49 protein-coding genes are annotated in these 47,299 nt (G+C 67.7%); 31 read left to right on the top strand and 18 right to left on the bottom strand.

Going from position 1 to position 47,299, the window contains the following annotated elements:
• Positions 1-169: 169 nt before the first annotated feature.
• Together AC0IZJ_RS26835 and AC0IZJ_RS26830 are read left to right on the top strand one after the other, a co-directional pair.
• Positions 170-1,408 carry an SPFH domain-containing protein gene (locus AC0IZJ_RS26835; protein ID WP_471855061.1) on the top strand — a complete coding sequence of 413 codons (1,239 nt, stop codon included), beginning with the start codon at positions 170-172 and terminating at the stop codon, positions 1,406-1,408.
• Positions 1,409-1,414: 6 nt separating this feature from the next.
• The gene (locus AC0IZJ_RS26830) at positions 1,415-2,884 is read left to right on the top strand and encodes a hypothetical protein (protein WP_471855060.1); all 1,470 of its coding nucleotides are present in this window, start codon (positions 1,415-1,417) and stop codon (positions 2,882-2,884) included.
• Here the strand turns inward: AC0IZJ_RS26830 and AC0IZJ_RS26825 are convergent.
• Positions 2,881-4,599 (bottom strand): ATP-binding protein, encoded by a 1,719-nt coding sequence (locus AC0IZJ_RS26825; protein WP_471855058.1) that lies wholly within the window; start codon positions 4,597-4,599, stop codon positions 2,881-2,883. The two genes, AC0IZJ_RS26830 and AC0IZJ_RS26825, sit on opposite strands and share 4 nt — an antisense overlap.
• Positions 4,600-4,749: 150 nt before the next feature.
• On the opposite strand from AC0IZJ_RS26825, the gene AC0IZJ_RS26820 reads away from it, so the two are divergent.
• From AC0IZJ_RS26820 to AC0IZJ_RS26775, 10 genes are all read left to right on the top strand, one after another.
• A complete protein-coding gene (locus AC0IZJ_RS26820) occupies positions 4,750-5,097 on the top strand; it encodes a YciI family protein (protein WP_471855057.1) in 348 nt (115 codons plus the stop codon).
• 172 nt (positions 5,098-5,269) lie between these two features.
• The gene (locus AC0IZJ_RS26815) at positions 5,270-5,674 is read left to right on the top strand and encodes a YciI family protein (RefSeq protein WP_471855055.1); all 405 of its coding nucleotides are present in this window, start codon (positions 5,270-5,272) and stop codon (positions 5,672-5,674) included.
• A gap of 10 nt (positions 5,675-5,684) precedes the next feature.
• A complete protein-coding gene (locus tag AC0IZJ_RS26810; protein WP_471855053.1) occupies positions 5,685-6,224 on the top strand; it encodes an SRPBCC family protein in 540 nt (179 codons plus the stop codon).
• Positions 6,221-6,664 carry an SRPBCC family protein gene (locus AC0IZJ_RS26805; protein ID WP_471855051.1) on the top strand — a complete coding sequence of 148 codons (444 nt, stop codon included), beginning with the start codon at positions 6,221-6,223 and terminating at the stop codon, positions 6,662-6,664. Before AC0IZJ_RS26810 ends, AC0IZJ_RS26805 begins: the two co-directional genes overlap by 4 nt.
• Before the next feature lie 11 nt (positions 6,665-6,675).
• Positions 6,676-7,065 (top strand): VOC family protein, encoded by a 390-nt coding sequence (locus AC0IZJ_RS26800; protein WP_471855049.1) that lies wholly within the window; start codon positions 6,676-6,678, stop codon positions 7,063-7,065.
• Between the two features lie 8 nt (positions 7,066-7,073).
• A complete protein-coding gene (locus AC0IZJ_RS26795; RefSeq protein ID WP_471855047.1) occupies positions 7,074-7,478 on the top strand; it encodes a VOC family protein in 405 nt (134 codons plus the stop codon).
• A 13-nt stretch (positions 7,479-7,491) separates the two neighbouring features.
• Positions 7,492-7,983 carry a VOC family protein gene (locus AC0IZJ_RS26790; RefSeq protein ID WP_471855045.1) on the top strand — a complete coding sequence of 164 codons (492 nt, stop codon included), beginning with the start codon at positions 7,492-7,494 and terminating at the stop codon, positions 7,981-7,983.
• 4 nt (positions 7,984-7,987) lie between these two features.
• Positions 7,988-9,247 carry an RNA polymerase sigma factor gene (locus AC0IZJ_RS26785; protein ID WP_471855043.1) on the top strand — a complete coding sequence of 420 codons (1,260 nt, stop codon included), beginning with the start codon at positions 7,988-7,990 and terminating at the stop codon, positions 9,245-9,247.
• Between the two features lie 41 nt (positions 9,248-9,288).
• Complete coding sequence (locus AC0IZJ_RS26780; RefSeq protein WP_471855041.1) at positions 9,289-9,792, top strand: P-loop nucleotide/nucleoside kinase family protein; 504 nt, start codon at positions 9,289-9,291, stop codon at positions 9,790-9,792.
• 62 nt (positions 9,793-9,854) lie between these two features.
• Positions 9,855-10,010 (top strand): hypothetical protein, encoded by a 156-nt coding sequence (locus tag AC0IZJ_RS26775; RefSeq protein WP_471855039.1) that lies wholly within the window; start codon positions 9,855-9,857, stop codon positions 10,008-10,010.
• Here the strand turns inward: AC0IZJ_RS26775 and AC0IZJ_RS26770 are convergent.
• Together AC0IZJ_RS26770 and AC0IZJ_RS26765 are read right to left on the bottom strand one after the other, a co-directional pair.
• Complete coding sequence (locus tag AC0IZJ_RS26770; RefSeq protein ID WP_471855037.1) at positions 10,001-10,696, bottom strand: phosphatase PAP2 family protein; 696 nt, start codon at positions 10,694-10,696, stop codon at positions 10,001-10,003. The two genes, AC0IZJ_RS26775 and AC0IZJ_RS26770, sit on opposite strands and share 10 nt — an antisense overlap.
• Positions 10,693-11,337, bottom strand: a complete 645-nt coding sequence (locus AC0IZJ_RS26765; protein WP_471855035.1) for a hypothetical protein — start codon at positions 11,335-11,337, stop codon at positions 10,693-10,695. Before AC0IZJ_RS26765 ends, AC0IZJ_RS26770 begins: the two co-directional genes overlap by 4 nt.
• 104 nt (positions 11,338-11,441) lie before the next feature.
• Between AC0IZJ_RS26765 and AC0IZJ_RS26760 the strand changes: the two genes are divergently transcribed.
• Positions 11,442-12,173 carry a tetratricopeptide repeat protein gene (locus AC0IZJ_RS26760; RefSeq protein ID WP_471855033.1) on the top strand — a complete coding sequence of 244 codons (732 nt, stop codon included), beginning with the start codon at positions 11,442-11,444 and terminating at the stop codon, positions 12,171-12,173.
• 1 nt (position 12,174) lies between these two features.
• Here the strand turns inward: AC0IZJ_RS26760 and AC0IZJ_RS26755 are convergent, their stop codons facing one another.
• Both AC0IZJ_RS26755 and AC0IZJ_RS26750 read right to left on the bottom strand, forming a co-directional pair.
• Positions 12,175-12,510, bottom strand: a complete 336-nt coding sequence (locus AC0IZJ_RS26755; protein WP_471855031.1) for a hypothetical protein — start codon at positions 12,508-12,510, stop codon at positions 12,175-12,177.
• Positions 12,511-12,525: 15 nt separating this feature from the next.
• Positions 12,526-13,083, bottom strand: a complete 558-nt coding sequence (locus AC0IZJ_RS26750; RefSeq protein WP_471855029.1) for a DUF2242 domain-containing protein — start codon at positions 13,081-13,083, stop codon at positions 12,526-12,528.
• A 143-nt stretch (positions 13,084-13,226) separates the two neighbouring features.
• Here AC0IZJ_RS26750 and AC0IZJ_RS26745 point away from each other — a divergent pair, with 143 nt between their 5' ends.
• Positions 13,227-13,886 carry a hypothetical protein gene (locus tag AC0IZJ_RS26745; protein ID WP_471855027.1) on the top strand — a complete coding sequence of 220 codons (660 nt, stop codon included), beginning with the start codon at positions 13,227-13,229 and terminating at the stop codon, positions 13,884-13,886.
• A 20-nt stretch (positions 13,887-13,906) separates the two neighbouring features.
• On the opposite strand, the gene AC0IZJ_RS26740 is transcribed toward AC0IZJ_RS26745, so the two are convergent.
• Both AC0IZJ_RS26740 and AC0IZJ_RS26735 read right to left on the bottom strand, forming a co-directional pair.
• A complete protein-coding gene (locus AC0IZJ_RS26740) occupies positions 13,907-14,479 on the bottom strand; it encodes a GAF domain-containing protein (RefSeq protein ID WP_471855026.1) in 573 nt (190 codons plus the stop codon).
• Positions 14,480-14,615: 136 nt separating this feature from the next.
• A complete protein-coding gene (locus tag AC0IZJ_RS26735) occupies positions 14,616-15,998 on the bottom strand; it encodes a GGDEF domain-containing protein (protein ID WP_471855024.1) in 1,383 nt (460 codons plus the stop codon).
• 254 nt (positions 15,999-16,252) lie between these two features.
• On the opposite strand from AC0IZJ_RS26735, the gene AC0IZJ_RS26730 reads away from it, so the two are divergent.
• A complete protein-coding gene (locus tag AC0IZJ_RS26730) occupies positions 16,253-16,591 on the top strand; it encodes an ArsR/SmtB family transcription factor (protein WP_471855023.1) in 339 nt (112 codons plus the stop codon).
• Between the two features lie 26 nt (positions 16,592-16,617).
• Entirely contained in the window at positions 16,618-17,064 is a 447-nt protein-coding gene (locus tag AC0IZJ_RS26725; protein ID WP_471855021.1) for an SRPBCC family protein, read from the top strand.
• A gap of 68 nt (positions 17,065-17,132) precedes the next feature.
• Here the strand turns inward: AC0IZJ_RS26725 and AC0IZJ_RS26720 are convergent, their stop codons facing one another.
• Both AC0IZJ_RS26720 and AC0IZJ_RS26715 read right to left on the bottom strand, forming a co-directional pair.
• Positions 17,133-17,363: a hypothetical protein gene (locus AC0IZJ_RS26720; RefSeq protein WP_471855019.1), complete on the bottom strand. Its 231-nt coding sequence runs from the start codon at positions 17,361-17,363 to the stop codon at positions 17,133-17,135.
• Between the two features lie 512 nt (positions 17,364-17,875).
• A complete protein-coding gene (locus tag AC0IZJ_RS26715; protein WP_471855017.1) occupies positions 17,876-18,106 on the bottom strand; it encodes a hypothetical protein in 231 nt (76 codons plus the stop codon).
• 200 nt (positions 18,107-18,306) lie between these two features.
• Between AC0IZJ_RS26715 and AC0IZJ_RS26710 the strand changes: the two genes are divergently transcribed.
• Complete coding sequence (locus AC0IZJ_RS26710; protein WP_471855016.1) at positions 18,307-18,750, top strand: OsmC family protein; 444 nt, start codon at positions 18,307-18,309, stop codon at positions 18,748-18,750.
• Here AC0IZJ_RS26710 and AC0IZJ_RS26705 read toward each other — a convergent pair.
• The 5 genes from AC0IZJ_RS26705 to AC0IZJ_RS26685 are packed head-to-tail and all read right to left on the bottom strand — an operon-like array spanning position 18,747 to position 22,314.
• Positions 18,747-19,517, bottom strand: a complete 771-nt coding sequence (locus tag AC0IZJ_RS26705; RefSeq protein ID WP_471855014.1) for an ABC transporter ATP-binding protein — start codon at positions 19,515-19,517, stop codon at positions 18,747-18,749. The genes AC0IZJ_RS26710 and AC0IZJ_RS26705 overlap by 4 nt on opposite strands.
• Complete coding sequence (locus AC0IZJ_RS26700) at positions 19,507-20,277, bottom strand: ABC transporter permease (RefSeq protein ID WP_471855012.1); 771 nt, start codon at positions 20,275-20,277, stop codon at positions 19,507-19,509. Before AC0IZJ_RS26700 ends, AC0IZJ_RS26705 begins: the two co-directional genes overlap by 11 nt.
• Positions 20,274-20,717 (bottom strand): cupredoxin domain-containing protein, encoded by a 444-nt coding sequence (locus AC0IZJ_RS26695; protein ID WP_471855011.1) that lies wholly within the window; start codon positions 20,715-20,717, stop codon positions 20,274-20,276. Before AC0IZJ_RS26695 ends, AC0IZJ_RS26700 begins: the two co-directional genes overlap by 4 nt.
• A complete protein-coding gene (locus tag AC0IZJ_RS26690) occupies positions 20,714-21,277 on the bottom strand; it encodes an SCO family protein (protein WP_471855010.1) in 564 nt (187 codons plus the stop codon). Before AC0IZJ_RS26690 ends, AC0IZJ_RS26695 begins: the two co-directional genes overlap by 4 nt.
• The gene (locus AC0IZJ_RS26685) at positions 21,274-22,314 is read right to left on the bottom strand and encodes an ABC transporter substrate-binding protein (RefSeq protein ID WP_471855009.1); all 1,041 of its coding nucleotides are present in this window, start codon (positions 22,312-22,314) and stop codon (positions 21,274-21,276) included. The genes AC0IZJ_RS26690 and AC0IZJ_RS26685 overlap by 4 nt, the downstream gene beginning before the upstream one ends.
• A 161-nt stretch (positions 22,315-22,475) precedes the next feature.
• Between AC0IZJ_RS26685 and AC0IZJ_RS26680 the strand changes: the two genes are divergently transcribed.
• On the top strand, positions 22,476-22,757 hold the full coding sequence (locus tag AC0IZJ_RS26680; protein WP_471855007.1) for a hypothetical protein: 282 nt from the start codon (positions 22,476-22,478) through the stop codon (positions 22,755-22,757).
• A 45-nt stretch (positions 22,758-22,802) separates the two neighbouring features.
• The gene (locus AC0IZJ_RS26675; protein WP_471855005.1) at positions 22,803-22,931 is read left to right on the top strand and encodes a hypothetical protein; all 129 of its coding nucleotides are present in this window, start codon (positions 22,803-22,805) and stop codon (positions 22,929-22,931) included.
• Between the two features lie 61 nt (positions 22,932-22,992).
• Here AC0IZJ_RS26675 and AC0IZJ_RS26670 read toward each other — a convergent pair whose 3' ends face one another.
• The gene (locus tag AC0IZJ_RS26670) at positions 22,993-24,264 is read right to left on the bottom strand and encodes a Glu/Leu/Phe/Val family dehydrogenase (protein WP_471855003.1); all 1,272 of its coding nucleotides are present in this window, start codon (positions 24,262-24,264) and stop codon (positions 22,993-22,995) included.
• A 183-nt stretch (positions 24,265-24,447) separates the two neighbouring features.
• On the opposite strand from AC0IZJ_RS26670, the gene AC0IZJ_RS26665 reads away from it, so the two are divergent.
• Positions 24,448-26,439: a monovalent cation:proton antiporter family protein gene (locus AC0IZJ_RS26665; protein WP_471855001.1), complete on the top strand. Its 1,992-nt coding sequence runs from the start codon at positions 24,448-24,450 to the stop codon at positions 26,437-26,439.
• Here AC0IZJ_RS26665 and AC0IZJ_RS26660 read toward each other — a convergent pair.
• Positions 26,428-27,945, bottom strand: coding sequence for a diguanylate cyclase domain-containing protein (locus AC0IZJ_RS26660; RefSeq protein ID WP_471854999.1), 1,518 nt, complete (start codon positions 27,943-27,945; stop codon positions 26,428-26,430). The genes AC0IZJ_RS26665 and AC0IZJ_RS26660 overlap by 12 nt on opposite strands.
• A 161-nt stretch (positions 27,946-28,106) precedes the next feature.
• On the opposite strand from AC0IZJ_RS26660, the gene AC0IZJ_RS26655 reads away from it, so the two are divergent.
• Positions 28,107-29,369, top strand: a complete 1,263-nt coding sequence (locus AC0IZJ_RS26655) for an acyl-CoA dehydrogenase family protein (protein ID WP_471854997.1) — start codon at positions 28,107-28,109, stop codon at positions 29,367-29,369.
• Here the strand turns inward: AC0IZJ_RS26655 and AC0IZJ_RS26650 are convergent.
• Both AC0IZJ_RS26650 and AC0IZJ_RS26645 read right to left on the bottom strand, forming a co-directional pair.
• The gene (locus AC0IZJ_RS26650) at positions 29,366-31,147 is read right to left on the bottom strand and encodes a RecQ family ATP-dependent DNA helicase (protein ID WP_471854995.1); all 1,782 of its coding nucleotides are present in this window, start codon (positions 31,145-31,147) and stop codon (positions 29,366-29,368) included. The two genes, AC0IZJ_RS26655 and AC0IZJ_RS26650, sit on opposite strands and share 4 nt — an antisense overlap.
• On the bottom strand, positions 31,144-31,935 hold the full coding sequence (locus AC0IZJ_RS26645) for an alpha/beta hydrolase (RefSeq protein WP_471854994.1): 792 nt from the start codon (positions 31,933-31,935) through the stop codon (positions 31,144-31,146). Before AC0IZJ_RS26645 ends, AC0IZJ_RS26650 begins: the two co-directional genes overlap by 4 nt.
• Before the next feature lie 169 nt (positions 31,936-32,104).
• Between AC0IZJ_RS26645 and AC0IZJ_RS26640 the strand changes: the two genes are divergently transcribed.
• The 10 genes from AC0IZJ_RS26640 to AC0IZJ_RS26595 all read left to right on the top strand — a co-directional run bounded on the left by AC0IZJ_RS26640 (position 32,105) and on the right by AC0IZJ_RS26595 (position 47,250).
• The gene (locus AC0IZJ_RS26640; RefSeq protein ID WP_471854993.1) at positions 32,105-32,500 is read left to right on the top strand and encodes a DUF2177 family protein; all 396 of its coding nucleotides are present in this window, start codon (positions 32,105-32,107) and stop codon (positions 32,498-32,500) included.
• 17 nt (positions 32,501-32,517) lie between these two features.
• Positions 32,518-32,751, top strand: coding sequence for a DUF2805 domain-containing protein (locus AC0IZJ_RS26635; RefSeq protein WP_394478504.1), 234 nt, complete (start codon positions 32,518-32,520; stop codon positions 32,749-32,751).
• Positions 32,752-33,087: 336 nt separating this feature from the next.
• Positions 33,088-35,958, top strand: coding sequence for a TonB-dependent receptor (locus tag AC0IZJ_RS26630; protein ID WP_471854991.1), 2,871 nt, complete (start codon positions 33,088-33,090; stop codon positions 35,956-35,958).
• A 339-nt stretch (positions 35,959-36,297) separates the two neighbouring features.
• Complete coding sequence (locus tag AC0IZJ_RS26625; protein WP_471854989.1) at positions 36,298-37,251, top strand: glycoside hydrolase family 43 protein; 954 nt, start codon at positions 36,298-36,300, stop codon at positions 37,249-37,251.
• A 172-nt stretch (positions 37,252-37,423) separates the two neighbouring features.
• Positions 37,424-39,178: an IlvD/Edd family dehydratase gene (locus tag AC0IZJ_RS26620; protein ID WP_471854987.1), complete on the top strand. Its 1,755-nt coding sequence runs from the start codon at positions 37,424-37,426 to the stop codon at positions 39,176-39,178.
• An 11-nt stretch (positions 39,179-39,189) separates the two neighbouring features.
• A complete protein-coding gene (locus tag AC0IZJ_RS26615; RefSeq protein WP_471854986.1) occupies positions 39,190-40,776 on the top strand; it encodes an aldehyde dehydrogenase (NADP(+)) in 1,587 nt (528 codons plus the stop codon).
• Between the two features lie 38 nt (positions 40,777-40,814).
• Positions 40,815-42,356: an alpha-N-arabinofuranosidase gene (locus AC0IZJ_RS26610; protein WP_471854985.1), complete on the top strand. Its 1,542-nt coding sequence runs from the start codon at positions 40,815-40,817 to the stop codon at positions 42,354-42,356.
• Positions 42,357-42,541: 185 nt separating this feature from the next.
• Positions 42,542-43,891: a glycoside hydrolase family 43 protein gene (locus AC0IZJ_RS26605; RefSeq protein ID WP_471854983.1), complete on the top strand. Its 1,350-nt coding sequence runs from the start codon at positions 42,542-42,544 to the stop codon at positions 43,889-43,891.
• 2 nt (positions 43,892-43,893) lie between these two features.
• Positions 43,894-46,263: a beta-L-arabinofuranosidase domain-containing protein gene (locus AC0IZJ_RS26600; protein ID WP_471854981.1), complete on the top strand. Its 2,370-nt coding sequence runs from the start codon at positions 43,894-43,896 to the stop codon at positions 46,261-46,263.
• Between the two features lie 33 nt (positions 46,264-46,296).
• Entirely contained in the window at positions 46,297-47,250 is a 954-nt protein-coding gene (locus tag AC0IZJ_RS26595; RefSeq protein WP_471854979.1) for an ABC transporter substrate-binding protein, read from the top strand.
• The last annotated feature ends 49 nt before the right edge of the window (positions 47,251-47,299 follow it).

Below are 47,299 nucleotides of genomic sequence, written 5' to 3'. Positions count from 1 at the left end.
CCCCCGGCTGGGCCTAGCCAAAAGGACCACCGCAGCGAGCCCCCGCGGAAGATTCCTTCCGCCAACACGGAAGACACCCACCCCATCTCCCTCTCGTCCCTTCCCGCAGCAATCGCAACCATGGCCTCCATGCATCAAGCCGATGCAAGACCGCTCCAAGGAGCCCACCATGCTGCAACGCCTCGAGACCCTCGCTGCTTCCCTGCGCAACGCCTTCCGCCGCGCTGCCGACGACGTTGACGTCCACGCCGCCCGCTCGCTGCGCCGCGCCCTCCCCCCGCTGCTCATGCTGACGGCCGTCACCGCCGCCGGCTATGCCCTCGTCACCCACCCGCCGCTGCAAGCCGTCCCCCACGGCCAGGCCGCCCTGCGGACCAACCAGTTCAGCGGCGGCAGCAGCGAGTTCCGCGAGGGCAGCTTCCTGACCCTCCCCGCCCTGCACGAGGTGCGCTTCTTCCCGCTGCGCGACCAGAGCTATCGCCCCGCAGCCATCGCCAAGGCGACCGGCCCGGCGCCGCTGCAGTCGGTCGAGGGCCTGTCGCTGGGCCTGGACATGACCGTGCGCTGGACGGTGGACACCACCCGCCTGGCCGAGCTGTCGCGCAAGCTGCCGGACGACATCGAGGCCGATGTCATCGCGCCGGCCGTGCAGGCCGTCGTCTACAAGCAGATCGCCCGCCACACCGTGCGTGAAATCTTTTCCAGCCAGCGTGCCGAGATCGCCACCGCGCTGGAGGCCGAGCTGCGTGCCCGGCTGGCGGCCGACGGCATCCTGCTCAAGGGCGTGCAGATCGGCTCGGTGGACCTGCCGCCCGACTACCGCCAGGGCATGGACCGCCTGCTGGCCGACAGCCTGGCCAGCGAGCGCATGCGCTACACGCTGGAGATCGCGGACAAGAAGGTCAAGCAGACCGAGTTCGAGGCCGCCGCCGACAAGGTGCGCCGCGAGACCGCCGCCGAAGCTGCCGGGCGCGAGCAGATCATCGCGGCCCGCGCGCAGGAGGAGGCCATGAAGCATGTGCTGCCCTTCAAGCAGAAGCAGATCGAGCAACGCGCGCTGGAAGCCCAGGCCGACAGCGCCGCGCGCGTGCAGCAGGCTGAAGGTGCCGCCAAGGCTCGCCGCATCGAGATCGATGCCGAAGCCGCCGCGCGCCAGAAGCTGGCCGACGCCGAGGCCTACCGCATCACGCAGACGGGCAAGGCCAATGCCGGCCAGATGGCGACCGAGGGCGAGCTGCTGACCCGCCACCCGCTGCTGGTGCAGAAGGCCATGGCCGACAAGCTCTCGGACAAGGTGCAGGTCATCATCGCCCCGCCCGGCTCGGGCGGCTTCATCGGCAGCGCGCTGCTGGCCGGCGTGGCAGCGCCCAAGGCCGCGCCTGCCGCCACCAACCCGGAGCAGGAGTAAGCCGCCATGCGCCGTTTTGCGCTGATCGTTGTCGCGGCAGCAGTTGCCGCCGTGGTCATCACCAAGGCCGAGGCCGCCGACCTCCCTCCATTCCCGCGCGCCGGTCTGGTCTCGCAAGACTCGCCGCTGCGCGGTGCGCCGCGAGACAGTGGCTCGCTGCAGGCCCAGATGGGTCGTGGCGAGGCGCTGGAAATCCGGGCCGAGCGCGGTGACCACTGGCAGGTGTGGGACTACCGCCGCGAGCGCGGTGGCTGGCTGCGCAAGAGCCAGGTCTTGCTGGTGCCGCGTGGTGACGGCGCCAGCGCCGAACTGCTGGCCCAGCTCCGGTTGACGCGCCAGCAGTTCGGCACCGAAGGCCTCGGCCTGGGTCTGGCCGCCGCCTACGTGCAGGCCGCCACGCCGGCCGAGTTTGCCGGCCCCGGCGGCGCCGAGGCGCTGGACGCCATGGCCACGTTTGCCGAGCGCATCGCCGACCGCGCCTCGCTGCGCGATGCCAAGCTCGGCGAAGGCCAGCTCGCCGCGCAGATGGACGTGGCCGCGCGTTACGGCCTCAAGTTCGAGCAGATCGATGCCGAGGAGGGCCGCGTGCAGGTCTGCTACGACGGTGATGCCTTCCGCCGCCTGTTGGCCACGGCCGCCACGCCCGAGCAGCGCGTGCGCGCCGCGCTGGCACTGACACGCCCGGACTGCCTGAACCCGCGCGCCACCGTGCGTGAGCAGGAGGCGCGCGACCAATGGCGCCAGCAGGTGCTGGCCCAGGTGGACGGGGCCACGCTGGCACCGCACTGGAAGAACCGCCTGCTGATGCGCCGCGCATCTGTCGCCGCCAGCCTGGCCTTTGCGCAGATCCGCCGCGGCGAGACTGCACAGCCGCAGGCGCTGGCCGAGTTCGCCGGCATCGCCCCGACCGAGCTGACGGAGGATGACCAAGCCGCCTACAACGACGCCGCCATGCGCGTGAACGCGGCGCGCTGGCTGGGCACCAGCGGCGTGGCGCGCGACTTCGGCGCCATGCAGCTTTCGTTGCAGCCCGGCGCCGATGGCGAGCGCTGTGTGGAACTGAAAGAGGGCAACAAGCTGGCCGCACGCCGCTGCAGTTACGGCCAGGTGGCGCTGGCCTCGGCCTCGCTGAACCGCGAGGGCCGCGCGCTGGCCCTGGCCGTGCAGCCGCTGGATGGCTGGCGCGAGCTGTGGCTGTTCATCAAGGACAAGCAAGGCTGGCGCATCGACGTCATGCCCCCTGCGCCTGCTCAGCCTGGCCTGGGCGTGGCCGAGTTCGCCGGCTGGGTGCCGGGCGGCACGCAGATGCTGGTAGCGCGCGAGTTCCGCGCCGAAGGCAAGTACCGCCGCAGCTTCGAGGTCGTCACGCTGGCCGGCCTGGCCGTGGAGCGGCAGTCGGCTGAGCCGACGCTGCTGGGCGCCTTCCAGCGATGGTCCGACCCCGCGTGGCGCGGCGGCTCGCCGATCCGGCGCTAGGCTGCCAAGGCCAGTGCGGCGTCGCTCTGCAGCGGCAGCTCCAGCCGGACGGTCGTGCCTTCGCCCGGCTGGCTGTCCAGCTGCAGGCTGCCGCCCAGCATGCCGCTGACGAGGCTGTGCGCCACGAACAGGCCCAGGCCGCTGCCGCCCTGGCCGAAGGTGGTCGTGAAGAAGGGCTCGAAGGCGCGGGCCACGTCGGCCGCCGGCATGCCCACGCCGTTGTCGCGCACCTCCAGCGTCAGCCGCCCGGCATCCGTGCCGGCGCTGCGGCGCGCGCCGATGCGGATCACGCCCCCGCGGCCATCGTGGAAGGCGTGCACGCAGGCGTTCTCCAGCAGTTGCTCCAGCACCTGCTGCAGCACCTCGGGGTAGCCGTCGAGCAGGAAGCCGTCGGGCAGCTCGCAGACCAATTGCACATGCTCGACGTCGAGGTGGGTCCGCACGCGCGCCCAGGCCAGCTGCACGGCCTCGCGCAGGTCGAAACGCGCACGCGCGGCGCGGCCGCTGCCTTCGGTGAGCTGCCTGAAGCGGCTGACCAGGCGCAGCGCGCGGGCCACGTTCTGCTCGACGAGCTCGCTGCCCGTGCGCGTCTGCGCGATCCAGTCCGCGAGCTCCTGACGCTTCAGCGGCGGGCCTTCGGCCATGCGCTCGGCCAGGATCTCGCTGCCGGCGTGCAGCGCCGTGGCGCTGAGCAGGGCTGTGCCGAGCGGCGTGTTCATCTCGTGGGCGATGCCGGCCAGCAGTTGGCCCAGCGCCGCGAGCTTGCGGCTGTTGACGAGCTCGTCCTGCGCGGCCAGCAGCTCGCGCGTGCGGGCTTGCACCTGTTCTTCCAGCCATCGCGCGGCGCGGCGGCGTTCCTCGGTGCGGCGGTCCTGGTCGATGGCGATGCCGGCGAGATGGCTGGCGGTGTTCAGCGCGCTGAGTTCGTCAGCGGTGGGCCGGCGCACCTCGCGGTAATACATCGCGAAACTGCCGATGACGCCTTGATCAGGCCCATGAATGGGCGCCGACCAGCAAGCCTTGAAGCCATGGGGCAGCGCCAGGTCGCGGTACTGCGCCCATAGCGGGTGGGTGGCGATGTTGTCGACGATGACGAGGCGGTCGTCGAACATGGCGGTGCCGCAGGAGCCGGCCGTCGGGCCGATGGGCGCGCCCTCCAGCGCCTGCATGTACGCCGCCGGCATGCGCGGCCCGGCGCCCACGCGCACATGGTGGCCGTCCAGGTCCAGCAGCAGCACGGTGCAGTACAAGCCGTCGAACTGCGACTCGATCAGGGCCGTCAGTCGGCTCAGCACCGGTGTCAGCGCCTGGCCCGTGGCCACCATCTCGAGCAGTTCGTTCTTGGCCTGGTTGAGCACCTCGGCGAACTGCATGCGGCTCACATCCACCATGCAGACGGCGATCTGCGGCTCGCCGTCGCGTTCGGTCAGCGTCAGGTGCAGTTCGTGGGGGCGGGTTTCGCCGTTGCGGGTCTGGAAGCTCCAGGGCAGGCTCAGCGCGCCGACCTGCTGCACCTGCGCGAGCACGCCGTCCAGCGTCTCGGCCGAGGGCCGGCCATCGGGCTGGCGCGGCGGGCACAGCAGCGACAGCGGCACGCCGTTCAAGGCCAGCGGGTCGTAGCCCAGCACCTTGGCCCGGCCGGCAGCCGTGCCGACGATGGGCAGTTCGGGCGTCGCCTTCACGAGCAGTATCGCGACATGGGTCATGTCGTCCATCTCCGCCTCCGCTGAGTTGCGACCTTATGTTTGCACTGGCCGCTAAGGCCCCAACTGTGCGCCGTATCGGGGCTGTGAGGCAACTGTCACATCCAGGATGCGAGCAAGGCCAGAATCGCGGCCATTGCCTACAACCACTGCGGACAAGCCATGCCCCAGATGCTGCTCATCCTTGAACCCCTCGGCCAGCGCGCCGAACGTGGCCGCCCCGCCGGCGAGGTCGTCTACCAGCGCATGCTGGACTTTGCCGCCACGCTGGAGGCCGAGGGCCTGCTGCTGGGGGTCAACTCCCTGGGCTCGGCGGCCAAGCGCGTGGCCAGGCGCGACGGCGGCGCCCAGGTCTGGGACGGCCCCTTCGCCGAGGCCAAGGAGATGGTGGGCGGCTACTTTCTGCTCGGCACCGAGGACGAGGCCGTCGCCCTGGCCTGGGCCGAGCGCTGCCCGGCGGCGGAATGGGCCACCGTGGAGGTGCGGGGTATCGGCCCCTGCTACATGTGAGCCCTCGTCCGGTCTCGCCGCGCTGAACGCGGGCGTGCCCGGCGCTCGGCCCTAACCCCCCAACATCGAAATTTGGGTAGTTTCCCGAGGTCTGTCGAAACCGGCTTGAATGGATCGTCGTGGGGATGAAGGCAGCGAAACGAGCCGCCTGCCAACCCAGGAGAGACCCGCCATGCGATTCATGATCCAAGTCCGCGCCACCGCCGTCAGCGAGCGCGGCGAGCCGCCCGGCCCCGAGTACCTCAAGCTGTTCGAGGAGATGGGCAGCTTCCACCAGCAGATGGCCGCAGCCGGCGTGCTGCTGGACGGCGCTGGCCTGCGCCCCAGCCGCGATGGCTGGCGGCAGCGCTACAGCGCCGATGGCCGGCGCGAGGTCATCGACGGCCCCTTTGCCGAGGCCAAGGAACTCATCGCCGGCTACACGCTGATCCAGGTGCGCGACGAGGAGGAGGCGCGGGCCTGGGCCAGCCGCTTCCCGATGCCCTTCGTCGGCATGAGCTGTGAGATCGAGGTGCGGCGCCTGTACGAGGACGCCGACTTCGCCCCCGGCGGCGACATGGCCATCCGCAGCGAGTGAGGTGAGCGACATGAACAACCTGTCCATCATCCTGATCTGCCTGGGTGTCGCCCTTGTCGCCTTGCTGGCCTATGCGTCGACGCGGCCCGACGAGTTCCGCGTCGAGCGCCGCCTGCGCATCGCCGCACCGGCTGACAAGGTCTGGCCCCTCGTCAGCGAGCTGCGCAGCTTCAACCGCTGGAACCCCTATGAGCGCAAGGACCCGCTGATCAAGACCCGCTACGACGGCGCGCCCAGCGGCATTGGCTCGCGCTACGCCTGGGAGAGCGACAAGGTCGGCACGGGCAGCATGGAGATCACCAGCCAGCAGCCCGGCCGCGCGGTGCGCATGAACCTCGACTTCGTGAAGCCCTTCGAGGCGCACAACCAGGCCGAGTTCGCGCTTCAGCCCACGGCCGATGGCGCCACCGAGGTGCGCTGGAGCATGGCCGGGCCCGCCAATTTCATCAGCAAGCTGATGGGCGTGTTCATCGACATGGACAAGATGGTGGGCAGCGATTTCGAGGACGGCCTGCAGAACCTGCGCCAGCTGGCGGAGGCACGGTCATGAAGGATCTGCGCTTCAACATCGACATCGCCGCGCCGGTGGCCCGGGTGTGGGACTGCATGCTCGACGCCATCGCCTACCGCGAGTGGACCCGCGCCTTCTGCGAAGGCTCGTACTACGAAGGCACATGGGCCCAGGGCAGCCGCATGCGCTTCCTCGACCCCGACGGCAACGGCATGGACGCCATCGTCGAGGAGAACCGGCTGCACGAGCGCCTGGCGCTGAAGCTGGTGGGCGAACTTGCCGAGGGCCGCCCCAGGCCGGGCAGCAGCATCGCCAGCAACCCGGCGCGCGAGATCTACGAATTCAGCGCCACGGCCAGCGGCGGCACCCACCTCGTCATCCACCTGAGCGGCTGGGACGACGGCTTTGCCGACATGATGGGCGGCCTCTGGCCCAACGCCCTGCAGCGCCTGAAGACGCTCGCTGAATCCACCCACTGAAAGGAATCGTCATGCAGATCAAAGTCACGAGCGTCATGGTCGACAACCAGGAAAAGGCGCTGGCCTTCTACACGGAGAAGCTGGGCTTCACCAAGATGGCCGACATCCAGATGGGCCCCACCTACCGCTGGCTCACGGTCGTGTCGCCCGAAGGCATTGACGGCGTCGAGCTGTCGCTGGACCCGATGAACATGGAGGCGTCCAGGGTCTACCAGAAGGCCTTGTACGACGCCGGCATGCCCATCAATGCCTTCGTCACCACCGACGTCGACGCCGAGGCGCAGAAGCTGCGCGACCGTGGCGTTACCGTGCGCGGTGAGCCGGTCGACATGGGCCCCATCAAGGCCGTCATGTTCGAGGACGGCTGCGGCAACCTCATCCACCTCGTTCAACCTTTGTGAGCAAGACCATGCACAAGCAGATCTACGTCAACCTCCCCGTCAAGGACCTGGCCGCCAGCAAGGCTTTCTTCGAGGCCGTCGGCTACACCTTCAATCCGCAATTCACCAACGACAAGGGCGCCGGCATGGAGCTGGGCGAAAACCTCTACGCCATGCTGCTGAGCGAGGACTTCGCCCGCACCTTCACCCCCAAGGCCTTCCCGGACGCCAAGACCGCGACCACCGGCTGGGTGTGCCTGAGCTGCGAGAGCCGCGAGGAAGTCGACGCCCTCGTGGCCAAGGCCAGGGCTGCCGGCGGCAACATTCCGAGCGAAGCGCAGGATCATGGCTTCATGTATGGCCATGGTTTCGAGGACCTGGACGGGCATCACTGGGAGCTGGTCCACATGACTGGCATGCCACCGCAAGCCTGAGCAGGAGATCACCATGCACATCCAGCAAAAGCTCACGCCCTTCGTCTGGTACCAGAGCGGTGCCGAAGACGCGGTGGCGCACTACCTGAAGGTGTTCGGCGCCGACAAGGGCCGTGTCATCCACACGCAGCGCTGGGGCGAGAACGCGCCCGGCGAGGCCGGCACGGTGATGGTGGTGCAGTTCGAACTGCTCGGCCAGCAGATGACGGCCTTCAACGGTGGGCCGCACCTCAAGCTCACCGAGGCCTTCTCGTTGATGGTCGCCTGTGAAGACCAGGCCGAGATCGACCACCTCTGGGAGCAGCTGCAGGCCGGCGGCGGCAAGCCCAAGGCCTGCGGCTGGGTGGAGGACGCCTGGGGCCTGTCCTGGCAGATCATCCCGGCGGCCTGGTTCGACATGATCCGCGACCCCGATGGCGCGCGCGTGCAGCGGGTGTTCGAGGCGATCTGGCAAATGGAAAAGATCGACCTCGCCGCGCTTCAGAAGGCCTACGAAGGTCGCTGACGCCGTGAGCCATGCCGACATTGCTGCCGGCGTCTGGCGCATTGAGCGCAGCCGCCTCGTGGGCGCGGCGGCCAAGCTGCTGCGCGACCTCGACGAAGCCGAGGACTGCGCCCAGGACGCCCTCATCGCCGCCATCGAGCACTGGCCGCGTGACGGCCAGCCCGCCAACCCCGCTGCCTGGCTGATGACCGCCACCCGCAACAAGGCCCTGGACCGCCTGCGCCGCCGCGCGATGCTGGAGCGCGAGCATGAGCACCTGGCCGCTGACGACGAAGCCGCCGGCACCCACGTCGTGCCCGACTTCACCGACCACCTCGACGCCGCGCGCGACCAGGCCGAGATCGGCGACGAGCTGCTGCGCCTGATCTTCATCGCCTGCCACCCGGTGCTGCCGCGCGAGGCCCAGGTGGCGCTGACGCTGCGCCTGCTGGGCGGGCTGGAGACGGCCGAGATCGCCCGCGCCTTTCTGCAGCCCGAGGCGACCGTGGCCCAGCGCATCGTGCGTGCCAAGAAGGCGCTCAACGGCCAGGCCTACGAGCTGCCCGGGCCGGCGGAACGCGAGCAGCGCCTGGGCGCCGTGCTCGCCGTCGTCTACCTGATCTTCAACGAGGGCCACAGCGCCGGCAGCGGCGCCAGCCTGCTGCGCCCGGCCCTGTGCGACGAAGCGCTGCGCCTGGTGCGCCAGCTGCAGCATCTGTTGCCGGCCGATTCGGAAGTGCACGGCCTCGCCGCCCTGCTCGAGATCCAGGCCTCGCGCCTGCCCGCGCGGCTGGACGCGCAAGGCCGCCCCGTGCTGCTGCCCGACCAGGACCGCCGCCGCTGGGACACGCTGCTGATCCGCCGCGGCCTGGTGGCGCTGGAGCGCGCGCTGTCGTTCGGCGATGCGGGCCCCTACACGCTGCAAGCGGCCATCGCCGCCTGCCATGCCCGCGCCGCGCGCGCCGAGGACACCGACTGGGCCGCCATCGTGGCCGGCTACGACCGCCTGCTGGCGCTGAACCCCTCGCCCGTCATCGCGTTGAACCGCGCGGTGGCTGTCAGCTTCGCCCAGGGTCCCGCCGTGGCGCTGCCGCTGCTGGACGCGCTGGCCGCCGAGCCGCAGCTCAAGCGCTACCCCTGGCTGGCCGGCGCGCAGGCCGACATGCTGGAGCGCCTGGGCCATGTCGGCGCGGCCCGCGACGCCTATCTGCGCGCGGCGGAGCTGACGGACAACGAGGTGCAGCGGGCCCTGCTGCTGGAGCGGGCCAAGCGGTTGGCGAGTTGAGTGAGAGCCGCCTTGAAGCGGGCGCCGCCAGAATGGCGGCCATGGACGCCCCTTGCACGACAACGCCACGCCTGTATCTCGTTTGCGGCCTCCCCGGCGCCGGCAAGACGACGCGCGCCAAGGCCATCGCCAGCCGCAACACCCGGGCGATTCGGCTGTGCACCGACGAGTGGCTCGAGGCCCTGGGCATCAGTCTCGTCGACTACCCGCCACGGTTTCGTTTCGAGCCCTACTTGCTGCAGCACGCGGCGCAGCTGCTTCAAGCCGGCGTGTCGGTCATCGTCGAGTTCGCGACCTGGTCGCGCAAGGAGCGCGACACCATCCGAGACGTGGCGAGACGCCAGGGAGCGGCCGCGGAACTCCATTTCGTCGACGCCGAACCCGCTGTGCTGGAACGCCGGATCCGCGAGCGCGGCGGACCGCACGCCGAAATCCTCGTTCATGAAATCCTGTTGAAGATCGGCCACCGTTTCGAACGCCCCACCCGCGAGGAGGCGGCAACGTACGACCGGTACGCGGGCCCGGAGAACCCGCTGCGCGAGTGAACGGTTGCGGTAACGATGTGGGACCAGAATTCATCGTCGCTTCGCCCAGACAAGGAGTTGCCATGCCCACCATTGCTCACTCGGAGATGCTGGCGGACGCGCTCGGTGCGACCGAAGGCTTCGTGATCGTGCTTTGCGACCTGAAGTCGCTGCTGGAACAGGGAGTCTCTGGCGGGATGGTGCGGGACAAGGCCCGGCTGATTGCCGCTCAGCCCTGAGCTGCGCCTGCCCGCGCGACCCGCGCGACCCGCGCGTCCCGCAGGTGCGACGCGATCCAGAACCACAGCGCCGCCCAGCCCGCGCCGAAAGCCCAGCCGGCGAGCACGTCGCTGGCCCAGTGCACGCCCAGCATCACGCGGGTCACGCCGATCAGCAGGGTCATGAAAACCGCGATGCCGATCAGGAAGGCCCGCACGCGCAGCCCCTCCTGCCGCTGCGCCAGCAGCACGCCCACGGTCAGGTAGAACACGGCGGACATGCTCGCGTGCCCGCTCGGGAAGCTCAGGCCCTCCTGCACCAGGGCGGCGAAGGCGGGGTCAGGTCGTGCACGGCCGAAGCTCATCTTCAGCCCCGTGACTGCCAGCGCCGCTGAGACCATGGCCAAGCTCACAGCGACGGCCCGCGCCGGCCGGCCCGCTGTGCACAGATAACCGGCGGTGAGCAGCGTGAACAGCGTCATCACCGGCGTGCTGCCCAGGCTGCTCAGCTCGCGCATGACGGCCTCCACCAGCGGATGAGTGGCGCGCCACTGCTGAGCGAGGTGCAGCGCAGCGGTGTCCCAGCGGGCGGTGTCCAACTCGCGCATCTCGCCGGCCAGCGCTGCAAAGCCGCTCAGCGCGAACATCGCGAAGGCGAAGGTCAGCCAGCGGCGCAGCCGTGGCGAGGGCTCGCGCAGCATCTTCATTGGCGGCGCAGCAGTGCTTTGGCGGCCTCGATGCGCAGCGCCAGGTCGACGGACTCGTCGTTCAACACCTCCTGCAGGAAGCGCCGCGGGTCGATGCCGGCGGCCTCGTCGGCGGCCGTTGCAACGGCTTGGGCAGGCGCCAACGCCTGCATCGCCGCGTCGAACGCGGCCGGCTTGATGCTCTTCAGCTTGGCCAGCAGGTCCGCCTGGCCTTCCACGCCGGGCGGGATGTCAAGCCAGGGCGTGTCGGCAAACACCGGCGCCAGGTCGGGCGCGACGAAGGCGGACCAGTTGCCCGTTGCAGTGTCCTGTTCGGGCACCTGCGGCGCCTGGGGCACGGGCAGCAGGCGCAGCCGCGCCGGCGCGATGCCGGCCAGGTAGCGCGCCTGCAACCGCACCAGGAAGCCCGCCGCCTGGGCCGCGCTGACGGGCTGCTGCAGCGAGAACCACAGCTGCAGGCCGTCCGTGCCCGACACGGCGATGCCGGGCGCGGGCAGCTGCAGATCGGCCTGCACACCGCGCCAGACGGCGCCCAGCGCGTCCCAGTCGGCCGGCCGGGCCAGCTCCAGAAGCAGCGCACGCAGGTCGCCATGCGCGGACGGTTGGTACAGGCGGTGCAGCTCGGCTTGAAGGCGGTTCATGGCTGCAAGCCTGCCACAAGCCGGGGCCGACCGGTCCATCACTGCGGGAACGGTCGATCAGATGGGTGGTTATGCTGGGCCCCTCCCCAACTTCCGGACCGCCCATGGCCGCTCGGTACTTCACGCGAAACCTTGTTCTTGCAGCCGCTCTCTGCGTCAGCGGCGCCCTGGCGCAGGCGGCGGATGGAACGCCTCAGGGCCTGTTCAAACGCCTGACCGCGCTTGCGCCCGCTGGCAACGCCGAGGTGGCCTACCACCTCGGCATGTTCCTGAACAACGGCATCGGCACGGCGCGAGACAACAAGGCCGCGTTCAAGTACTTCCTGCAGGCCGCCGAGGCCGGCAACGAGCTGGCGGCCTTCAAGGTGGGCTGTTACTACGCGGGTCAATTCAGCGGTGTGGTGCCGGTCGACCAGGACCTGGCCCTGAAATACAAGCTGCGCGCCGCAGAGGCGGGCTACGACCTGGCGCAGCAGGGCGTCGGCGCGCACTACGGCAAGGGCGGCGACCTCGGCCAGGCGCTGGTCTGGTTTGATCGGGCGTCCCGGCAGGGCGAAGTGTCGTCAACCGCTCTGCTCGCGTGGCACTACGCGGCGGACGCGTCGCCCGACAAGGTCAAGGGCCTGGCCCTGATGCAACTGCTCAAGGAGCGCGCGCCCCAGTCCAGCGCGGAGCTGGAGGAACGCATCAAGGCCGTGGAAGCGGCGTTGACGCCTGAGCAGCGCGCTGCTGCCGCGACCATCAAGTCGACCTGGGGCAACGAGCCGACGCCGCTGACCCGGCAGGCGCGCGACAGCAAACAGCTGCCCGAGCTGCTGGCGTCGCTGGAGAAGTAGGCTAGGCCTGCCACACGCCATAGCCCTGCTCGCGCAGAGCGATGGCGAGTTCCACCTCCATGTCGCGCGCCGCTTCGTAGGGCATGGGGTTGTAGAACTCATACAGCTCGGGCATCAGCCGCACGCCGTACTTCAACACGAAGCGATTGGCCTGCACGCCGGCCATGTGGCGGTCAAAGCGCAGGTCGGGGTCCAGCCCCGTCATGCCCACATAGAGGCAGGGCTTGACGATGTCGTGCTGCGGGTTCGCCTGGCGGAAGGCCGGCTCGTTCCACACCTGCTCCGCCAACAGCACGACGTAGACGTGGTGGTGATCACGGCGCTGCCGGCGCGGCATGGGCCAGGCGGCGCTTCAGCGCTCGGTGGAAGTGTTCTCGCGCAGCATGCGTTGCATCAGCGTGAAGAAGCGGTCATAGAACTCCCCGGCGGGAATCGTCTCTGAGGCCACCTTGACCAGGGAGTCTTCCGAGGAAGACAGCGGCACGGAGATCGAGCCGAGGGCGCTGACGCCGAGGCTCGCGGCCTGGTTGCTCTTCTTCAGCGCATAGCGGTCCTGCTGGGCGCTGACATAGGCGGTGGCGACCTGTTGCTTGGGGCCGTCGCCGACGCAGACGACGTTGAAGGCGATCTCCACATGCATCTCGCCGCCGGGCTGGAAGTGCTTGCTGCCGCGCACGACGCCGGTCTCGGCGCGACTGATGACATAGCCCTGGCTGAGCAGCGCGCGCCGGGCGGCCTCGCAGGTGGCGTCGACATTGGCGTCGAACAGGCGCGAGAAGGTCTCCTCGGCGGCAAAGCTCTCGCGCTGGTAGACCTTGCTCCCCTTTTCGGAGGCGGCCATGCCGCCGCAGCCGGCCAGCAGCGCGCCGAGCAGCATCGGCAGGATCAGGAAGATTCGAGAACGTGGCATGGGGGGATTATTCCGTCGTCGGTGGTGCCGGGCGGTTTGTGCCCCTTGGGGACGTTGCAGCCGCCAACGCGGCGCGTGCTGCGGCCGATGACAGGGCAACCCCGCAGCGGCGTGATGGCAATCGGCGTTCCAGAATGGCGGCCATGAGTTCCCGCCGCCACGTCCTGCTTGCCTTGGCCACCGGCCTGCCGGTCGCAGCCCGTGCCGAGACCGCCATGGGCGGCCATGGCATGGCAGTGTTCGGTGCCCGCACGGGTTTGTATGCCTCGCACCTGCCGATGTTCCACACGCCGCATGACAGCCAGATCCTGCTGCGCTTTCACCTTGCCGACACGACAGCGGACAAGGCGTTGCGCGAGACGCTGGCACGTGAGCCCAAGCTGTGGACCTTCGACCCGGAACCCTTTGATCTGCTGCGGCTGTCACCAGGCCATGCCCAGCCGCTGCGCGAGTTCAAGGCGCGCTTCTTCGAGGGGCATTTCGAGCGCGGCGGCAGGCCGCAGGCCGGCGAGCAGCGCGTCGTCATCGACGAGGTGCTGCTGTTCCGGCGCCTCGAGCCCGCGCAGAGAGAGGCCGCGACGGGGCGCTACCGGCTGATCGGCCGGGGTGACGAATGGTTCGCCTTCAAGACCATTGACCGCCGACCGGACTTTGATCACATCGTCCGTCTGGACGGGCCTGGGGTGCGGGGCGAGGTCGATGTCCCTCTGCAGGGACTGACCCGGCCCGACGCCGCCGTCCAGCGTGCCTTCAAGGCCCGTGGCGTGACCGGGATCTACTTCGAGACCGACGACCTGCGCTGAGACCTCGCCGGTCTCCAGCGCTATGGATGCCGCCTTGGAGGCGTGTCCGACGCTCTCATCGCTTCGAGCAGCGCCGCCGCCTTTTCGCGCGCCTGTTCTGCCCGTGCGCGATCAAGGCGCAGCTTCAGAAGATCGCATACCAGGCCAGCGAGGCGTTCCAGTGTCAGCAGTTCGGGCTCGGACAGGCGCCCGCAAATCTGGTCGAGGACGCACAACGCCCCGAGCACATGACCGCCGAGCTTGAGCGGGTAGCCGGCATAGAAACGAACGGCCGCGCGGCCGGTGACCAACGCGTTCTGTTGAAACCTTGGATCGGTCCCTGCGTCACAGACTTCGACGAAGCGGTCGTCGATGAGCGTGTGGATGCAGAACGACTCCGACAAGGGGTGGAACGGTTGGTCCCACCCGTATCGCGACGCGACCCACTGGCCATCCGGACCCAGAAAGGTGATCAAGGCGGTCGGTCGGCCCATCGTCGTCGCCGCCAGCGCCGTGACGCGGTCGAACGAAAGGTCGACATGGGGCCGCAGCAGATCCAAGGCTCGCAGGAGTTCGAGCCGGCCAGGATCGTGGAGCGTTGAGTTGGCCAACATCTTGGGCGCCTTGCAGCAGGTGGTGGGCTTTGTAGCAAACCGCGTTCCATCGCCTCGGCCACCAAGGTCAGCGTCAGAGGCTCTAGGAAGTTTAGGTGTGCAGTTCCAGGCAAAACGTGAAGGCTGCCGTACAGGCTCAGGCTGCTGCCACTGCCTCACAAGTCCTGTTGCGCCCCTGCGCCTTTGCCTGGTAGAGCGCGCGGTCCGCCGCAGCAATCAGGTCGGGCCCCTGATCTGCCCGGGTGGCCATCATTGCGGCCGCGCCGATGCTGACCGTGATGTGGCCACACGTAGAGTCTGCATGGGCGACGGCCAGCCTCACCACGCTCTCGCGGATGTGTTCGGCCATCAGCAAGGCGCCCTCGAGCGCCGTCATCGGCAAGATCACCGCGAACTCTTCACCACCGTAGCGGGCCGCGAGGTCGGTCGGCCGGCGTATCGATGACTCCATGGCTTCTGCCACCAGGCGCAGGCAATCGTCCCCCGCCATGTGACCGTAGCGGTCGTTGTAGCGCTTGAAGAAATCGACGTCGATCAGCAGCAGGGAGACGGGATGAGCAGCCCGCCCGGCTCGGGCGCATTCATTCGCCAGCGCCTGGTCGAAGCGACGGCGGTTGGCCAGGCCGGTGAGACCATCCACATTGGCGTGCTGGTCCAGCACGAGGTTCATGTCTGCCGTACGCCGGTAGAGCGCTGCCAATTCGACAAACAGAGAAACCAGCACGATCAGGGTCGTGAACAGGCTGCCGAGCTTGGCGACGTACCACCCCACCGAAAAGCGGGCGGTGCCGTGATAGGTCAGCCAGACGTCGAAGCACGCGGCCACCATGCCGACACACAGCCAGATCTGCTCGTTGCTCGGACGCTTGAGGCGCGCCAGCACCACGACGCACGTCGCGTCGACGAACAGGCTCAACGCCGGCGAGAGGATGCCCAGCCCACCGAACAGGCCCTGTGGCCCCATGAAGATGGTGGGCAGCCACGACAGGCCCGCCGTGCTCAACCAGGCAAGCGCGCCTACAGCCAGGCAGCACAGCAGCACTTCGATGCCGAGCAGGCGCGAAACGTCCTGGGCAGACAGCGGCGACGCCTCCTGTTGTGCGGCGCGTTCGCGCTTTCTGGCGGCGAGCGCATAGCGCAGCACCAGCGCGCCAAAGCCGACGTGCCAGAACGACCACAACCAGACGGCGCTGACCTTGGTGCCGATCAACGAGCCGCCAGGCAGGACGGCGTCTGGGAACGCGGCGATGAGGGGCACGAACAGGACGGCGACAAACCAGTAGGCGGTGCCCAGCGCGACCGAACTGCTGCTTCGCTCGCTGACCCCGCGGCTGAACATCAAGCCGGCCAGCAGCAGGTTGGTGATGATCATCGCGAAGCCGAAGGCCAGCATGTAGCTCGGCACTGCGGGCAGCGGGTTCTGAGCCAGTGGCGTCAGGACCACCCCCGCGACCACCAGACCCGCCGTGACCAGGGCGGCCACGCGTCGATGCGGGCGGGCGGATTCTTGGTAGTTCATGCAATAAGGCGTCGAGGCACGATGGCCAGATCATCGTTGGCGATATCAAATATGTCACCGCATGCGAGCTGAAGCGGTGACAAATTGGCGAAGACTGAACAGCGGGCGGCGTCGGCAAGACGGCGATCTGCGGCTTGAGTTCAAGGACGTCGTGAACCAGCCTTCCGCGGCAAGGTAGTGCACTGCGCGCTTACGTCGCCACTGGCGCGCGTCAGGTGTTTGACATGCGCCTCGACATTAACCAAAATGGGTGAATGACGTCGGCATTGACCATTGAGCAACTCGACAACGTGTTCGTCGCCCTGGCCGACGAAACCCGTCGCGCCATCTTGACGCGGTTGTCCTCCAGCGAAGCGCGTGTCACCGAGCTGGCAGCGCCCTTCGAGATCTCGCTCAACTCCGTGTCAAAGCACATCCGCATCCTCGAACGCGCCGGCCTGGTCACACGCCAGCGCGCCGGTCGCGAGCATGTGCTGCGCCTGGAGCCGCATCGACTGGCGGAGGCCTCGGACTGGTTGCAATCCCGCCAACGCTTCTGGACGGAGCGCCTGCAGCGCCTGCAGGCAATGCTCGACGAAGAGGAGCCAGCTTAATTCCCGCTAACGAAAGGACTCCGCCCATGAAGCCCGAAGAACCCCTCTCCATCCACGTGCAGCACCGCTTCCGCCAACCGCCCGAGGTGGTGTTCGACGCCTGGATCGACGTGCGACGCGCGGCCCGTTTCCTCTTCTCCACGGAGACGGGCGAGATGGTCCGCTGCGACATCGACCCGCGCGTCGGCGGCAAGTTCGTGATGACCGACCGCCGCGCCGACGGCGACGTGGAGCACACCGGCGAATACCTCGTCATCGACCGGCCGAAGCAGCTCGTTTTCACCTTCGGCATCCCGGCCGCATCCCCCAGTTTCGACATCGTCACCATCGACATCACGCCGGAAAGCGATGGCGGCTGCACGCTGCATCTCACGACGCAGATGCAGCCGGAGTGGAAGGACTACGCCGACCGGGCGCGCAGAGGGTGGTCGCAGATCCTGGCGCGGCTGGAAGCGGCACTGGCCGACCGCTGAGGTTGGCCGTTGAACCGACGGCCTACGGACACCCGGAGGCAAACGACTCCTCTGCCGCGCCGGATAGCTCACCTTGCCAGCGAGTTCGATACTTTGTCACCGTGCCAGCCTTGGCACGAATTGCTCAACTTGCGAACTTGCGAAATTTCGCAAGTCGTTGCTGGCTTCCATGTGGGCGAGGTTGCGGCGCAGCGCACCCGCATCGTTATCTCCTTAGCCTGCCTATTGGTCGCCGGAATGTGCCGGCGCAGGAAGTCGATGGCGTCGCCGAAGACCTTCGCGATCACGTCGTCCAGCATGTGGAAAGCCTCGACCCAGACGCAAAAAGCCCCAGCGGATGAGGCTGAGGCTTTGGGGGACTGCAGATCAGTCGAAGAGAGTGAATTGGCCGGGGAGTGACCGGCAGTGTTCGCAGACGCTCTCGACACGGCCGAACCGGAATCGAGCGTACTTGCGGACGTGAACGCTCCTGGGGAAGGTGCAAAAATGCATGGCATTACCCTGAGAAAGCAAGGGCAACTCTTGTCCCAGCACCACGTCGAGCAACTAAACTCACGCTGTTCTGACCGAACTGGTGGTGGGTGGCGCGAGCCCTAACCAACGCCAAAAACGCCCCGGCTCCTACACCGGGGCGTTTTACTTTCCGCGTTGCGTCGCGGTGTTTGGACTCCAAAGATAAGACATCGACAGGGGGACAAAAAAGCCGGTGGGGAAAGCAGGATATGACGGGGTCATTTTACGAGCGCCCGTGCGAAGTTCGCTGCCAATACCCCGGGAGCACGCTAGTCGGGTGATTCGGGTCAACCCTGGTCTAGACGGTTTTTGGGCCCTTTTGTGCGTTTTCGAGCGTTTTCCGCAAAATCGGCTGATCGTTTCGGAAGCTCGGACGTGTTGTTAAACCGCCATACCGGACGACCTCGCCCGCGGCCACCGCTGCGCGACCTTCAACCTTGCCGGCCTCCGACACGGTGTAGGCCTGCTGGAACTTCTCGCCGGCATTGAGCACCTGAGAATCGAAGCACGCATTCAGCCTTCCGAGCATCGCGGAAAGCCGCAGTGAGTGGCTGCCAGACTGTTTTGCCGCCTGCAAAGCTGCCGTGACGTGCTGCTACCGGGGACTGAGGTGGCACAACTCGAAACTTTGACAGCAAGGCTAGGCACAAAGGGCCGGCCGTGTTCCACACTTTGACCGCGAATTCGAAACTTTGTTATCAAGCCCCAACTACCCATCGAGAAGGCTTCATGGACAACCCCAGCGTCACCCTGATCCAGCGTCAGGGCTACCAGTTCGAACATCACTACGCGCCGGAGATTCCGGCGTTGTTGTCGGACGAGCCCGCGCCCTTAGGCACCGGCCTGGGCCCCGACCCGGTCGAGCTGCTGGCTTCCGCCGTGGGTAACTGCCTCAGCGCCTCGCTGTGGTTCGCCTGCCAGAAGTACAAGGACGATCCGTCGCCGCTGCGCACCGAGGTCAAGGCCACGGTCGGCAAGAACGAGCGCGGCCGCAACCGCGTGCAGGGCCTGGCCGTAGACCTGCACCTGGGCAGGCCGGCTGCCGAACTGGGCCACATCCAGCGGGTGCTGGACACCTTCGAGGACTACTGCACCGTGACGCAGAGCGTGGCGCCGGCCATCCCCGTCACGCTGCGCGTGCTGGACAGCGCCGGCGCCGTGCTCAAAGGCTAGACCGGCATCTCCAGGCCCAGCTCCTTCAGGATGGCTTCGCGAAGCGCGTCCATCTCGGGGCTGATGAGGCGGCGCGGGTGCGGCATGTCGAGCTCGAAGCGGGCCTGGATGCGCGTCGGCCGTGGGGACAGCACGAGGATGCGGTCCGCCATGTAGAGGGCCTCGTCGACGTCGTGGGTGATGAGCAGCACGGTGTGCTTCTCCTCGGCCAGGATGCGCAGCAGCTCGTTGCGCATGCGCAGGTTCATCAGCGCGTCCAGCGCCGAGAAGGGTTCGTCCAGATACAGGATCTCGGGCTTGACGATGAAGGCCCGCGCCAGCTCCACGCGCTTGAGCATGCCGCCCGACAGCTCGTGCGGGTAGGCGCCCTCGAAGCCCTTGAGGCCGACCATGGCGGCGTAGTGATCGGCGAGCTTGGCGCGCTCGGCATCGGCACCGTGTTCCTGGCCAGTCAGGCCGAACATCAAGTTCTGCTGCACGGTCAGCCAGGGGAAGACCGAGCCGTATTGCGAGATGACGATGCCGTTGGGGCTTGGCTGCGTCAGCGCCTGGCCGTCAATGAGGACGCTGCCGCCGTCGGGCCTCTCGAAGCCGGCCAGGATGTTCATCAGCGTCGACTTGCCACAGCCCGAGGGCCCGACGATGGCGACGAACTCGCCTTCGGCGACCTCGAAGTCAATGCCGTCGATGACCGGCAACGGCTTGCCTTTGGCGGCCTTGAAGCTTTTGGTCAGGCCGTTGACGGCAATCTTCTTGTTATCGGACATAGCGCCACCGCACGGTCTTGAGTTTTTCGAGCAGGCGGGTCGCGCCGTCCAGCAGCAGGCCGATGACGCCGATGAGGATCATGCTGGCGATGACGAGGTCGTAGCGGTTGCCGGCGTTGCGCGAGTCCATGATGAGATAGCCCAGGCCCGAGCGCAGCGCGATCATCTCGGCCGCCACGACCACCAGCCAGGCCACGCCGATGCCGATGCGCATGCCGATGATGATTTCCGGCAGCACGGCGGGGATGACGACGCGGCGGAACATGACGCCGCGCGACACGCCGAAGTTGGCGGCGGCGCGCAGGTAGCGCCGGTCGATGGTGTGCACGCCCGAGGTCGTCTGCACGATGAGCGGGAACACCGACGAGATGAAGATCAGGAAGATGGGCGAGATGTCGCCGACGCCGAACCACAGGATGGCCAGCGGGATCCAGGCGATGGGCGAGATGGGCCGCAGCATCTGGAAGATCGGGTTGAAGGTGCGGTAGGCGCCGCCCACCCAGCCCATCCAGAGGCCCAGCGGAATGCCCACCAGCATGGCCAGGCCGAAGCCCACGCCGACGCGGAACAGCGACGAGCCGATGTGCTCCCACAGCGTGCCGTCCTCGGCCAGCTCCAGCGTGCCGGTGACGACGGCCCAGGGCGTCGGGAAGATGGGGCTCTCGCTGCTTGCAACGACCCACCACCAGAGGGCGATCACGACGGCGATGACTGCCAGCGGCGGCAGCACGCGGGCGAGTCTCGAGGTTGGCGAGTTCAAGAAGGGGTCTCCGTTTTTGTTGGGGCTCTGTTGCGGTGCTGCCAGCGCCATTGCAGGCGCTGCCAGCCGGCTTCGGGCGTGGGCGCGACGACCACGGCCATCTGCCCGCTGGCGTGCGCGCTGCACGCGAAGCTGTAGGTCGAGGCGACCTCGAAAGGCAGGCGAAAACTCTGCCCCGGCATGATGAGCACGGGCCCGAACTGCTGCGGCACCTCGTCGAGGTTGCGCAGCAGCAACACGTCGTTCAGGCCCAGCGTCAGGTCGATGCGGTCGGGCAGGATCTCGACCTTGTCACCGGCCATGCGACGGGCGTAGGTGCCGGGCGGGATCTCGAACAGCTCGTCGCGCGAGGGCAGTTGCAGTGGTGCGAACGCAGCCCAGCCGAGCCAGGAGAGCGGCGCCACCAGAACCAGGGGCAGAAGCCGGAGCCAGGGTTTCACTTGGCGGCCAGCAGCTTGAGGTCGTGCACGAAGTCCTTGGCGTCGTGGCCGTAGGGCATCATGGCCCGCAGCTTGCCGGCGCGGTCGATCAGCCAGACCGACGTGGAGTGGTTCATGCCGTACGCGTTGGCTTGCGGAATTTTCTCGGCGATAACGCCATAGCGCTTGCGCATCGCGGCCAGCATGGCCTCGGACTCGGTGCCGCCGATGAAGGTCGGGTCGAAGGCGGCGAGGTACTGGCGGATGCGGGCCACGTCATCGCGCGCCGGGTCCACCGTCACGTAGACGACCTGCACGTCAGCGGCATCCGAGCCCAGTTGCTTGCGCGCCTGCGCCAGTGTGGCCAGCGTCGTCGGGCAGACCTCGGGGCAGTTCGTGAAGCCGAACACCAGCAGCACCAGCTTGCCCTTGAAGCGCGCCAGATTCAGCGCTGCGCCGTCGCTGCCCTTGAGCGAGAACTCGGGCGCTGCCTGCGCGGGCTCGAAGACGCCGGCCTTCAGGCGGGGCGCGGCCTGTGCCATCAACGGCAGTGTGGCCAGCAACAACGCCCGGCGCTTCATATGGCGATGGACGCGGCCTTGGCCGCCTTGACGAAGCTGTCGTCCACGTACTTCTCGTAGGCCACGGGTTGCTTCAGCGTGCCGGCCTCGATGGACAGCTGCATCAGCTCGTCGAACTCGCTGCGGATCATGCGCAGGTCGCCATACGTCACGCGGTCGGTCGGGTTCTCCATCACGAAGCGCAGGATGTTCGGGTCCTGGTTGAAGAACTTGCGGCCCGCGGCGATCTGGATGGCCTTCTCGCGGTTGGCGGCCTGCTGGTCCAGCCAGTTGCCGGCGCCCTGCACATGGTCCACCAGGTTCTGCACCAGCGGCCGGTTCGTCTTGATGAGTTCCTCGCGCACGGTCAGCACGCAGCAGATGTAGTTGCGCCACTCGTCGCGCGTCATGCGCAGCGGCCGGGCGTAACCGGCGCGCTGTGCGGCGGCGCCGAAGGGCTCGCCGGTGCAGTAGCCGTCCACGGCCTTGGCGAACAGCGCCGCCGGCATGTCGGGCGGCGGCATCTCGATGATCTGGATGTCCTTGGGCGTCATGCCCTCCTGGGCCAGCATCTTGCGCAGGAACAAAAAGTCCACGGCGAAGCGGCTGGGGATGGCGATGCGCTTGCCCGTCAGGTCCTTGAACTTCTTGAAGGTGGAGTCGGTGCGCACCATGATGACGGCGCCCGAGCGGTGGCCCAGCGAGACGATCTTGACGGGAATCTTCTTGTCCGCCAGGTCCATGACCAGCGGCGCCAGCATGTAGGCCGCCTGGATGCGGCCTGTCATCAGCGATTCCTTGATCTCGGGCCAGCCGTTGTACTTGCTGTACTCGAACTCGAAGGCCTTGCTGCCCGACGCTTTGTTCGACGCCATGCGCGCGGAGCAGGCGATGGGCAGTGTCAGGTTGCAGGTGACCGGCAGGCCGCCGACGATGAGCGGGTCGGGCGCCGCCTGCGCCGCCAGCCCGGCGGGCAGCATGGCCGACGCTGCCAGGCCTTGCAGCAGCTGGCGGCGGTCGAGGCCAGCGGCGGGAAACGCAGTCGAGTCAGGAGTCATGGGTGGCGCTGAAGAGCGCAGGAGCTTTGTCCGCGCAGGAAGGGATGTCCATAGGTGCGAACGAATTTGATACGACGTACCTACATGTTCATGCCCAGGACCCGTCCCTTCGATTGTCCTTCAGCGGATCAGGTGGTCATGGCCGCGACTACCATCGCGGCATGCGCAAGCTGCTCGCCATGGTTCTGGTGCTGTTCGGATGCCTGACCTTCGTCGGGCAGGCGGTTGCGAGCGTGTCGGCCGGCTACAGCGATTGCTGCCTGCATGGCTGCGAGGGCATGGCGCATTGCGCGAATGCCAGTTGCCAGGCGTGCGCCGCGCCGCAGCCGGCGCCGCTGACTGACCAGCCCGTCGTGCCGGCCATGGATGCAGCACATGGTGGCGCGCCACCGGCCTCGTTCGACGTCGGCCCTTTGCATGGGCCGTGGATTCCCCCCGATTAGCTGACGACTGCCTTCAAGCATTCATCAACCATCGAAAGGAATCCCGTGAAATCCAGACTCATCAAGGCCGCTGCGGCCGCCGTCCTGCTCGGCGGCTCCGCCGCTGCCTTCGCGGCGCAGGCCTGCTGCGGCGACATCGCCTGTTGCCTTCAGCAGCTGCTTTGCTGCCTGTAAGGTCTCACTGATGTGAGACAAGGGGCCGGCGCGAGCCGGCCCTTTTCATTGCCGCCCTGGCTCAGGGGTAGAGGCCCCGCTCCTCACGCGCCTGGAGCACCCGCGTGCAGGCCACCGTGAAGGCGGCGGTGCGCAGCGTGATCTTGTGCAGCTCGCTGGTTTCCCAGATGTTCTTGAAGGCGCCGATCATGATCTTGTCGAGGCGGACATTGATCTCGTCCTCGGTCCAGAAGAAGGACGAGAAGTCCTGCACCCACTCGAAGTAGGACACCGTCACGCCGCCGGCGTTGGCAATCACGTCGGGCACGACGACGATGCCGCGGTCGGCCAGCACCGCCTCGCCGTCGGGCGTGGTCGGGCCGTTGGCGCCTTCCAGCACGAGGCGGGTCTTGATGCGCTGGGCGCGCTCGGCGGTGATCTGGCCTTCCAGCGCGGCCGGGATCAGCACGTCGCTGGGCACGTCCCAGAAGTTCTCGTCGGCGATCTTGTCCGCGCCGGCGAAGCCGGCCACCCCCTTGTAGGTGGCCACATGCTCCAGCAGGTTGGCCATGTCGAAGCCGTTCTCGTTCAGGATGGTGCCGGTGTGGTCCTGCACGCAGACGACCTTGGCGCCGTTGGCCGCAAACAGCTTGGCGGCGATGGAGCCGACGTTGCCGAAGCCCTGCACCGCGATGCGGGCGCCGTCCAGCGGCTGGTTCAGGCGGCGCATCGCTTCACGCCCGACGACGAAGACACCGCGGCCCGTGGCGGCCACCCGACCCAGCGAGCCACCCAGCTCGACCGGCTTGCCGGTGACCACGCCGGTCGCCGTCGAGCCGGTGTTCATCGAGTACGTGTCCATCATCCAGGCCATGATCTGGCCGTTGGTGTTCACGTCCGGTGCCGGGATGTCCTGCTGCGGGCCGATGATGATGCCGATCTCGCTGGTGTAGCGACGGGTCATCTTCTCCAGTTCCTTCAGGCTGAGCGCCTTGGGGTCGACGCGGATGCCGCCCTTGGCGCCGCCGTAGGGCAGGTTGACGGCGGCGTTCTTGATCGTCATCCAGGCCGACAGGGCCATCACTTCTTCCAGCGTCACGTCCGGGTGGTAGCGCACGCCGCCCTTGCCGGGGCCGCGCGTCAGGCTGTGCTGCACGCGGTATCCCTCGAAGTGGGCGATGCTGCCGTTGTCCATCTCGATGGGGATGTCCACGATCAGCGCGCGCTTCGGCCGGCGCAGCGTCTCAACCCAGCGGGCCAGATGGCCCAGATAGGGCTCGACCGCGTCGATCTGGGACAGATACGTCCCCCACGGGCTGTTGCGCGTGGGCGAGACGAAGGACAGGTTGGGCATAAACGCTCCGTAACTTTGAGTGGGGCGAACGGTAGCGCGAAGGGAGGTTTCGCCGCCAGGACTTGTCTAGCCAAGTGGGTATGCGCCCATGCAAGCAATGCATGGCCCACCGCCGCCATGCCGGATTTCACTCCCGGGACGTCCCCGAGGGAAGCCCCATGACCGCCCGAATACCATCCGGCGGTGACCTCTCTGGACCTTGCCCTCCTCTATCTCGTTGCCGCCGTGTTCGGCGTCGTCGTCTGCCGCCTCCTGAAGCTGCCGCCCATGCTGGGTTATCTGGCCGTCGGCGTGCTGATCGGGCCGAATGCGCTGGCCTTCGCGCAGGACTCCGCCAGCATCCAGTACCTGGCCGAGTTCGGCGTCGTCTTCCTGATGTTCGCCATCGGGCTGGAGTTCAACCTGCCCAAGCTGCGCACGATGCGGACGGCGGTGTTCGGGCTGGGCCTGGCGCAGGTGGGGTTGACCGTTGCCGGAGCTCTGCTCGGCAACATGATGTTGATGGCGGGCTTCGCGCTCATCGCCCAGGCCTGGGACTTGCGCTGGCAAGGCGCCCTGGTGCTGGGCGCGGCCATGGCGATGAGCTCGACGGCCATCGTCGTCAAGCTGATGGCCGAACGGCTGGAGCTGGAAAGCCCGCACGGCAAGCTCGTCATGGGCGTGCTGCTGTTCCAGGACTTGGCCGTCGTGCTGCTGCTGGTGCTGATCCCGGCGCTCAACAGCAGCGGCCCGGCAATGGCCGAGGCGCTGGCCTGGGCCGGGCTGAAGGCTGCGGTGCTGCTGGGCCTGCTGTTCTACGGCGGCCAGAAGCTGATGCGCTGGTGGCTGACGCTGGTGGCGCGGCGCAAGAGCGACGAGCTGTTCATGCTGAACCTGCTGCTGGTCACGCTCGGCCTGGCGTGGCTGACCGAGCACGCCGGCCTGAGCCTGGCGCTTGGGGCGTTTGTCGCCGGCATGCTCATCGCCGAGACCGAATACAAGCACCAGGTGGAGACCGACATCCGGCCCTTCCACGACGTGCTGCTGGGCCTGTTCTTCATCACCATCGGCATGAAGTTGGACTGGCGGCCACTGGTGGACCACTGGGCGCTTGTGCTGTTGCTGACGGCTTTGCCGGTCCTGGCCAAGTTCGCGCTGATCGCCGGGCTCGCGCGGCTGTTCAGGTCGCCGCCGGGCGTGGCGCTGCGCACGGGGCTGTATCTCGCCCAGGCGGGCGAGTTCGGCTTCGTGCTGCTGACGCTGGGCGAGCAGCACCGGCTGATCGCCGCCGAATGGGTCAGCCCGGTGCTGGCCAGCATGGTGCTGTCCATGCTGCTGACGCCCTTCATCATCATGTACAGCAACCGCATCGTCATGAAGCTGTCCAGCAGCGACTGGCTGATGCAGTCCGTGCAGCTGACCACCATCGCCAAGAAGAGCATCAAGGCCGAGGCCCACGTCATCATTGCCGGCTACGGCCGCTCGGGGCAAAACCTGGCACGTCTGCTGGAGGGCGAAGGCATTCCTTACATGGCGCTGGACCTGGACCCGGACCGCGTGCGCCAGGCCGCCGCCGCCGGCCAGAGCGTCGTCTTCGGCGACGCAGCCAAGGTGCAGAGCCTGATGGCCGCCGGCCTGGCGCGTGCCAGCGCCGTCGTCGTCAGCTATCACGACACGCCGTCGGCGCTGAAGATCCTGCACCTCGTGCAGACCCATGCGCCGCAGGTGCCCGTCGTCGTGCGCACCATCGACGACACCGACCTCGAGAAGCTGCGCTCAGCCGGCGCCACCGAGGTCGTGCCCGAGGCCATCGAGGGCAGCCTGATGCTGGCCTCGCACGCGCTGGCGCTGGTGGGCGTGCCGATGCGCCGCGTCATCCGCATCACGCGCGACGCCCGCGACAAGCGCTACGGCCTGCTGCGCGGCTACTTCCATGGCGCGGATGACGACACGGGCGACGAAATCGATCAGGCACGTCTGAGCTCCGTCACGCTGCCCACCGCGTCCGTGCATGCCGGCCGGGCGCTGGATGACCTGGCCCTGCACGCGGTGGGGGTGGCCGTCGTGTCGCTGCGGCGGGCCAACGGCAAGGGTCTGCTGGTGGACGGCGCCACGCTGAGCGGCGGCGACACGCTGGTCATCAGCGGCACGCCGGCCGCGCTGGCGCTGGCGGAAGAGAAGCTGCTAGGCGGCTGAGCTGTCCAGCTCGCCACTCAGGGAGGCGGGCATGGTGTCGGGCTGGTCCGAGGCGTCAAAGATGCGGTTGCGGCCGCCGTGCTTGGCGGCGTAGAGCGCCTTGTCGGCCCGGCCGACCAGACGGGACAGGCTGTCGCCATGGCGGTAGCTGGCGCAGCCGCCACTGAGCGTGACCGACACCGGGCCATGCGATGTGACGAAAGGCGTGCCGGCCACCGCCAGGCGCACGCGCTCGGCCACGGCTATCGCCGCGTCGGCATCGCTGTGCAGCAGCGCGATGAATTCTTCGCCACCCCAGCGGCCGGGCAGGTCGGACTTGCGCAGCACCACCAGCAGCCGCCTCACCATCTCGGCCAGCACCTCGTCGCCGACGTTGTGCCCGTGCTCGTCGTTGATGTCCTTGAAGTGGTCCAGGTCCAGCAGCAGCAGCGAGAGCGGTTGATGGTGGCGCTCGACGGCGTGCATGGCGCGCTCGGCCTCGGCGCTGAAGTAGCGGCGGTTGGCAATGCCCGTCAGCACGTCCTCCTGCGCCAGCCGGCGCAGTTCGCGCTCGGCCAGCCGCCATTCGGTCACGTAGTGCTGGACGGAGACCACCATCGGGCTGCCGTCCACATTGATGCAGCGCCGCTTGACGACGATGCGATGGCACTCCTCGCCGGTCACCGGCAGCACGCCGGCTTCCTCCTTGACGATCTCCTCGCCGGCCAGCACGCGGGCGTCCTCGCTCATCGACAGTTCGCCCACCTCGGCACGCGGCGCCAGGTCGCGGCCGTTCAGGCCGATGAGCTGTTCCTTGGTCATCTGGCGTATGCGCGCCGCCGCCGCGTTCACCATCACCAGTCGGCTGTTCGCATCCTTGATATGGATGGCATCGGGCAGCAGGTCGATGAGGTCCTGCACGAAGCGCTCCGTGCGATGGCGCAGTTCGACCTCGCGTTCCAGCGCCTGCGTGAGTTCGCGCTCGGCAACCCGCCATTTGGTGATGTGGTGGTCGATGCCCACCACGACGGGCTCGCCGCTGATGTCCACGCTGCGGTGCTTGCTGATGATGCGGAAGACCTCCTCGCCGGTGTGGCGCCGGATGGTGCGCTCCTCCTTGGTCAACTCGGCGCCGGCCAGGATCTGCTCGTCTTCCTGCAGCGTCAGTTCGTGGTTGGCGCGGTCGCCCGGACGGTTGCCGAGCCCGCTGCGCAGCACCTCCTGCCGGCTGATGCCGTGGTAGCGCGCAAACGCCTCGTTCACCATCACATAGCGGCCACCGCGCCGCTTGATGTGGATGGGGTCGGGGATGGCGTCGATGAGGGCCTCGACCAGGTCGTTGGAGCGCCGCTCCATGGCGGCGCGCTGGCGGCGGCCGAGCAGAAAGCCGACCGCTGCGGGCAGATACGCCGCCAGGCCGACGGCCACCGCCGTGACGGCGGCGGAAGCCTGCAGCACCACGCACACGCAGGCAACGGCCAGTGCCGGCAACGCCAGCAGCAGGGAGCGCGCAAGGGTGGCTATCAAGTCATGTCCCGCGTTGAACCAGGTCAGCCGGCAAGCGTAGCAGCGGCTCGGGCCAGCGAATAGCTGGCCTGGGCCATGCCAGCAACCCGATGCCGCCTGCGTGACAAGCGCCACGTCACGGCTGCGCCAAACTGCCGGCACCCCGCACTGGAAAGCCGCGCATGAACTTCGACTACAGCCCCAAGGTCGCGCAGATGCGTGAGCGCCTGCTCGCCTTCTTCGACGAGCACATCTACCCCAACGAGCGCCGCTACCTCGAAGAGATCGAAGCCAACCGCCGCGCGGGCAACCCCTGGCAGGCGACCAAGGTCATCGAGGAGCTCAAGCCCAAGGCGCGCGCCGCCGGGCTGTGGAACCTGTTCCTGCCCAAGTCCAACCGCGCGCCCGAGGGCCTGTCCAACCTCGAATACGCGCCGATGTGCGAGATCATGGGCCGCGTGTTCTGGGCGCCCGAGGTCTTCAACTGCTCGGCGCCCGACACCGGCAACATGGAGACGCTGGAGCGCTATGCCAGCGAGTCGCTGAAGGACCGCTGGCTGGAGCCGCTGCTGCGCGGCGAGATCCGCTCGGCCTTCCTGATGACCGAGCCCGCCGTGGCCTCCAGCGACGCCACCAACATCGAATGCCGCATCGAGCGCGACGGCGACGACTACGTCATCAACGGCCGCAAGTGGTGGAGCAGCGGTGCCGGCGACCCGCGCTGCGCTGTCTACATCGTCATGGGCAAGACCAACACCGAGGCCGGCCGCCACGAGCAGCAGTCCATGGTCGTCGTGCCCGCCGACACGCCGGGCATCACCGTGCTGCGCCCCCTGTCCGTGTTCGGCTACGACGACGCACCGCACGGCCACATGGAGGTCGAGCTGAAGAACGTGCGCGTGCCGGCCGCCAACATCCTGCTGGGCGAAGGCCGCGGCTTCGAGATCGCGCAGGGCCGCCTCGGCCCGGGGCGCATTCACCACTGCATGCGCAGCATCGGCGCGGCCGAGCGTGCGCTGCAGCTGATGTGCGAGCGCGCCATCGCCCGCACCGCCTTCGGCAAGACGATTGCCCAGCAGACCGTCACGCAGGAGCGCATCGCCGAGTCGCGCTGCATGATCGACCAGGCGCGCCTGCTGACGCTGCGCGCCGCCCACATGATGGACACGGTGGGCAACAAGGTCGCCAAGGCCGAGATTGCGATGATCAAGATCGTCGCGCCCAACATGGCCCTGCAGGTCATCGACTGGGCCATCCAGGTCTTCGGCGGCGCCGGCGTTTCGCAGGACACGCCGCTGGCCATGATGTGGGCCCACCAGCGCACGCTGCGGCTGGCCGATGGCCCGGACGAGGTGCACCGCAACTCGCTGGCCAAGCTGGAACTCGCCAGCCACATGAAGCTGCCAGGCGGTGAGGTGCAGATGCCGGTGACGCGCGGAGGCTAGCTTCTGGCCGTCGCCAGCACGAAGTCCGGGTGGATGTCGCGCTGGCCGTGGCGCGGGAAGGAGATGCGCACGGCGTCGGCGGTACAGGCTTGCACCTCGCCCCAGCCAAAGCGGCGCACGCGCACGCGCTGGCCGGGCTTGAACGCCGTGGCCGGCGCGGCGGCGGCATCTTCCGGTTCGGGCGCTGACCGCTCAGTGGCGAGCAGCTTCTCAAAGCGCGCGCAGCTGTCGCAATGGCCGCAGCGCGTGGCGCCGTCGGCCAGCGTCTCGCCGAAGTGGGCCAGCACCCCAGCCCAGCGACAACTGCCGGCCTTGGCGTAGAGCACCATGGCCGAGAGGCCGTCGCGGTCGTTCTGCTGGCGTTGCTCGGCGGCGGCCTGGGCCGCATCGATGACGTCTGCCGCGTCGCGGCGCGTGGAGGCGCGCAGGCCTTCGGCCTCGCTGCCTCCCATAGACCGCACGGCCCGCACGGAGCGCAGGGCGGCCAGCACCTGGTCCAGTCGGCGCTGCGGCATCCTGACCATCTCCGCCAGCGCAGCAGGCAGCCAGCCGCCCTGCGGCGTGTGGCTGGCCAATGCGCGCCAGACACCGCTCAGTTCCTCGCGGCTGGGCGTGTGTCCGCCGGCGAAGAACTGCTGCAGCGCGCGGTCACCCTCACGGAACATCAGCACGCAGTCGGCTGGCTCGCCGTCGCGACCCGCGCGGCCGCATTCCTGCACATAGGCCTCGATGGTGGCCGGCATCTGCGCGTGCAGCACCAGGCGGATGTCCGGCTTGTCGATGCCCATGCCGAAGGCGTTGGTGGCGACCATGATGCGGCTCTCGTCGCGCATGAAGGCCTCCTGCGCGGCCGTGCGGTCCTTGGCCGGCAGCTTGCCGTGGTAGAGGCCCGCGGGCAGCTCGGCCTCGCGCAGCTGGCGGTACAGCGCCGTGGCCTCGCGCACGGTGGCGCAGTAGACGATGGCGGTGCCCTCCAGGGCCTTCAGGCGCCGCAGGATGAATTCACGGCGCTCGTTTTCCGTCTGCGGCAGCTCCACGGCCAGGTTCAGGTTGGGCCGGTAGACGCCATGGCTGAGGATGCCGTCGCGCGGGATGTCCAGCAGCTCGGCGATCTCGCGCTGCACGGGCGCGGAAGCCGTCGCCGTCAGCGCCAGCACGGGCGGGCGGCCGAGAGCGCGGCGGGCGTCGCGAATCGCGCTGAAGGCGGGGCGGAAGTCGTGGCCCCATTGCGAGATGCAATGCGCCTCGTCCACCACCAGCAGGCCCACGCGCTGCTCCTGCAGCAGCCCGCGCGTGCGCGGGTCGGCCAGGCGCTCGGGTGTCGTGAACACCACGCGCACCGCGCCGCGCGTCAGCAGCGCCTCGCTCTCCAGGCGGCGGTTGGCGTCCAGCGCGGAGTGCAGCTGCACGGCGGGCACGCCGCGGGCGTTGAGGGCATCGCACTGGTCCTTCATCAGCGCGATCAGCGGTGAGATGACAACCGTGATGGCCTCGCTCAGCACCGCGGGCAGCTGGTAGCACAGCGACTTGCCGGCGCCCGTGGGCATCACGGCCAGCGTGTTCTGCCCGGCCAGCACGCGCTCGATCACCTCCGCCTGCCCGGGCCGCAGAGCGCGCAGGCCGAACACGCGCTTGAGCGCGCTGCGCAGCTTGGCAGGCACGACCGGTTCGCGCGGCGGCAGCTTCTCGGGCGGCGGTGTGGGGGCGGGCGAGTCCTCACGCGGGCCGCTGCGCTGGTAGGCCACGCGGCCGGGGGCGGTCATCACGGCAGTGGTCACGCGGCTTCCTTCTGAGCGATGTCGCGGCGGCGGCAGGCCAGCACGCTGGTCACGCGGGTCAGCACTTCGGGCGCCCAGCCCATGCCGATGTGGCTGGCCTGCACCTCGATGTCGCGCGCCAGCGGCCAGCTGCGCGCATGCACGCAGGCCTCCCAGGCGACGACGCCATCGCGGCGGCTGTAAAGCGAAACGGTCGGCACCGGCGGCGGCTCCGCCAGGCGCTCGCGCAGCGCGTCGTGCTCCTGCGCGCGGCGGCCGTTCAGCAGGCGGAACAGCCAGCCGACATGGGTGTCGTCCGGCCCGCCGCTGAAGGGCGTGCCGATGGTGATGACATGGGGCACGCGCTCGGGCAGGCGCTTGGCCAGCTCGCGGGCGTAGAAGCCGCCCAGGCTCCAGCCGACGAGGCTGGCCTGCGTGGCCGGCGCGATGCGCTCGTGCACGGCTTCGGCCAGGCGGTCCAGCCAGGTGTCGACATCGCCCTTGGGGCCGGTGTTCATGCCCTGACCCCAGTCCAGCGCCCGAAAGCCCGCGCGCTCCAGATGGCGGCGCAGCGGCCACATCGTCAGGCCGTCGGTGCCCAGGCCGGGGAAGAGCATCACCGTGTGGCCTTGGCCGACGTCCTTGGGGGCCTTGCGCCAGTGGTTGAGCGCCGCACAAGCCTCCAGCGTGGCACGTGCCGGCTCGGTGGCCAGCAGCGACAGTGAAGGGCGGCGGTGCGGTGCAAAGGAAGGTGTTGCGCCCGGCACGGCGGCGGTCTTGGCGTTCAGTGGCAGTGCGGAAGAGGTCATGGCCGTACGGCTGAGCCGATTGGGTTTTCTGTGCCCTGATGCTGGGGCAGCGGCCCCTGGCGACTTGCCAGTGCGGGGCCACAGCCGTTGTAGGACGAACGGCGACATGTCGAGCCCGCGGTGGCTTCCTACACGCCGTGAAGCGGCCCTGCATGCACACTTCAAATCCATGAACGCTGCCCTCAAACCCTATCTGGCCGCCCTGATCGTCATGGGCGTGCTGGACGCGCTCTGGCTGGGCCTGATCGCCAAGGACTTCTACCGCGAGCAGATTGGGGCGCAGATGGCCGAGCAGATCCGCTGGGCGCCGGCCCTGGTGTTCTATTTCGCCTACCCGGCGGCGCTGGTCGCGCTGGCGCTGTATCCGTCCGGCCAGACCTTCGGCATGCAGGTCGGGCGCGCCGCACTGGTGGGTCTGGTGGCCTATGGCGTCTATGACCTCACCAACGCGGCGACGCTGCGCCAGTGGCCGCTGAAGCTGGCGCTGGCGGACACGGCCTGGGGCACGTTTGCGAGCACGCTGGCCGGCGCTGCGGCGGCCTGGGTCGCGCAGAAGTTCGGCTGAGCACGACAATCCGGGCCATGGCCAAGACAGCACCCCGACTCAGTCCCGAAGACATCAAGCGCGTCATCGCCACCGCCTGGGACGACCTGCCGCCCTACGGCAAGGTGCTGCGCGAGCACGGCATCGGCCACGGCGAGCTGGTGGCGCTGCTCAAGCGCCAGCTGACGCCCGCCGCCTACAAGCTCTGGGCCGCGCGCGGCAAGCAGGCCAAGGGGCCGGCGGCAAAGGCCACCTGGCCGCACGGGCGTTGACGCCCGGCTTCACCACGCTTTCACGCTTCAGCACGTCGCTGCCAGGCGCGATGCGCCTGTAAAGGGCGGACTGTTGCGCGCGCTCTACACCGCCTGAAACTCGATGTTCCTCGCCGCTGCGGCGCGAGGCGTCATCGCGTGGCGCCGCCCTGGGAAGGGTCGGGGCTTACCCCGAGCGTCGATGCGCAAACAGGCATCGAGAAATCCAAAAATGTGATTAGGCGCAGATCGGTCGGCCCCATAGCATCAATTCAGACCCCAGCCATACAGGCCCGCTACAGAGGCGCTGAAGGCTGAAGAGGTTGGCCGCTCCCATACAACGATCCCGGAGACAAGATGAAGAAACCAGCCCTGGCCGCGCGTGCGCGCGCCAATATCTCCCCCGCCCGCTTTGCCCTCCGCCTGACCGCCGCCGCCGCGCTGGCCGCGATGTCCACCGGGGCACTGGCCCAGGAAGCCGCCAAAGGTGAGACGCTGGAAACGGTGGTCGTCACCGGCGTCAGGGCATCCCTGACCAAGAGTCTGGCGAACAAGCGCACCAGTGACCAGGTCGTGGAATCGGTCGTCGCCGAAGACATCGGCAAGCTGCCCGACAACAACGTCGTTGAAGCGCTGCAGCGCGTGACCGGTATCCAGGTCACCAACCGCGCGGGCGGCGAAGTCGGCACCATCTCCATCCGCGGGCTGCCCGACATTGCCACCACCTGGAACGGTCGCAATATCTTCACCGCCTCCGGCACGCAGGTCGCGCTGCAGGACATTCCGTCGACGCTGGTTCGCCAGATCGACGTGTTCAAGACGCGCGACGCGAGCCAATTGGAAAACGGCATCGCCGGCCAGATCGACGTCAAGTCACTGCGCCCCTTCGATTTCAAGGGCTCGAAGTTCTCGCTGCTGGCGCGCGAAACCTATCTCGACCCGGCGAAGAAGTGGAACCCGCAGCTGAGCGGCATGGCCAGCAACCGCTGGAAGACCGACGCCGGCGAATTCGGTGCGCTGGTCAATCTGTCGATGGTCAAGACGAACTATCGCAACGAAAGCGTGACGCCCGGGGCCATGGTGCCGTTCACCAGCCCCAATGCCGCTGAAGTGCCGGCTGGCTATACCCCGTTGCAACGCATCTTCGACAACAACATCTGGACGCCTGGCACCTACACCGGCCTGCCGCAGAAGGCGGGTTCGACACTGAACTTCGGCGGCACACAACGCCCCTATTACCTGGCGCGTGACGCCGTCTTCCAGAGCGACGTCGAGGGACAGCGCGAACGCCCGGCCGCGAACCTCGCCTTGCAGTGGCAACCGAACGTCGATTCCGTCTACACGTTCGAGGCGATGTACAACGGCTATCGCGACAAGGCCTTCAACAAGCTGCTGTTCAGCTTCGTGGACTGGTGGGGCAGTCTCGGTGCCAACCCCGCGAGCACGATCACCACTTTCCCCGGCACGAACGTCATCAAGACGCGGACCGTGAATGATGTCTACGGCTTCAACAGCGGCGACTACCTCACCTCGGCCACCGATTCCTATGTCTACGCGCTGAACGGCAAGTGGAATCTGGGTGACCGCCTGCGCCTGGACGGCGATGTGTCGTACCAGACCAGCAAGTTCCATTCGGAATTCACCGCCAGCCGCCTTGATCGCGTGGCGCCGTCGATCACCGTCGATTTCAATTCGGGCGGCAACACGGCCTTCAAGTTCAACAACAACGCCGACCTGGTGGACCCTGCCAAGTGGAACGTGGCGCAGTTCTACGACAACGCCAACCGCAATGAAGGCAGCGCCGCAACCGCCAGCCTGAACGGTGTCTACGATGCCGATTGGGGTCCGCTGAAGACGCTCAGTTTCGGCGCACGCTTCGACAGCCGCAAGGCGTCAGAAGCCAACCGGACGCAATCGGGTTTTCTGGGCCGCAACCTCGCCACGCTGGGTGCGAATTACTACCACGTCAATTCCGATTTCGGCACGGCCATCTCGGACGTCCCGCGCTCCTGGATGGAGCCGAATGCGTATTACATCCGCGACAACATCGACGACTGGCGCAAGCTCTACAACTCGGTCGATGCGAACTTCCTGACGACCGACAAGCTGTACCTGCAGAAGACCTTCCAGGTCAAGGAAGACACCACCAACATCTTCGTGATGGCGGACAGCGAACATCAGTTGTTCGGCCGTCCCCTGCGCGCCAATTTCGGTGTGCGCTATGTGCAGGTTGATACCAGCATGACGGCCTACGACGTCAACGCCACCACCAAGGTGGCGACGCCGAAAGACGGCGAGAAGACGGCCAAGAAGTTCCTGCCCAGCCTGACACTGCGTTACGAGGCGGCCAAGGACGTGCTGCTGCGCTTCAACTACGGTGAAACGCTGCGTCGGCCGGGCTTCGGCGATCTCAACCCGGTGCTGCAACTCGCGGACGACGTCTCGAAGGTCGGGTACGGCGGCGGCAGCGGTGGCAACCCCAACCTGGAGCCGACGCGCTCCAAGAACCTCGACCTGACGGGCGAGTGGTATTTCCAGAAGGACAGCGCGCTTTACGGCACGTTGTTCCAACGCAAGATCGAAGGCCTGGTTGTGCCGCTGCGCCGCCGCGTTCACGTCGATCCGGCCAACGACCCGTTCCGCAATTCCACTTCCGGCGGCGACCACACCAACGGCTATGACTACGTCATCAGCTCGCCGGTCAACGCGTCCAACGGCAAGATCAGCGGCCTCGAACTGGGCGCGATCTACTTCCCGAAGGGGCTGCCGTGGTACCTGGACGGCGTTGGTTTCCAAGGTAGCGTGACGCGTCTGACCTCGTCGCAGAACGTGCCGACCGCCAACAATGCCGGCGAGATCGTCTCCCAGCTCGAGTCGCCTTTCTTCGGTGTGTCCAAGATGTCGTGGAATGCGACCTTGGCCTACGAGAAAGGCCCGATCGGCGCACGGCTGTCCTATGTCCGCCGCAACGCCTTCCTGGCTGCCAACGAAGCCGCACTGTTCGCCAACCCGATCGGTATCTGGCGTCAGCCGGAAAAGAGCGTGGATCTGCAGTTCACCTACAACCTCAATGACCGCATGGCGTTCGACGTGAGCGGTGTCAACCTGACGAACGAGGTGCAGCAGCAGTACTACAAGTTCGGCGACGCGGGCAGCCCTGAGCTGACCAACTTCGGTACGGTCCAGACGGGACGCTCCTTCTCGGTGGGTTTCCGCTGGAAGCTGTAACTCGGCGTCTGGCTGTGAAATGGGGGCGTTGCCGCGATTTGGGCAGCGCCCTTTCTCATTGTTCGCTGATCGGGCCGCCTGCGCGCCCTGCTCCGCTCGTGTCCCCCGGCCCGGGCTACGCCCGAGCCTCCTCCTTTACCTCGCTACGCAGGGCACCCAGTCGTCCCGATCCGACCCTGCTTTTCCTCGTCGAGTCAAACCAAAGGGGCCGGCAGAGAGCAGTGGTTGAGGGGTGAAGCGAAGTAAAGGAGGAGGTCCGGGCTTGCCCGGGCCGGGGGACATGAGCGGAACCCCTCAGCCGCTGATCTCTGCCTCGCCAAACGCCAAACTTATACGCGCATGACCGAAGTCCTCCAGCCGCTGATCCGCCAGCGCGCCGACCCCCACATCTCCCGCCACGCTGATGGCTATTACTACTTCACCGCGTCGGTGCCGCAGTACGACCGCATCGAGGTGCGCCGCGCGCTAACGATCGAAGGACTGGCCGAGGCGCCGGTGTTCGACGTCTGGCACAAGCCCGACACCGGCCCGTATTCCGAACTCATCTGGGCGCCCGAACTGCATTTCAACGACGGCGCCTGGTATGTCTATTTCGCTGCGGCTCACACCCGTGCGCTGGACCATCAAGGCATGTTTCAGCACCGCATGCACGCCATCCGCAACACGGCGAAAGACCCGCTGAGCGGTGAATGGGAGTTCCTCGGCCAGGTCGATTCCGGCATCGACAGCTTCTGCCTGGACGCGACCACCTTCACGCACTGCGGTCAGCTCTATTACCTGTGGGCGCAGAAGGACCCGGCGGTTGCGGGCAACTCCAACCTCTACCTCGCACCGATGAAGACGCCCTGGCAGCTGGGCGGCCCGCCAGTGCTGCTCAGCAAGCCCGAGTTCGACTGGGAATGCCGTGGCTTCCTCGTCAACGAGGGGCCGTCGGTGCTGCAACGCAACGGCCGCGTCTTCATCAGCTACTCGGCCAGCGCGACGGACGAGAACTACGCGATGGGCCTGCTCTGGGCCGATGACGGCGCCGACCTGCTCGATCCGGCGAGCTGGCAGAAGTCCGCCGAGCCCGTCATGCGCAGTTGCGCCGAGGACAGCGTCTTCGGCCCCGGCCACAACAGCTTCACGCCGGGCGACAACCCGGACGAGGTGCTGCTGGTCTACCACGCCCGCACCTACACCGAGATCGAAGGCGACCCGCTCTGGAACCCCGACCGCCACACCTTCGTGAAGCCGATGCGCTGGAGTGCGGACGGCATGCCGCTCTTCGGCAGGCCTTCGCGTCGTGACTAGGGGTCCACCCTCGATATCCAAAACAACATCGGTACACCTTGGAAAGTGATTGGATTGCAATTCCCACGGCCCCTAGCATCGTTTTTCAGGGAAAGCTGCGCCAGGAACCGCGCCCCTTGCCCGCCAACGGCTAGCCTGCGTGCCGCCAGAACGACACCTTCGAGACAAAGACATGACGACTGAGGACAAGAAGAGCAAGGTCAAGCTGCGCTCGGCTGAATGGTTCGGTAGCCAGGACAAGAACGGTTTCATGTACCGCTCCTGGATGAAGAACCAGGGCATCCCCGACCATGAGTTCAATGGCAAGCCGATCATCGGCATCTGCAACACCTGGAGCGAGCTGACGCCCTGCAACGCTCACTTTCGCAAGCTGGCCGAGCACGTCAAGCGCGGCATCATCGAAGCGGGCGGCTGGCCGGTCGAGTTCCCGGTGTTCTCCAGCGGCGAGAGCAATCTGCGCCCCACGGCCATGCTGACGCGCAACCTCGCCAGCATGGACGTCGAGGAAAGCATCCGCGGCAATCCGATGGACGCCGTCGTGCTGCTGGTGGGCTGCGACAAGACCACACCCGCGCTGCTGATGGGCGCGGCCAGCGTCGACGTGCCGGCCATCGTCGTCACCGGCGGGCCGATGCTCAACGGCAAGCTCAATGGCAAGAACATCGGCTCCGGCACGGCGGTGTGGCAGCTGCACGAGCAGGTCAAGGCCGGCGAACTGAGCATGCACGACTTCATGGCCGCCGAGGCCGGCCACTCGCGCTCGGCCGGCACCTGCAACACGATGGGCACGGCCTCCACGATGGCCTGCATGGCCGAAGCGCTGGGCACCTCGCTGCCGCACAACGCCGCCATCCCCGCCGTGGATGCACGCCGTTATGTGCTGGCCCACCTGTCGGGCATGCGCATCGTCGAGATGGTGTGGGAAGAGCTGACGCTGTCCAAGGTGCTCACCAAGCAAGCCTTCGAGAACGCCATCCGCGTCAACGCGGCCATCGGCGGCTCCACCAACGCCGTCATCCACCTGAAGGCGATTGCCGGCCGCATCGGCGTGGACCTGGAGCTGGAAGACTGGACCCGCATCGGCCGCGGCACGCCCACCGTCGTGGACCTGTTGCCCTCGGGCCGCTTCCTGATGGAAGAGTTCTATTACGCCGGCGGCCTGCCCGCCGTGCTGCGCCGCCTGGGCGAGGCCGACCTGCTGCCGCACAAGGACGCGTTGACCGTCAACGGCAAGACGCTGTGGGCCAACGTCGTCGATGCGCCGATCTACGACGACGAAGTCATCCGCCAGATCGACAACCCGCTGATCGCCGACGGCGGCATCTGCATCCTGCGCGGCAACCTTGCGCCGCGCGGCGCCGTGCTCAAGCCGTCGGCGGCCACGCCGGAGCTGATGAAGCACCGCGGCCGCGCCGTCGTCTTCGAGCACTTCGAGGACTACAAGGCCCGCATCGTCGACCCCGACCTGGACGTCGACGCCAGCTCAATCCTCGTCATGAAGAACTGCGGTCCCAAGGGCTACCCCGGCATGGCCGAGGTCGGCAACATGGGCCTGCCGCCCAAGCTGCTGGCCGCCGGCGTGAAGGACATGGTGCGCATCTCCGACGCCCGCATGAGCGGCACCGCCTACGGCACTGTCGTGCTGCATGTGGCGCCCGAAGCGCGCGCCGGCGGGCCGCTGGCGGTCGTCAAGGAAGGCGACTACATCGAGCTGGACTGCGCCGCCGGCCGCCTGCACCTGGACATCACCGACGCTGAGCTGGCCGCGCGCCTCACCGCCTGGGCTGCGGCCCAGACCGTCGACCCGCAGGACGCCAGCGGCTACCGCCAGCTCTATGTGCAGCACGTGCTGCAAGCCGACGAAGGCTGCGACTTCGATTTCTTGCGCGGCAAGCGCGGCTCGGCCGTGCCGCGCCACTCACATTGAGGTTTGATTCCATGAGCAACACCATCCAGGGCCTGGCCCTGATCGGCGGCCAGCCGGTGCGCGGCGCCGGACAGGCGTTCCAGGCGTTCGACCCCAGCAAGAACGAAGCCCTCGGCCCCGACTTCAATGCCGTCGACGCGGCCCAGGTGGCCGAAGCCTGCGCCCTCGCCGGCGCTGCCTTCGATGCATTCCGATCGACGACGGACCAGGAGCGCGCTGACTTCCTGGAGCAGATCGCCGCCCAGATCCTCGCGCTGGGCGATGACCTGATCGTCCGCGCCATGGCCGAGACCGGCCTGCCGCGCGCCCGCCTGGAAGGCGAGCGTGGCCGCACGATGAACCAGCTCAAGCTGTTCGCCGAGCTGCTGCGCGAAGGCAGTTGGCAGGACGCCCGCATCGACACCGCCCTGCCCACGCGCACGCCGCCCCGGCCGGACCTGCGCCTGCGCTTCGTCGGCGTCGGCCCCGTGGCGGTGTTCGGCGCCAGCAACTTCCCGCTGGCGTTTTCCGTGGCCGGTGGCGATACCGCTGCGGCCCTGGCGGCCGGCTGCCCTGTCGTCGTCAAGGCGCACTCGGCCCACCCCGGCACGTCGGAACTCGTCGGCCGCGCGGTCGTCGAGGCCGTCAAGCTGTCCAACCTGCCCGCCGGCACGTTTGCGCTGCTGACCGGCAGCGGCCACGGCATCGGCGACACGTTGGTGCGCCACCCGGCCATCCAGGCCGTCGGCTTCACCGGCTCGCGCAGCGGCGGCCTCGCGCTGATGGCTGCCGCCGCGGCGCGCCCGCAACCCATCCCGGTCTACGCCGAGATGAGCAGCATCAACCCCGTCGTCGTGCTGCCGGCCGCACTGGCCACGCGTGGCGCCGAAATCGCCAGCGGCTTCGCGGCGTCCCTCGTCATGGGCGTGGGCCAGTTCTGCACCAACCCCGGCCTGGTGCTGGGCCTTGCCGGCCCCGACTTCGACCGGTTCGCCACTGCCGCCGCCGAGGCGCTCAAGCCGGTCGCGGCCGCCACCATGCTGACGCCGGGCATCGCCGGCGCCTACCAGCGCGGTGAAGACCAGCTCGCCGGCCAACCCGAAGTGGCCACGCTGCTGCGCGGCACATCGACGGGCTGCCAGGGCGCGCCCAGTCTGTTCAAGACGACCGGCGCGGCCTTCCTGGCCAACCATGCGATGCAGTCGGAGATCTTCGGCCCGGCCTCGCTGCTGATCGCCTGCAAGGACCTCGGCGAGCTGCTCGCCGTCATCGAGGGCCTGGAAGGCCAGCTGACCGCCACGCTGCAACTGCAGGACGACGACGAGAGCGACCTCGCCGCTGCCCGCACCCTGCTGCCGGCGCTGGAGCGCAAGGTCGGCCGCATCCTGGCCAATGGCTATCCCACCGGCGTCGAGGTGTCGACGGCCATGGTCCACGGCGGCCCCTTCCCGGCCACCTCGGACGGCCGTAGCAGCTCGGTCGGCACGGCGGCCATCCAGCGCTTCCTGCGCCCGGTCTGCTACCAGAACCTGCCGCGAGCGCTGCTGCCCGCCGTGCTGCGCGAACCCAATGAGCGCGGCGTCTGGCGCCGCCGCGACGGGGTACTGACACGCAATTGATGCGTCAGGCCCGACACAACAACGAAGGAGACAAACCGATGAAGAAACAGTTATTCGCCCTGGTCGCGACGCTGGCTGTCAGCGCAAGCGCCCTGGCCGCCGACATCAAGCTGGTCGTCAAGGCCGACCAGCCCGGCCCGGTCATCCACCGCAACATCTATGGCCAGTTCGCCGAGCACCTCGGCACCGGCATCTATGAAGGCATGTGGGTCGGCCCCGACAGCAAGATTCCCAACGTGCGCGGCTGGCGCAAGGACGTCGTCGCGGCGCTCAAGGAACTGAAGGTGCCGCTGGTGCGCTGGCCCGGCGGCTGCTTCGCCGACGAGTACCACTGGCGCGACGGCATCGGCCCGCGCAACAAGCGCCCGGTCAAGGTCAACACCCACTGGGGCGGCGTGCCCGAGAACAACGCCGTCGGCACCCACGAGTTCTTCGACCTCGTCGAGCAGCTGGGCGCTGAGGCCTATGTGAACGCCAACGTCGGCACCGGCACGCCGCAGGAAGCGGCCGAGTGGCTGGAGTACATGACCGGCGAGGGCAACGCCACGATCGTCGAGCAACGCCGCAAGAACGGCCGCGACAAGCCTTTCCGCGTCCACTACTACGCGTTGGGCAACGAAGCCTGGGGCTGCGGCGGCAACATGCGTCCGGAGTACTACGCCGACATCTACCGGCACTGGGCCACCTTCCTGAAGACGCCGGCGAACAACCGCCCCATCCTCATCGCCAGCGGTGGCAACGGCATGCAGACGGAGTGGACCGAGGCCTTGAGCAAGGGCGTACCCAATGTGAACGCCATCTCCCACCATGCCTACACCCTGCCCACCAGCAACTGGGAGAAGAAGGGTGCGGCCGTGGGCTTCCCCGAGAGCGAATGGGTCTCGACGCTGGGCAACGTCCAGCAGATCGAGACGATGATCAAGATCAACAAGGCCGTCCTCGACAAGAACGACCCGAGCAAGAAGATCGGTTTCTACTTCGACGAGTGGGGCAGCTGGTACGACCCGGATCCGGGCAGCAACCCTGGCTTCCTCGTGCAGCGCAACACCCTGCGTGACGCGCTGCTGGCCGCCCTGCACTTCAACGTCTTCCACGCCCACGCCGACCGCGTGCACATGACCAACATCGCCCAGATGGTCAATGTGCTGCAGGCCATGATCCTGACCAGCAAGGACAAGCTTGTCCTGACGCCGACCTACCACGCGTTTGCGATGTACACGCCCTTCCAGGACGCGACCTCCCTGCCCGCCACCATCGAGAACAACCCGGTCTACAAGGTCGACAAGTTCGAGATGCCCAAGCTCTCCGCCACCGCCGCCCGCGGCAAGGACGGCAAGCTCTACATCGGCCTCGTCAACTCCCACGCCACGCAGGCCACCGAGCTGACGCTGCAGGTGGGCTCCGCAGCACCGAAGGCCGTCAAGGGCAAGCTGCTGACGGCCGGCGCGATGGACTCGCAGAACGAACTCGGCAAGGCGGCGCAAGTCGTGCCTGTGGCGTTCGAAGCCCAGGCCGCCGACGGCAAGCTGACGCTGAAGCTGCCGGCCAAGTCCGTCATCGTCGTCGCCGTCGAGGGCTGATCGCCCCGCCCGGCCCAAGCGCCTTCTGCCACTGCGCAACCCTGGGCCCGCCATGCTGCTTGCCCAGGCTTTGCGTTGCGTCCGTTCCTTTCAGGGGGCATACCAAAACGGGGATCGACCGTGTCTGCAATGTCATTGGTGCGCCGCCGCCCACCCAGACGGCGCTGACATTCAACAACGCCGGCGTGCACGACCCTTCGGTCATCCGCGCAGACGGCGCGTTCTACGTCTTCGGCTCCCACCTTGCGGCCGCCAAGACGACGGACCTGATGAACTGGACCAAGCTGGCCGACGGCGTCAACAACGCCAACCCCCTCTTCGGCAACAAGGTCACCACCGAGCTGGCCGAGACGCTCGCCTGGGCGCAGACCGAAACGCTGTGGGCGCCCGACGTCACCAGGCTGGCGGACGGCAAGTTCTACATGTACTACTGCGCCTGCAAGGGCACCGAGCCGCGCTCGGCACTGGGCATCGCCGTAGCCGACAAGGTCGACGGCCCCTACGTCAACAAGCAGGTGCTGCTGAAGTCCGGCATGTGGGGCCTGCCCAGCGAGGACGGCACCGTCTACGACGCCACCAAGCACCCCAACGCGGTCGACCCGTCGGTCTTCGCGGATGCAACGGGCAGGCTGTGGATGGTCTACGGCTCCTACTCGGGCGGCATCTTCATCATGGAGCTCAACGCCACGACCGGACTGCCACTCGCGGGCCAGGGCTACGGCAAGCACCTGATGGGCGGCAACCATGCCCGCATCGAGGGCGCCTACGTCCTGTACAGCCCGGCGAGCAAGTTCTACTACCTGTTCACGTCCTTCGGCGGCCTGGACAAGGATGGTGGCTACAACGTGCGCGTGGCGCGCTCGCTGTCGCCGGACGGCCCCTACGTCGACGGCGCCGGCAAGGACATGGCCACCGTCAAGGCCGATGCCAGCAAGCCGCTGTTCGACGACGCCAGCATCACACCGCACGGCATGAAGCTGATGGGCGCCCACCAGTTCGCCAACGCCACCGGCGAGACCGGCACGGCACTGGGCTACCTCTCGCCAGGCCACAACTCGGCCTACTACGACGCGGCAACGGGCCAGTACTTCATCGTTTTCCACACACGTTTCCCCGGCACCGGCGAGGCGCATGAGATCCGTGTGCACGAGATGCACCTGAACGAAGACAACTGGCTGGTCATCGCACCGCTGCGTTATGCGCCGCTCAGCCTGGCCAATCCGGCGCAGACGGCCGACGTCAGTGCCACCCAGGCGGCCGGCAGCTACAAGCTGGTCAACCATGCCAAGGACATTGCGGCCGGAGCCAAGGCGTCCATCAACGTGACGCTGAACGCCGACGGCAGCGTAACCGGCGGCATGACGGGGACGTGGACGCACAAGGGGGGCAACAAGCTCAGCGTGGTGAGCGGCGGCACGACCTACGCCGGGATACTGTCCCGGCAATGGAACACCAACGCCAGCGCGTTCGTCGTGAGCTTCAGCGCGCTGTCGTCCGGCGGCGTGGCGCTCTGGGCCATTCGCACCGGCAGCTGACGATGAAGCGCCTGCTCGCCGCCTTTGCCCTCGCGCTGTGTGCCCACGGCGCTGTTGCGCTCACGGGGGGAGCAGTGCAGGCTTTCCCATTGGATCGTGTGCGCCTGCACGACGGCCCGTTCCTGGAAGCGCAGACGACCGACCTGCGCTACCTGATGGCGCTCGACCCCGAGCGCCTGCTCGCGCCCTTCCGCCGCGAGGCCGGCCTGCCCGTGCCCACGCCCAGCTACGGCAACTGGGAGTCCAGCGGGCTGGACGGCCACATGGGCGGGCACTACGTGTCGGCGCTGGCGTTGATGGTGGCGTCGACCGGCGACCCGGAGGCGAAGAAGCGGCTCGACTACGTCATTGCCGAATTGAAGCGCTGCCAGGACAAGCTCGGCAGCGGCTACATCGGCGGCATTCCGGAGGGTGCCAAGGCCTGGAACGAAGTGGCGGCTGGCCAGCTCAAGGTCGACAGCTTCTCCGTCAACGGCCGCTGGGTGCCTTGGTACAACATCCACAAGATGTTCGCCGGCCTTCGCGACGCCTGGGTGCACGCCGGCAATGCCGACGCCAAGGCCATGCTCGTCCGCATGAGCGACTGGGCGCTGCGCCTGACCACGCCGCTTTCTGATCAGCAGATGCAGGACATGCTGCGCGCCGAGCATGGCGGCATGAACGAGGTGCTGGCCGACGTGTCGCAGTTCACCGGCGACCTGCGCTACCTGGCACTGGCGCGGCGCTTCTCGCACCAGGCCGTGCTGCAGCCACTGGCTAACGGGCAGGACAAGCTGACCGGCCTGCATGCCAACACGCAGATCCCCAAGGTCATCGGCTTCGCACGCATCGCGCAGCTTGCCGGCGAAGAGGAAGGCCGCCGCGCCGCCGAGTTCTTCTGGCGCACGGTGGTGGACAAGCGCACGGTCGCCATCGGCGGCAACAGCGTGAAGGAGCACTTCCACCCGGCCGACGACTTCCGACCCATGCTCAACGAGGTGGAAGGCCCCGAGACCTGCAACAGCTACAACATGCTCAAGCTGACCGCGCTGCTCGCGCAGGCACAGCCGGATCAGGGCAAGTACAGCGACTACTTTGAGCGCACCCTCTACAACCACATCCTCGCGTCGCAACATCCCGGGGAGGGCGGCTTCGTCTACTTCACGCCGATGCGGCCGCAGCACTACCGCGTCTATTCCAAGGTGGACGACGCGATGTGGTGCTGCGTCGGCTCCGGCATTGAGAGCCACGCCCGCCACGGCGAGTTCATCTACGCGCACGATGGCGACTCGCTCTACGTCAACCTCTTCATCGCGTCCAGGCTGGACTGGCGCGAGCGCGGCATCCAGCTGACGCAGTCCACCCGCTTCCCCGACGAGTCGCGCACACGGCTGACGGTGGAGGGCGCCGGCACGTTCACACTCAAGGTCCGCTACCCCGGCTGGGTCGCGCCCGGCGCGCTCAAGGTCAAGCTCAACGGCAAGCCCGTCAAGGTGACGGCCAGGCCCGGCGGCCATGTCGAGCTGAAGCGCGAGTGGGAGGCGGGCGACCATGTCGACGTCGAGCTGCCGATGCGCACGACGCTGGAGCCCATGCCCGGCCTGAAGAACTACGTGGCCGTGGTGCATGGCCCCATCGTGCTGGCCGCCAAGACGCCGCAGCCGGGCGAGAAGCTCAACTTCACCGCCGACGGTTCGCGCATGGGCCACGTCGCGCACGGTGCCGTCTGCCCGCAGGACTCAGCGCCAGTTTTCGTCAGCGACAAAGCGGACTTCATCCGCCGCTTCAAGCCCGTGCCCGGCCAGCCGCTGACCTTCACGGCGCCCGGCCTCATCCAGGGCGCCAAGGGCAGCGAGAACCTGCAGCTCATCCCCTTCTTCCGCCTGCACGACTCGCGTTACATGCTCTATTGGGCGCGCAGCACGCCGGCCCGGCAGAGCCTGCTGCGCGTGGAATTGGCCAAGGCCGAGGAAGCTCGCCTGGCGCTGGACGCGCAGACCATCGACCAGGTCGCGCCCGGCGAGCAGCAGCCCGAATCCGACCACGGCTTCAAGGGCGAGGGCGCCGAGAACGGCATCGCGCCGGCCGGCCGGTGGCGCCATGCGAAGCAGTGGTTCAGCTACGACCTGAACGACCCGCAAGCGCAAGCCCGCGTCCTGCGCCTGAGCTTTGCCAAGGGCGACGCCGGCCGCCGTTTCGATATCGTTGTCAACGGCCAGCTCATCGCCGAAGTTGAGCTGGTCAAGCCTGACACGGCGGACGAGATCTACACGCGCGAGTTCGCGCTGCCGCGAGAGCTGGTGCGCTCGGCCGGTGGCAAGCTCAACGTGAAGTTCATCGCCAAGCCAGGTTCCATCGCCGGCGGGCTTTACGGCCTGCGTTTACTGCGTTAGACAAGCCAATCCACCCACGGAGACTACCGAATGATGAAGCTCATTGCCCGCCGCACGCTGCTCGCCGCAGCCCTGTCGCTGCCCGCCTTCGGCGCCCTGGCCGCGCCCCTTGTCATGGGCTTCTCGCAAGTCGGTGCCGAGAGCGAATGGCGCACCGCCAACTCAGCGTCCATCAAGGCTGCAGCCAAGGAGGCCGGCATCACGCTGAAGTTCGCCGACGCGCAGCAGAAGCAGGAAAACCAGGTCAAGGCCATCCGCAGCTACATCGCCCAGAAGGTCGACGTGATCGCCTTCTCGCCGGTCGTGGAGAGCGGCTGGGACACGGTGCTGAAGGAAGCCAAGACCGCCGGCATCCCCGTCATCCTGACCGACCGTGCCGTCAAGGTGGCCGACCCGTCGCTCTACGTCACCTTCATCGGCTCTGACTTCGTCGAGGAAGGCCGCAAGGCGGCGAAGTGGTTGCTGGAGCGCGCCGCCAAGACGCCGAATGCCGCGCTGAACATCGTCGAACTGCAGGGCACCGTCGGCTCGGCGCCGGCCATCGACCGCAAGAAGGGTTTTGAAGAAGTCATCAAGACCAACCCCAAGCTGCAGATCATCCGCTCGCAGTCCGGCGAGTTCACGCGCGCCAAGGGCAAGGAAGTGATGGAGTCCTTCCTGAAGCAGCGCGACAAAAAGATCGACGTGCTGTACGCGCACAACGATGACATGGCGATTGGTGCGATTCAGGCGATTGAAGAGGCGGGGCTGAAGCCAGGCGTCGACATCGTCATCATCTCCATCGACGGGGTGCGTGGGGCGTTCGAGGCGATGAAGGCCGGGAAGCTGAACGTGACCGTCGAGTGCAACCCGCTGCTGGGGCCGCAGTTGATGCAGCTGGCCAAGGATGTGGTCGCCAAGAAGCCGGTGGAGAAGCGGATCACGGTGACGGAAGGTGTGTTCCCGGCTGAGGTGGCGGCGAAAGAGTTGCCGAATCGGAAGTATTGAGGTCATGAGCTTCGTTGCAGGGGTGTTTGTGGCCAGGCCCAGCCGGGGT

The organism is Roseateles sp. AC306, from assembly GCF_979253795.1.
The sequence above is the reverse complement of the archived record's forward strand: the minus strand, read 5'-3'. Positions and strand labels throughout refer to the sequence as shown.

What these genes read in the sequence shown, in the direction of transcription:
- AC0IZJ_RS26825 (WP_471855058.1), bottom strand. Translation starts at nt 4,599, where the DNA reads ATGGACGACATGACCCATGTCGCGATACTGCTCGTGAAGGCGACGCCC.
- AC0IZJ_RS26670 (WP_471855003.1), bottom strand. Translation starts at nt 24,264, where the DNA reads ATGCCCAACCTGTCCTTCGTCTCGCCCACGCGCAACAGCCCGTGGGGG.
- AC0IZJ_RS26805 (WP_471855051.1), top strand. Translation starts at nt 6,221, where the DNA reads ATGAAGGATCTGCGCTTCAACATCGACATCGCCGCGCCGGTGGCCCGG.
- AC0IZJ_RS26680 (WP_471855007.1), top strand. Translation starts at nt 22,476, where the DNA reads ATGCGCAAGCTGCTCGCCATGGTTCTGGTGCTGTTCGGATGCCTGACC.
- AC0IZJ_RS26600 (WP_471854981.1), top strand. Translation starts at nt 43,894, where the DNA reads ATGAAGCGCCTGCTCGCCGCCTTTGCCCTCGCGCTGTGTGCCCACGGC.
- AC0IZJ_RS26835 (WP_471855061.1), top strand. Translation starts at nt 170, where the DNA reads ATGCTGCAACGCCTCGAGACCCTCGCTGCTTCCCTGCGCAACGCCTTC.
- AC0IZJ_RS26770 (WP_471855037.1), bottom strand. Translation starts at nt 10,696, where the DNA reads ATGAAGATGCTGCGCGAGCCCTCGCCACGGCTGCGCCGCTGGCTGACC.
- AC0IZJ_RS26810 (WP_471855053.1), top strand. Translation starts at nt 5,685, where the DNA reads ATGAACAACCTGTCCATCATCCTGATCTGCCTGGGTGTCGCCCTTGTC.
- AC0IZJ_RS26740 (WP_471855026.1), bottom strand. Translation starts at nt 14,479, where the DNA reads ATGTTGGCCAACTCAACGCTCCACGATCCTGGCCGGCTCGAACTCCTG.
- AC0IZJ_RS26615 (WP_471854986.1), top strand. Translation starts at nt 39,190, where the DNA reads ATGAGCAACACCATCCAGGGCCTGGCCCTGATCGGCGGCCAGCCGGTG.
- AC0IZJ_RS26755 (WP_471855031.1), bottom strand. Translation starts at nt 12,510, where the DNA reads ATGCCGCGCCGGCAGCGCCGTGATCACCACCACGTCTACGTCGTGCTG.
- AC0IZJ_RS26595 (WP_471854979.1), top strand. Translation starts at nt 46,297, where the DNA reads ATGAAGCTCATTGCCCGCCGCACGCTGCTCGCCGCAGCCCTGTCGCTG.
- AC0IZJ_RS26645 (WP_471854994.1), bottom strand. Translation starts at nt 31,935, where the DNA reads ATGACCTCTTCCGCACTGCCACTGAACGCCAAGACCGCCGCCGTGCCG.
- AC0IZJ_RS26800 (WP_471855049.1), top strand. Translation starts at nt 6,676, where the DNA reads ATGCAGATCAAAGTCACGAGCGTCATGGTCGACAACCAGGAAAAGGCG.
- AC0IZJ_RS26655 (WP_471854997.1), top strand. Translation starts at nt 28,107, where the DNA reads ATGAACTTCGACTACAGCCCCAAGGTCGCGCAGATGCGTGAGCGCCTG.
- AC0IZJ_RS26795 (WP_471855047.1), top strand. Translation starts at nt 7,074, where the DNA reads ATGCACAAGCAGATCTACGTCAACCTCCCCGTCAAGGACCTGGCCGCC.
- AC0IZJ_RS26620 (WP_471854987.1), top strand. Translation starts at nt 37,424, where the DNA reads ATGACGACTGAGGACAAGAAGAGCAAGGTCAAGCTGCGCTCGGCTGAA.
- AC0IZJ_RS26730 (WP_471855023.1), top strand. Translation starts at nt 16,253, where the DNA reads ATGACGTCGGCATTGACCATTGAGCAACTCGACAACGTGTTCGTCGCC.
- AC0IZJ_RS26725 (WP_471855021.1), top strand. Translation starts at nt 16,618, where the DNA reads ATGAAGCCCGAAGAACCCCTCTCCATCCACGTGCAGCACCGCTTCCGC.
- AC0IZJ_RS26790 (WP_471855045.1), top strand. Translation starts at nt 7,492, where the DNA reads ATGCACATCCAGCAAAAGCTCACGCCCTTCGTCTGGTACCAGAGCGGT.
- AC0IZJ_RS26685 (WP_471855009.1), bottom strand. Translation starts at nt 22,314, where the DNA reads ATGACTCCTGACTCGACTGCGTTTCCCGCCGCTGGCCTCGACCGCCGC.
- AC0IZJ_RS26640 (WP_471854993.1), top strand. Translation starts at nt 32,105, where the DNA reads ATGAACGCTGCCCTCAAACCCTATCTGGCCGCCCTGATCGTCATGGGC.
- AC0IZJ_RS26745 (WP_471855027.1), top strand. Translation starts at nt 13,227, where the DNA reads ATGAGTTCCCGCCGCCACGTCCTGCTTGCCTTGGCCACCGGCCTGCCG.
- AC0IZJ_RS26705 (WP_471855014.1), bottom strand. Translation starts at nt 19,517, where the DNA reads ATGTCCGATAACAAGAAGATTGCCGTCAACGGCCTGACCAAAAGCTTC.
- AC0IZJ_RS26710 (WP_471855016.1), top strand. Translation starts at nt 18,307, where the DNA reads ATGGACAACCCCAGCGTCACCCTGATCCAGCGTCAGGGCTACCAGTTC.
- AC0IZJ_RS26610 (WP_471854985.1), top strand. Translation starts at nt 40,815, where the DNA reads ATGAAGAAACAGTTATTCGCCCTGGTCGCGACGCTGGCTGTCAGCGCA.
- AC0IZJ_RS26830 (WP_471855060.1), top strand. Translation starts at nt 1,415, where the DNA reads ATGCGCCGTTTTGCGCTGATCGTTGTCGCGGCAGCAGTTGCCGCCGTG.
- AC0IZJ_RS26735 (WP_471855024.1), bottom strand. Translation starts at nt 15,998, where the DNA reads ATGAACTACCAAGAATCCGCCCGCCCGCATCGACGCGTGGCCGCCCTG.
- AC0IZJ_RS26820 (WP_471855057.1), top strand. Translation starts at nt 4,750, where the DNA reads ATGCCCCAGATGCTGCTCATCCTTGAACCCCTCGGCCAGCGCGCCGAA.
- AC0IZJ_RS26690 (WP_471855010.1), bottom strand. Translation starts at nt 21,277, where the DNA reads ATGAAGCGCCGGGCGTTGTTGCTGGCCACACTGCCGTTGATGGCACAG.
- AC0IZJ_RS26630 (WP_471854991.1), top strand. Translation starts at nt 33,088, where the DNA reads ATGAAGAAACCAGCCCTGGCCGCGCGTGCGCGCGCCAATATCTCCCCC.
- AC0IZJ_RS26780 (WP_471855041.1), top strand. Translation starts at nt 9,289, where the DNA reads ATGGACGCCCCTTGCACGACAACGCCACGCCTGTATCTCGTTTGCGGC.
- AC0IZJ_RS26715 (WP_471855017.1), bottom strand. Translation starts at nt 18,106, where the DNA reads ATGCTCGGAAGGCTGAATGCGTGCTTCGATTCTCAGGTGCTCAATGCC.
- AC0IZJ_RS26815 (WP_471855055.1), top strand. Translation starts at nt 5,270, where the DNA reads ATGCGATTCATGATCCAAGTCCGCGCCACCGCCGTCAGCGAGCGCGGC.
- AC0IZJ_RS26720 (WP_471855019.1), bottom strand. Translation starts at nt 17,363, where the DNA reads ATGCTGGACGACGTGATCGCGAAGGTCTTCGGCGACGCCATCGACTTC.
- AC0IZJ_RS26765 (WP_471855035.1), bottom strand. Translation starts at nt 11,337, where the DNA reads ATGAACCGCCTTCAAGCCGAGCTGCACCGCCTGTACCAACCGTCCGCG.
- AC0IZJ_RS26750 (WP_471855029.1), bottom strand. Translation starts at nt 13,083, where the DNA reads ATGCCACGTTCTCGAATCTTCCTGATCCTGCCGATGCTGCTCGGCGCG.
- AC0IZJ_RS26635 (WP_394478504.1), top strand. Translation starts at nt 32,518, where the DNA reads ATGGCCAAGACAGCACCCCGACTCAGTCCCGAAGACATCAAGCGCGTC.
- AC0IZJ_RS26625 (WP_471854989.1), top strand. Translation starts at nt 36,298, where the DNA reads ATGACCGAAGTCCTCCAGCCGCTGATCCGCCAGCGCGCCGACCCCCAC.
- AC0IZJ_RS26775 (WP_471855039.1), top strand. Translation starts at nt 9,855, where the DNA reads ATGCCCACCATTGCTCACTCGGAGATGCTGGCGGACGCGCTCGGTGCG.
- AC0IZJ_RS26760 (WP_471855033.1), top strand. Translation starts at nt 11,442, where the DNA reads ATGGCCGCTCGGTACTTCACGCGAAACCTTGTTCTTGCAGCCGCTCTC.